The sequence below is a fragment of the Arcicella sp. GW458-12-2-14-TSB2 genome, from assembly GCF_059423785.1.
The window spans coordinates 1-43,772 of sequence record NZ_JBWKYN010000023.1 but is presented as its reverse complement, the minus strand read 5'-3'; the positions used below and the strand labels follow the sequence as shown (position 1 = coordinate 43,772).

Here is a 43,772-nt window from a genome sequence, read left to right as displayed (position 1 = left end):
GCAGTAATGTTTTTGCTAATACTACTAATGCACAAATTTGGTAATTATTATGCTTTGTTGAAAGTCTGGCAAATTATTTACAGTTTAAAGTATTTTTTTATCCAAACTTCCTTAAGTCTATTAAGAAATAACATTATAGTAAACCGTCAAAATTACTGAATTTGCAAAAAGAGTTGAAATGGATACTTTTAAGAAGATATTGAGCAAAAAGTGATTCTGTCCTAAAAACCATGAAAAAATCATAATTTTTAAGGCTCCCTCTTAAACCAATCCAACAAAACGATACTTTTTAAGCAAAAAATATGGTAAAAATCCAAAAACAGAATTGTTAATTTGAATTTTACCAAGTAGTTTTGCAGTCTGAAATACTACGTTAAGTACATAAAAAACGTAATCACTTGACAATCAGATAACAAAATCACAATACAAATGGCAAATGCAGTCAATATAGGGAAAGTTACGCAAGTAATCGGACCGGTTGTGGACGTGAGCTTCGAGGGTGCTAACTCTCATCTCCCCACAATTTTGAATGCCTTGGAGGTTACAAAAGCCAACGGCACCAAAGTTATTCTCGAAGTACAACAACATTTAGGTGAAGACCGAGTTCGTACCATTGCAATGGAAGGAACAGAAGGACTTCAAAGAGGTCAAGACGTTTATGACTTAGGTCAACCAATGTCTATGCCAACTGGAGAAAGCATCAAAGGACGTCTTTTCAATGTAGTTGGAGAGGCTATTGATGGTATTCCTCAGCCTAAATCTAACAAATCAATGCCAATCCACCGTCTTGCTCCAAAGTATGACGAATTGGCAACTTCAACTGAGGTGCTTTTCACAGGTATCAAAGTAATCGACTTGCTTGCTCCTTATGTAAAAGGTGGTAAAATTGGTTTATTTGGTGGTGCTGGTGTGGGTAAGACTGTATTAATTATGGAACTTATCAACAACATCGCTAAAGCTTACGAAGGTCTTTCGGTATTTGCTGGTGTTGGTGAGCGTACTCGTGAGGGTAATGACTTATTGCGTGAAATGATTGAATCAAACGTAATTCGTTACGGTGAAGATTTCAAACACGCAATGGAAAAAGGAGAGTGGGATTTATCTAAAGTAGACGAAGAGGCTCTTTTAGGTTCTCAAGCTACTTTGGTGTTCGGTCAAATGAACGAACCTCCTGGAGCCCGTGCTAGAGTTGCTCTTTCAGGTTTGACAGTTGCTGAATATTTCCGTGATGCTGAAGGTGAAGACCAAGGACGTGATATCCTTTTCTTTATTGATAACATCTTCCGTTTTACACAAGCAGGTTCAGAGGTATCGGCTCTTTTAGGTCGTATGCCTTCGGCGGTAGGTTACCAACCAACGCTTGCTACTGAAATGGGTGCGATGCAAGAACGTATTACTTCAACAAAAAGAGGTTCAATTACTTCAGTACAGGCTGTTTATGTACCTGCCGATGACTTAACTGACCCTGCTCCTGCTACTACGTTTACTCACTTAGATGCTACTACAGTATTATCTCGTAAGATTGCTGAATTAGGTATCTATCCAGCCGTGGATCCATTAGATTCTTCATCACGTATTTTATCTCCAAGTATTTTAGGTGATGTTCACTATAACACTGCTCAACGTGTTAAAGAGATTCTTCAACGTTATAAAGAATTACAAGATATTATCGCCATCCTTGGTTTGGACGAATTATCTGAAGATGATAAATTGGTAGTATCTCGTGCTAGACGTGTACAACGTTTCTTGTCACAACCATTCTTTGTGGCTGAACAATTTACAGGTTTAAAAGGAGTATTGGTTGATATTAACGACACTATCAAAGGATTCAACGCAATCATTGATGGAGATTATGACCACCTTCCTGAAGCTGCTTTTAACTTAGTAGGTAGTATCGAAGATGCTATTGCTAAAGGAGAAAGATTAGTAGCTGAAGCATCGAAATAAAGTTTAGGAGTAAATGAGTTTATGAGTAAGGTTTTACTCATAAACTTCTAACTCATACACTCATAAACTGAAAAAAAATGAATTTACAAATTATTACTCCCGACAAGAAAGTGTTCTCTGGTGAAGTAGACGTTGTTACGCTACCAGGTACAGATGGTTCTTTTCAAATTTTGAAAGACCACGCTCCTATCGTTTCGACATTAGGAAAAGGAACATTAGCGGCTGACAAACAAGAATTCATCATTGATGGTGGTGTTGTTGAAGTATTGAACAACAAAATTTTAGTTTTGGCTGAAGCTGTATTGTAATAAAATATCGTTATTGAAAACCTGTTTTCAATAAACAAGCTATTAAAAGCACAGGCTCTTTGGGGTTTGTGCTTTTTTTATTATTCATGATGATGAATGTTTTTCGATAAATTTATGTTCTATTTCAAAATTAAGAATATTGGATTTGTCCAAAAATCTTTTATTCCCTATCTTTGTACCAGAAATGAAACAAATGATGATACAAGCAGTTTTTACAAGTAACTTTTGGGAAATGTCCAAAGATTTACCTTCAAAAAAAGGCTGTTTTATCGTTTCTAAAAATATTTTTATTAGGAGGTCAAATTAATTGACCTCCTTTTTTATAGTACAATCTTTACAGTAACCAAGAAACAATCAAATGAAAGTAACACAAAGCCAAGCAGCTATTTTGTTGTTGGAAGACGGTACAGTTTTTAGAGGGAATGCCCTTGGGAAAATCGGGACGAGTGGCGGAGAAATTTGCTTCAATACAGGTATGACTGGCTATCAGGAAATTTATACTGACCCTTCATATTTCGGACAAGTAATTGTAAATACGACTTCTCATATCGGTAATTATGGAGTTGTTAACGATTTAGAAGAAGAGTCAGGCTCTATAAAAATTTCAGGAATGGTTTGTAATGAATTTTCACCAATCCATTCACGTAAAACATCTGATGGCTCTTTGCAAAATTACTTTGAGAAAGCAGGAATCGTAGGAATCTCAGGAGTTGATACACGTCAAATTGTACGTCACATTCGTGAAGTAGGTGTGATGAACTGTATTATTTCTTCTGAAATCTTAGATGTGGAAGAATTAAAAAAGGAGTTGGCTAAAGTGCCTCAAATGGAAGGACTTGAACTTTCATCAAAAGTTTGTACACAAGAATCTTATTTCTTGGGCAATCCTGATGCTGAACACAAAGTGGCTGTATTAGACTTAGGTGTAAAGAAAAGTATTCTAAGTAACCTTACTGATAGAGATTGTTATTTGAAAGTATTCCCTGCTAAAACGCCATATTCAGAGATGCAAGCGTGGAATCCTGACGGATATTTTATCTCTAATGGCCCAGGCGACCCTGCGGTAATGCCTTACGCTATTGAAACTGTAAAAGAGATTGTTGATAACAATAGCCCTACTTTCGGTATCTGTTTAGGACACCAAATTTTGGCACAAGCGTCTGGTCTTTCAACGTATAAAATGAAAAACGGACACCGTGGTTTAAATCACCCTGTGAAAAACTTGGTAACTGGTTTATCAGAAATTACTTCACAAAACCATGGTTTTGCCGTAAAAATGGGAGAATTGGAAGCGAACGAAAATGTAGAACTTACTCATATTAACCTAAACGACAAAACGGTGGAAGGTTTAAGAAGAGTAGACAAACCTGCTTTCTCGGTTCAGCACCACCCTGAAGCATCACCAGGCCCACACGATTCTCGTTATTTGTTTGATAGTTTTGTGGAGATGCTTTAGTCCCGAGATAGAAGAATCAAGATAAAAGACACAAGAATTTTAAGACTTGAATTTGATAGCATAAACTTTCAGATTCAAGTCTTTATTCTTTAAATTAAAAGTGAAAAATATACCTCAAAAACAGAAAAATTTATACAGATTTTTGACCTACTTTTAATGCTAAAATCTTGTAATTAGTTTTGTCTTGTATCTATAATCTTTTGTCTTGTATCTTGTGTCTAAAAATCTTTTGTCTAAAAAAAAAATGCAACGAGTAAGAATTACTGACGACGGTTTTACTACTTTATTCAGCACAGAGTTTAACCAATATTATCATTCCGTTCGTGGTGCTTTAGACGAAACCCAAAGAGTATATATTGAATTGGGATTGTTGGCTAAAATGCAAGAAACGAATGAGATTAATATTTTAGAAATAGGTTTCGGCACTGGCTTAAATGCTTTGGTAACAGCCTTAGAGGCACAAAAGAACAACCTCCAAGTGCAGTATACCACTCTTGAGCCTTTTCCAATTTCAGAAGAAGATGTATCATCATTGAATTATCAGACTGGTACTGAAACTGATTTGCTTCAAAAACTTCATCATGTAAATTGGCATGAAAATATTGAAATATCGCCTAATTTTTCACTTCGAAAAGTAAACTGTACGCTTCAAGATTTTAAGACATCACAACTATTTGATGTAGTTTATTATGATGCCTTTGCTCCTTCTTCACAACCAGAACTCTGGACGGTAGAGACATTTACCCATGTGGCATCTTTCTTAAAAAAAGGGGGATTCTTGACTACTTATTGCTCAAAAACGGTTGTAAGAAGAGCGATGGAACAAGCAGGATTTAAAGTAGAAAAGCATGTAGGTATATGGGGAAAAAGAGAAGTAGTGAGAGCTATTAAACTGTAAAAAAATCAAATCCTTCCTATTAGGCAGTGACTTAAGTCACCGCCTAATAGGAAGGATTTGAGAATTAGCCGTTCTAGTTTCTTATGCAGGCGTTACTTCACAAGGATATCCAAATAAACAATTCCCTTTTACCAATTTAGACACTACTGGCGGTACTAATTCCTCCCATCCAGGCTCGCCAGACTGTATTAATCTCAACACCGCATCAGTATTAATTTTCAGCAAGTCCTTATCATATTGTTTAATATCGGCAAATTTATCGTTGTCTTGCAAATACTGGAACAACCCTTTCAGGTGCGAAGGAGGAGTAAATTCTTTAGTAGTTACAATTTCTCCCTCAGCATTCAACATTGGATGCAAATACAATTTAATTTTAGGAGCAAACAATGTTGAGAAAGCCGCAAGAATTCCCCCTGCAATATTCGTGTAATGCTTTTCTTCAAAGATATAATCGAGGTTAGGCATTCCCAGAATCAAACCCATCCTTAATTTAGTAAAACCACATAAGTATTGTACTAGACGATAATATTCATGGAAGTTTGAAATCAATACTGTGTGACCGAGTGAACATAATATATCTACACGGTCTAGGAAATCTCTTTCATTGATTTGCTCTCCGCCAGCTTGTAAATTCTTTAAAGTAAGCTCGGCTAATAAAACCACTTTATCATCATCCACATCAGGCTCAGCTTCAAACTGCTTCAAGCCCGTTTTGATCATATCTAAAGAAACATTAGTCACTGGTCTGAAACGACCACGCACTGCTACAATATGTTTTTTATAGAACGCTTCTGAAGGTTGCATTACATTGCCATCTGGACCAAAAAGTGCTGCATTGGTAAATCCATTTTTTACAAGGTGCAGCGACATCAAGCGGTCGTCTACCTCTTTAAAATCTGGCCCACGAAAACGAATCATATCAATCTCAATTCTATCTGAGGATAAATCATCCATCAAAGATTGAAGTAAAATTTCGGGTTGAGCATTGTAATAAAAACAACCATACATCAGGTTTACACCGATAACCCCCAAAGCCTGTTGCTGTAGTACGTTATCATTGTCTTTCATTCTTACGTGAATAACAACATCGTTTGGTGCACCATTTGGCTCAAGTTGGAAACGTAGTCCAATCCAACCATGAGGGTCATTTGTTTTTTGATAGTTTAAAGCAGCCACTGTATCAGCAAAAGCAAAAAATGTACGTTCTGAGGCCATTTCCGTCAAGCGTACATTCAATAACTTATACTCACGCGTAAGCATTTTCATTAGGCGAGCTTCTACTACATATCGCCCTGACTCTTCTTCTCCATAAATCGCATCCGAAAAAGCCATATCGTATGCTGAGATGGTTTTTGCAATTGTACCTGATGCTCCACCAGACTTAAAAAAATTAGCCGCAACGTCTTGCCCCGCCCCGATTTCAGCAAAAGAGCCATAAATCCTGCGGTCTAGATTGATGCGAAGAGCCTTCTGTTTTGTGCCTAAATTTCTATCGTAATTTACCATGAAATTATTCTCCTTTTTTAATTGTACATTATCACTAAAACCATTTCCTAATTTACAATTCTAAGGTCAAAGCTTGACAAAAATCTACCAAAAATATAACTCTTTACTAAAAAAGTAATACAAAAATATAATTAGCCATAAATATGTATCTTTTTTAAAAGGTTAAGCGTCATCTTCTGATATAGCTAAGAACTATCTCTTTATTTTAAACGCCTAAAAGCCGAACAGAATTCATTTTTTAGTAAGGTTTTACAACTTTGTTGGCTTATGATATAATGTTAATCCTGCGATGGGGCTTTCCATAATTATTCCTATGCTAAAGCCATTTTCGATAGCTACCCTTCTAAGAATATCTGAATAATAAAAAGCGACAGAACCCGTAAAATGAACTTTGTACTGCTGATAATCGGGATACTTCAATAAGTATTTTTCAAAGAATAAACCGAAAGCGTCTGTTACTAACTTAAACGTAAATTGATTATTTCGATTATCAAAAATAAATTTTGAAAAAGAAGCAAAATAACGATTTGGAAAAGGCTTCAGATAAGCATTATCTAACACCTCCAGACGGTCTTTGATACCGAAACGCTTTTCAAATTTTTCACGGATATCCAGTGGCATTTCTTTGTGTAAATAGCTTAATACTAATTGTTTGCCAAGATAGCCTCCGCTGCCTTCGTCGCCTAACCAAAAACCTAAAGGTGGTACTTGAAAAGTAATATCATTGCCATCATAAAAACAAGAATTGGAACCCGTTCCTAAAATACAGGCAATGCCAGCAGTGTGTCCACACAAAGCACGTGCAGCCGCCAACATATCACTATGAACCTCAACAGATTTTACCTCCGTAAAAATTGCTTTAAAAGCCAAACGAATAATATCTGCTTTTTCATCGTTAGTCACACCCGTACCATAATAAAAAACCTCAGAAACTACCTGATTGTTAAGAGAAGGCAATAAATTTTTCTGTAATTCTTCAATAATAGAATCAGTAGTTTGATAATATGGATTCAACCCAATCGTTTTGACTTGAGATACGCTTCCGTTGGGAGCAATCATTCGCCAATCTGTTTTACTTGAGCCACTTTCTGCAATTAAAATCATTGTTTCTATTTAAAATGTATTATTATAAAAATGAAATGCAACCTTTTTTTAGGTGTAGTAGTCATATAAAAGTAACTAAACCAATTCACCCACAACAACAAATTTTTCAAAAACTTTATCAGTATGTGGTGCGTCTTTTAGCTCATCAGTTAAGTCTTGGCCAGCCCAATGTTCGTAATGTTTACCATTACGCCAAAGTCTGGAATGTGTAACATCATAAATATGACCTTTGTAAGCTACCCAGATTTCATCACGGTCTTGACCATTTCTTAACGATAGTTGAGATTTCGAGTATTTTTTTAGCATAATTATTTTTTATATATTGTATCAAATTTGCTGAAATCAATTTATTTTATCATTTTTATCTCTCAAAAATTAAAAATCTAACATGGTAATGAAAAAATTAATTCTATCCCTTCCTATTCTCTTTGCATTTATCTTAGTATTAAGTAGCTGTGGTGGTAAAAATCCAGTTGAGCCATCTGTGAAAGAAAAGCTAACTAAAACATTCACAGTAAGTATTGCTAAAGAAGCTGGTGTTGAAGTTTATAACAAAACAAAAGCAACCAACATCGAGGCTGGATATAGTTATTATAAATTAAGCTTAACTTCATCAGGGGCGGCTACATTAACTGCTAAAGACAACTCGACTTTCACAGGAAGCTGGACTTTAACTAACTCAGATAAAACTTTAAGCCTTACAGGCTTGAAAAACGCAGCAGGAAGCAACCCTACAGGTACTACAGGTACAATAGAATTCACTATTGTTAGTATTGATGGTACTGGCGCTGCTGTTACCTTGGAATCTTTGCAAGCTGATATAAAAGCTGGCAATAAAATTGTTAATTTACAATTAGTAAATCCTTAAACCAAACATAAATTATTGCACCGAAGCCATCCGTAACTGGGTGGCTTTTTTCTTTTCCCTAAAATATCAATCCTTCGGTTGTCTCAATCACAAAATCCAACGTAACTTTGTATCATGGAAACAAGAACAGAATTAAGTACAATCGGAGAATTTGGCTTGATAAAGTTAATCGATTCAAAATTTCAAAATATTAATCCCGAAACTATCAAAGGCATTGGCGATGATGCTGCCATTATTGATACCGCTGGCAAAGAATTAGTAGTGTCTACTGATCTTTTGATGGAAGGCGTACATTTCGATTTAGCTTATACACCCCTTAAACATTTAGGCTATAAGGCTGTTGCAGTGAACGTTTCTGACATTGCAGCGATGAATGCTATTCCTAAGCAAATTACGGTTAGCCTAGGGTTGAGCAATCGTTTTTCAGTAGAAGCCATTGAAGAATTGTATGAAGGAATCAAGATAGCTTGTGATGAATATAAAGTAGATTTGGTAGGTGGTGATACTTCCGCTTCGCGTGCTGGACTAGTGATTTCGATTACGGCATTGGGTACTGCTGAAAAAAAGAATATCGTTTTAAGAAATACTGCCAAGACAAATGATATTATTTGCGTTTCGGGCGATTTGGGTGCTGCCTTGATTGGTCTACAAACCCTTGAAAGAGAAAAACAGGTATTCTTGGCTAATCCAGATATGCAACCTCAGTTAGATAAAGACAAAGATTATGTGATAGAGCGCCAATTGAAACCGAATGCAAGAATGGATGTAATCTATGAATTGCGTGATTTAGGGGTTGTCCCTACATCAATGATTGATGTTTCAGACGGATTGGCTTCTGAGTTACTACATCTTTGTAAAAACTCGGGCACGGGTGCAGTGATTTTTGAAGATAAAATTCCAATCGACGACCAAACATATTTAGTGGCTACTGAATTGAATTTTAGTCCGATGACGGCAGCCTTGAATGGTGGTGAAGATTATGAGTTATTATTTACCGTAAAACAAGAAGATTTTGAAACCATCAAAAATATGGCTGATATTAGCTTTTTGGGCTATATGACAAACGATGTTGATGGCGTAAAACTAATGATGAAATCTGGCACATTGATTAATGTTACGTCCCCAGGTTTTGAACATTTTTGATAAACTTTAATGATGATTATTCAGAGGCTTCGCTTAAGCGAGGCCTCTTTTTATTTTATGTAACTTTGGCATTTCTATGCAAATATCATCGTTAGCACACCTATCAGCATAATCATTTTACAAGCATTACTTAGAAAAGCAAAGTCGTCTGGCTTATCGGCATATACTAATTTATAGGTCAAAAAACCTACGGGGAACATCAGTACTAGAAAAATATAAGCTACTCGCTGATTAGGCAACTGTGTAGCTAATACAAACAAAATGGAAATAAATATTGCTATAAATCCAAAAACGAGCCTTTTGGTGCGAGCAATCCCCCAAATGATAGGAAGTGTTTTGCACCCGTGCAGTTCGTCCCCTTTCACATCTTCCATGTCTTTAATTATTTCCCTAATTAAAGTAATAAAAAACGAAAAAGTAGCATATACCCATACCTGACGCTGATGTCCGGGATAATAAACAGCCAACACTAATAAAGAAAAACCCGTGAGGATAGCTACCATTAAATTCCCCCAAAAGGGTAATCTTTTTAGTTGATTTGAATAGAGCCACAAACAAAAAACGGCAAATAGGTTTACTAAGGCTATTTTTTTATCTACTAATAGTCCTAATGCTATGCCAGCACCATTAAAAAATTGGTGTATCAATAATGCCCATCTTCTTTTGATATATCGCCCAATCACTACCCTATCTGGTTTATTGACAAGGTCAATCTTAATGTCGTAATAATCGTTAATGATATAGCCTGAGGCGGCAATAAACACAGTAGCCAACGAGATGAGAAATAAGTTTTTTTCGAATAAAATTTCAAATAAGTGAGTAAAAGAAAGCGGTTTATCACGAATTAGGAAATACCTTGTGAAATATTGGGTAAATACGATAATTGCTAAATTCTGCCAACGGATTAGTCGACTAAAGCCCATAATTACTTGTAGATATGTTACTTTACGAGGGGTTCTCAACATTTTGTTAAAGGCTAGCTTTCGTGAATTAAACAGCAACAGTGGGATAAACGATTTACTCTAACAACCAAATTTATTCCATTTTCGTCCCTTAAAAAACTTTTTAGTGACTTAAAGAGATTTTTTTTTGTTTTTGTGTGTTAGTCTCTTAATAAGTCTATTCGCTAAGACTTAACTTTACATATCCACAACGTGCGGCGAACCGCTTCAATATTAGATTAATGAAAATCGGAATTGTTTGTTATCCTACTTACGGAGGTAGTGGTGTAGTAGCCACAGAATTAGGTAAGGCACTTGCTAAGGCAGGTCATGAAGTACATTTTATCACCTATTCACAACCTTCAAGGTTAGACTTTTTTAACGAAAATATCTACTATCACGAAGTGAGTGTATCCAGCTATCCACTTTTCCAATACCTTCCTTACGAATCGGCATTGGCAAGTAAAATAGTTGACGTAGTTCTCAATGAAAGGCTCGATTTATTACATGTTCATTATGCTATTCCGCATGCTTCGGCGGCTTATTTGGCTAAACAAATTCTAAAATCAAAAGGTATTCACATTCCTTTTATCACCACTTTGCATGGAACAGACATTACTTTAGTAGGCAAAGACCCTTCCTTTGAGCCTGTCGTTACTTTTTCTATCAACGAGTCCGACGGGGTAACAGCAGTTTCTGAAAGTTTGAAAAATGATACTTATGAAGAATTTGAAATTGTCAGTAAAATTGAGGTGATTCCTAATTTTATCGATTTGGAGCGTTTTAAAAAGCTTCGTAAAGATCATTTTAAAATAGCGATTTGTCCAAATGGGGAAAAATTGCTAATGCATACCTCAAATTTCAGGAAGGTAAAGAGAATTGAGGACGTGGTACATGTTTTTCATAAAGTAAATCAGAAGATTCCCTCTAAGTTACTCTTAGTTGGCGATGGTCCAGAACGTACTTCTATTGAAATGCTTTGTAGAGAATTGGGCGTACAACAAGACGTAAGATTTTTAGGGAAATTAGATGTAATAGAGGAAGTACTTTCATTGGCAGATTTATTTTTACTGACTTCTGAAAAAGAAAGTTTTGGCTTGGCAGCACTAGAAGCAATGGCTTGTGAAGTTCCAATTATTTCATCAGATGCTGGTGGCTTGCCTGAAGTAAACATTAATGGTGTAACAGGTTATGTTTCGAAAATTGGAGATACTGACGATATGGCAAAAAATGCTATATCAATTCTTGAAGATGATGAAGTATTAGCCCGATTCAAACATAATGCCCATGAAAGAGCCAAAGAATTTGATATTGCCAATATTTTACCCCTATATGAACGTTACTATGAAGAAGTGACAGCTAAAAGTTGGAAATTTCCACCCCAACCCTGTGCTGTAGATATCCTAAATTAAGAACAGTATGCCCCTGAACATTCAAGAAAGTAATCGTAAGAGAGTAGTAATCATTGGAGCGGGTTTTGGAGGACTAAAATTAGCCCAAGAATTAGCAGGTAGTGATGATTTTGAAGTTGTTCTGATTGACAAAAACAATTATCATCAATTTCAACCGCTGTTTTATCAAGTAGCAACTGCGGGGCTCGAACCATCAGCCATTTCATTTCCGCTTCGGCTAGCTTTTCATCATTACAACAATGTGTTTGTAAGGGTGGCAACTGTAACAAAGATTATCCCTGAGCAAAACATTATTGTAACTAATATTGGCGAGCTTACTTTCGATTATTTAGTATTAGCGATTGGAGCCGACACCAATTTTTTTGGAAATCAAAATATTGAAGATAATGCTTTGCCCATGAAATCGGTAAGCGAAGCACTAGGGCTTAGGAATAGGTTATTAGAAAACTTTGAAAAAGCCTTATTGGCTGATCAAGAAGAAGACAAAATCGGCTTGATGAATGTGGTCGTAGTAGGTGGCGGACCTACTGGTGTGGAAGTATCAGGTACGTTGGCTGAAATGAAAAAAATGGTTTTGCCAAACGATTATCCAGAGCTAGATTTCAATTTGATGCAAGTGCACATTATAGAGTCTGGGGCTGAATTATTAGGACCGATGTCTGTTAATGCACAAATTAAATCAAAAGATTATCTGGAACAATTAGGCGTAATTGTCCACCTCAATACCCGAGTGACTGATTTTGATGGTAAGCATGTTTATTTTAATAATGGAACTACTATCCGAACCAACAATTTAGTATGGGCTGCGGGGGTAAAAGCGAATGTGATACAGGGTATCAAGCCTGAAGTCATGGTTCGTGGAGGAAGGTTGAAAGTAAATAGACAAAATCTGGTAGATGGCTATGAAAACATTTTTGCGATTGGTGATGTAGCGTATATGACTGAGGATAAATTTCCGAATGGTCATCCACAAGTAGCTCAACCAGCGATACAGCAAGGTAAATTACTGGCTACTAATCTAAAAAATATACTAAAAGGAAATGCCCTCGAAGATTTTAAATACAAAGATTTGGGGTCAATGGCTACTATCGGTAGAAACAAAGCTGTAGTAGATTTACCTTTTTGGCGTTTTCAAGGTTTTTTTGCTTGGCTTACATGGATGTTTGTACACTTAATCGCTATTGTAGGCGTAAAAAACAAGGTATTGATATTTATTAACTGGCTATGGAATTATATTACCTATGACCAATCGTTAAGATTAATTATTAAAGCTAAAGCACCCAAGAATAATCAAACATAGCGGACTGACTATTAGTGATATACATAATATCACTAAATAACATGATAAATGGTATTTTATTGTAAATAAAAGTTGAGTATCTTTGTCGTTATAATTCAACAAAATGATAGGTATTAAGCTCTTAATATTAAATTAATACAATTTATACGCTAACTCTCCTACTTATCTAAAATAGTATTATGGAAGCGAAAAACACAAAAATTAGACCTAAAAATAGTGGCTCTAAACAATTATTTGAAAATCCAATCTTAGAGAAACTATCGCACACACACATTGCCATTCCAGTATCTTTATTTTTTGTTGCAGGTTTTGTGCTTGGATTTTATGCCTTTACTCATACAGAATTAGCCAATTGGGCTATTGGTGCTTTGTTCTTCATTGGTGCAATATCATTTACATTCATTGAATACTGGGTACATAGAAGTGTATATCACATTGAACCAACAACCGAAGCAAGAGCTAAATTTCAATACATTGCTCATGGTGTACATCATGAATACCCTAAGGACAAAACTCGTTTAGCGATGCCTCCTATCGTGGCTGTGATTGTAGCTGTAACATTGTTTTCTTTGTTTTTTGTTTTGATGGGCGAGGCAGCTTACGCTTTCTTCCCAGGTTTTATTTGGGGATATGCAGCGTATTTGTTAGTACATTATTCTGTTCATGCGTATGCTCCACCTAAAAACTTCATGAAGCAATTATGGATTAACCATGCTGTGCATCATTATAAAGATGGTAACGCTGTTTTTGGGGTATCTTCTCCGCTTTGGGATTATGTTTTTGGAACGATGGCAACGATGGATAAATCAAAAGTCTCTGAAAATCTATAAAAAAATTTAATTAGTGATGGCTCCGCAAGAATTTAAGTGTCTTGCGGAGTTTTTTATTTTATCTTTGATAAAGTATTTACCTACAATATCCATGAAAATATTATTAATAGAAGATGAACCCAAAACACTCCAATCGCTTCGACAGGGATTAGAGGAAAATGGTTTTGAAGTAGATATAGCTTATGACGGACTCATCGGCAAACACCTTGCACGTAAAAATCAATATCAAATCATCGTTACCGACATCATTATGCCGGGTATTAATGGGCTTGAATTGTGCAAGCAACTTCGTGAAGAAGGAGTAGTCACGCCTATTCTAATGCTTACGGCAATGGGGAGTATTCAAGAAAAATTGATGGGGTTTGATGCTGGGGCTGATGATTACTTAGTAAAGCCCTTTGATTTTCTGGAACTCATGGCACGTATCAAGGTATTAAGCAAACGTACACATGTTGCGCCATTACTTAGCAATACCAATATTTTGAGCTATAATAATTTAGAAATGAATCTGGATGCCCATTTAGTCACTAGGGCTGGCAATAAAATTGATTTAACCGCTCGTGAGTTTGCCTTGTTAGAATACCTTTTAAGAAATCAGGGGAAGGTAATTTCCAAAGCAGATATTGCCGAAAAGGTATGGGATAGTCGTTTTGAAATGGGCACAAACGTTATCGAAGTATTTATGACGATGCTTCGCAAGAAAGTTGACAAAAATTACGACACCAAACTTATACATACCCAATATGGTGTTGGGTATGTATTAAAAGTTGAAGAATAACTTTAAAAACGTTCTCATAAATTATGCAAATTAGAGCAAAGCTTACTTTACAATTTACACTGTTAGTGTCTGTAATTGTTTTGGTGATTTTTATTGTAATTTATGGTTTACGCTATAATTACGTAAAAGAAGAATTCTATAATCGTCTTACCCAAAAAGCTTCTACCTCTGCAAAATTGTTGGTAACATTTAATGAAGTAAATTCTAAGTTGCTCAAGAAAATTAATCAAAACAACAGAGATGTTCTTTATCGTGAAAACCTCATTATTTACGATTATGAGAATTTAAAAGTATATTCTACCAATGACACAAGTGGGTTCAAGATTTCTTCTGAAATGCTGAATCAGGTAAGAAAAGAACGCATTTCAAGATTTACCCAAGGAGATTTTAAGATTGTAGGTATTCTTTATAGAGACCGCTTCAATCGGGTTGTTACCATTGCAGGGGCGGTAGATTCATCTGGAGAGCGAGATTTAAAGAATTTACAAAACACCATGTTTGGGTTGTTTTTTATTGTAATTGCCGTAGTGGCCGTAACGGGTTGGTATTTTTCTGTTCGTGCCTTGTCGCCTATTTCTGAGGTAATTAAACAAGTAAAGACCATTTATCCTCAAAACGTTAATCAGCGACTGACGATTCAAAACCCCAAAGATGAAATTGGGCAATTAACTGCCACCTTTAATGAGCTACTAGAAAGAATTGGAGAGGTATTTCGTTTACAAAATTTATTTGTTTCGAATGTATCTCATGAAATGAAAAATCCTTTGATGAAAATAGGGTCACAAATTGATGTCACCTTATTGAAAAGCAGAAGCGAAGAACAGTATTTAACAACGCTACTATCTGTCAGACAAGATATTCGGGAGTTAGGTCAGCTATCAAATACTTTATTGGAGCTAGCCAAAGTAAGCGATTTGAACCATAGTCTGATGTATGATGAAGTACGGCTTGATGAAATAATCTGGGAAGCGGGAGATTTATTATTACAAGCTGAAAAGGACTATCAGGTACAAGTAAATTTCACCAGTGAATTAGAAGAAGATACTCAGCTAGTGATTCAAGGAAATGCACAATTACTCAAAACTGCTTTTGTGAATTTATTAGAAAACGGCTGTAAATTCTCAGAAAATCACTCCGTAAAAGTATGCATTCGTTTTCTGGAAAATCAGATTGAAGTACAGTTTGAAAACACAGGCGCTATGCCTCAGAAGGAAATAGCTTTAGTATTTGAACCTTTCTATAGAAGCCAAAATACTGCCAATATCAAAGGTTATGGCGTTGGGCTATCCTTGGTCAATCGTATTGTAAAACTTCACGGTGGGAGCATCAATGCGCATACTAACGGGAATACCACTTTTTTTACACTCCTCCTCCCCTATTCTGTGGGTCATAAATAAGGCTTTACTTCCCCGATATCAGCACAGAGATTACATAATGCTATGATACTTTTATGGAAAATTGGGTGTATAAAATCAGGGGCAATTTCTTCAAGGGGTACTAACACAAAATTTCTTTCATGCATCAACGGATGAGGTATTACAAGGGTTGGCTCGTTAATAATTTGTTCTCCGAAAAAAATAATATCAATATCAATTAGCCTTGCACCCCATTTTTCTAGTCGTACTCGTCCTAACGTTTCTTCAATCTGTTGTGTTTCTATCAACAATTCATTAGGATTCAGAGTTGTAGTTACGGCAATGGCTATATTCAAATAATTAGGCTGATTATCTACGCCCCACGGAGCGGTTTCATAGAATTTTGAACGTTTAAGCACAAACCCTACTCTATTTTCAATTAATTCAATAGCATTTTCAAGAATTTCTTCTCTGTTTCCCAAATTTGAGCCTAAAAGTAGGTAAGTAGTTTGGAGATTCAGGTTTTGCATTGTATTTTTAGTTAAACTTCTTAATTAAGCTCCATAGCACTTAATCTATATCATTACGACCATTATCCTTTCAGGATATTCCTGCAAAGATTTATAAATATTCCTTAATTCACCAATAATCCTTTAAATACCTACCATGAAAAACGTCACAAAAGGCTCCATACTTATCTCAGAACCTTTTCTCAAGGATCCTAATTTCAACCGTAGTGTTGTACTTATTTGTGAACACGAAACTAACCAAGGTTCTTTTGGATTGATTCTGAATCAAGCTTCTAACCTGAATCTTGATGATGTATTAGAAGAAAATATTTATCCAGATATACCCCTTTATGTAGGGGGACCAGTTCAGCATAATACGTTGCATTATGTACACCGCCGTCCTGATATCATCGAAGGGGGCATTACTTTGATGGATGGTGTTACATGGGGTGGAAACTTCCAGCAAGTAAAGAGTTTGCTTAATAATGGGGTTTTATCTCCTAGTGATATCCGCTGTTTTATTGGATATTCGGGTTGGGAAGAAGACCAACTAGACAATGAACTCAAGAAAGACTCATGGATTGTATCAACCACTACTGCAGAAGTAATTTTTGATACGCCAATAGAAAATTTTTGGAGAACAATTCTCAAAGAAATGGGAGGTTCTTTTAAAGTATTAGCTAATTATCCTAGCGACCCTAGCTTGAATTGATATGCCTGAAAAAGTAGAGATTCCGCAAGTGACAGTTATTTATACGCGTCCATCCGACCAACATCTACTGCTGTTGGGTGGACTAGGAACATTTTTATATGTAATTTTTTTCTTAATCAGAACAGAATATATATCAAGTGTATTATGTTTATTCACTAGTATCGTATTGACTTATAGGTATTTAGAAAAAATTAAATCAAAAGCGAAAATTATTATTAGTCAAGATGGCATTCAAGTAGTTGGACAGCCTTTTGTTTCTTGGGCATTTGTACATGGTTTACAGATTCGTCCAGAAGTAAAAGGGAATAGTTATTCGGAAACATTGGTTTTTACTAATAATGGACGAATTCAAGAGATTCCAATCAATACCTTAGCGATTACAGCTTGGCAATTAGAGGAATTACTGAATACATATCAAGAACGCTTTAGAGAGAGTATTGTGGAGGAAGATGAGTTAAATTAGAATGATGAGTTACGAGTGGTTCGCCGATGCAATTTATAATATTGATATACAATCCTTTAATTCACAAAATATCATCGTTTATCTTACGTAGTGACAGCTACAATATTAACGCCAGCAAGTTTCGAAAAACTATTTTAATTTTATTCTTATTTCCTAGCCCTTACTTTGTACGCTGTAAAGCGTTTATACAGAGCCTATTTTCAAGGTTTTCTTGTATCTTTGTATTCTTTAAATCCCAAAAACGAATCAGAGAAGTATATCGGGAATGATATTTTCCGAAAATAAATCAGAAATCATACATTGAAAAAGCTATTACTTCCTAAAGTACAGAAATCTTTCCAAACGGAAATACCCTTACCTTCTTCAAAATCAGAATCTAATCGTGCCTTGATTATCAATGCCTTGGCACAAGGAAAAGACAATTTATCAAATCTTGCGGAAGCACGTGACACACAAACGATGATGCGTTTGTTGGCTTCTGATGATGCTATTGCTGATGTGATTGATGCTGGTACTACTATGCGTTTTTTAACGGCATATTTCGCAGTAACAGGTCAGCACAAGACGATGACAGGTACGCCAAGAATGTGTGAACGACCGATTGGCATTTTGGTAGATGCCCTTCGTTCTTTGGGTGCTGATATTGAATATTTGAATAAAGAAGGTTATCCTCCATTACAATTAAATGGTTTTAACTTCTCTGGAAACAACCATTTGGCTATCAGAGGAGATGTTTCTTCACAATACATTTCTGCCATTTTGATGATTGCCCCCTTATTACCAGAAGGATTAATTCTGACGATTACTGGAGAGTTAGGGTCTAAACCTTATATCGAAATGACGATTCAACAAATGAAGAGTTTCGGTATTACGGTGAGTCCAGATTGGGAAAATTTGACGATTACAGTACCTGCTCAAAAATACGAAGTAATTCCTTATGCCATTGAATCTGACTGGTCAGGAGCAAGCTATTGGTTTTCAATTGTAGCACTTTCTGAATTTGAAGATGCTGAATTAGAGTTATTAGGATTAAAAGAAAATTCATTACAAGGTGACTCTGTCATTACTGATATTATGAGCCATTTAGGCGTGAAGTCTGAATATACAGGTCGTGGATTTAAATTAACTAAAATTCCTGCTGAAAGTACTTTAGCTTGGGATTTCACCAATTGCCCAGACCTTGCTCAAACGGTTTGTGTAGTAGCAGCAGCCAAAAACATTCCGCTTACTTTAACGGGCGTAGAGTCGCTAAAAGTAAAAGAAACTGATAGAATTTATGCCTTACAAACAGAGTTGGCTAAAATCGGAGCGAGTTTAGTAGAAACAGAAAAGAATCATAAATACTTATTGACTTCAAGTAATCAAAGCATTCCAGCGGGAACATCATTCCATACTTATGATGACCACCGTATGGCAATGGCTTTTGCTCCTTTAGCTTTAATTGCGGAGGTTGAGATTGAAGAACCAGACGTTGTAGTAAAATCATACCCTTCGTTCTGGAAACACTTAGCAGCTATTGTTGATATTGAGGCGTAAAATAACTAGATATTATTGTAGATAGAAGTGTAGGGTGCATCCCCTGCACTTTTTTTTGTTTTATAGTACGAGTTTTAACATCTATCAAACAAAAAAAGTAGTGTAAAGCCAGCCTTACACTACTTTTAAGATAAATATTCCTAAACGCTTACTGCAACTGCAACGATTTACTAGTCGATTGTGCGTATTCAAAAGCACCAAACATAATAGCAGAAAAGATTAGGTTACTCATCAACGTATTTTTCAAGAATGGTAAAGCCATTGTATAACACGATACCAATCCATCAAAAGTTTGAGGATAGATTTTTCCAGCCGTCCAAACAAAGAAGTTTGATACAATAAAAAACACTAGTGTACCCAATAAATTAGCACCAAGTAAGTTTGTTACATTTACTTTTTTCAAAGTAACTATTCCTACCAATACTACTAAAGCAAAGGTAAAAAACACAGAAGCATCGAACCCAAATGAAAAGGTAGGATACCACTGTTTGTAAAAAACATTATTCAATACTAAGTTAGATAACCACAGCGCAACCATTGGTACTACAAATGCCCAATATTTTTTAGTAAAATATGCGCCACCAAATAAAGCAATAGTGCCTACTGGTGAAAAGTTTGATAAAGTTGGTGCTACAACAGCTAAAAAACGGAAAGCAGTAGCCACTAAAATAATAGCAACCAAAATACCAAAACGAAGATTTATTGAATTTTTCATAAATTTTTCTCCAAAATTTCCCCTCTAATTTATTTAGAGTACACAAATTTACTAAGGTTTACAGATTTCAACGTAATTTTGTGAAAAATTAAAATAAGGTAAGATACTACGACAAAGCAAACAAGGGTTTTTATTCAATTTTTGCTACTAATTGCTAGTACCTTTCCCCTACAGCAATCCAATGTTTTCTAAAAATTTCAAATTAGGTTTATTAGGCGGTGGTCAACTAGGAAGAATGTTACTCCAAGCCGCTATCGATTTAGATATTCACGTAAAAGCACTTGACCCAGACCCTGATGCTCCTTGTGCTAAAATTGCACCAGAGTTTGTTGTTGGGTCATTTCTGGACTATGACACCGTTTACCAGTTTGGACAAGACTGCGAAGTAATTACGATTGAAATCGAGAATGTTAATTTAGAAGCATTAAAAAAACTTCGTTCAGAAGGCAAGAAAGTATTTCCACAGCCCGAAGTATTAGAAATCATTCAAGATAAACGCATTCAGAAACAGTTTTATTTAGATAACAATCTACCTACTTCTGATTTTATCTTGACAGATTCTGTAGAAGATATCAGCAAAAATCTTGATTTCTTACCTGCTTTCAATAAATTGGGCAAAGGGGGTTATGATGGACGTGGTGTACAAAAACTAAGTTCTGAAGATGATTTACCTTTAGCCTTTACAGAACCAAGTTTATTAGAAAAAGCAATAGACTTTGATAAAGAGATAGCCGTAATTGTAGCAAGAAACGAACATGGCGAAATCAAGACATTCCCAACCGTTGAATGTGTATTTCATCCTGTATATAATCTGGTGGAATACCTATTCGCACCAGCGGCTGTGAATGAACATATCCATGAAGAAGCAAAGAGAATTGCGATAGAAACTGCCGAAAAATTAGGTATTGTAGGCTTACTGGCTGTCGAAATGTTTTTGACGAAAGATGGTCAGATTCTTATCAATGAAGTAGCGCCACGTACACATAATAGCGGTCATCATACCATCAGGGCAAATCACACTTCTCAGTTTGAGCAACATCTTAGGGCTGTTCTAGGCTTACCATTAGGCGACACTACTGCCCATTCAAAAGCGGCGATGGTGAACTTATTGGGTGAAGATAATTACACTGGCGAAGCAAAATATGTTGGGATGAATGAGGCTTTAGCCATAGCAGGTGTATATCCATTTTTGTATGGTAAAAAAATCACAAAGCCATTCCGTAAAATGGGACATGTAACAGTAGTAGATGAAGACTTAACTTCTCTGAAAGAAAAAGTAAAAGCAGTAAAGGAAACCCTTAAAGTAATTGCTTAATATCTAGCAAGATTAGAACTGTTTCGTATATACATAATCCGAAGGACAATTCCTTCGGATTTTTTGTTTTTATAATATTTTAACTTCTAAAATTTTCTATTAATTTGCTGTAAAGTTATGCATTGAATTGTTTGAAAGAGCCCTATAATCTATTGACTTTTAAAATATTGCACAACTTTCCTTATTACTTATCTTAATACCCTATGGTCTAATACCTTCCAAAGACATACTTTATAACAATGAAATTAACTGAAAACAATGACCTCTTCCAAACCATTTTTGATTCTGCTTCAAACGGGATTGCCCTGATGCAATGCCTGTATAATGAAAAAGGTAGGGTCGAAGATTTCTCAATTTTACTTTTTAATGCACATACACTTAACTGGATTGGCGATACTGATTACAAAGGCAAGCGATATAGTGATGTTTTTCCTTTGGTAAAACAAACTGGTATTCTTGAAAAATTTATTGAGGTTGCTGAAACAGGTATTACTGCCAGATTTGAATGTTATTATGCAGGAGAAGGCATGAAGCACTGGTTTTATTTTACTGCCGTAAAACAGGGAGAACTACTAGTAGTAACAACTGAAGATATAACTGAGCGGAAACAGTCTGAGATAAACCTCAAGAATGCATTAGAGACTACCGAAAAGCAAAAACGACTGTATGACTCCATTACGGATAACACACCCGACCTAGTATATGTTTTTGACCTTAGCTACAGATTTACTTATGCGAATAAGGCGCTTCTTACTATGTGGGGTAAAAACGCAGAAGATGCCATAGGTCGTGGGCTTCGCGAGAATGGCTACGAAGAATGGCATGCGCAGATGCATGAGCGGGAAATTGACGAGATAGTCGCCACAAAAAAATCAATCCGTGGAACTGTTTCTTTTCCACATGCTGAACTTGGAAGCCGAATTTATGACTATATTCTCGTACCGGTTTTAAATCAAGATGGTCAGGTAGAAGTTATTGCAGGTACGACACGTGATATCACCGAGATTAAGCGTATAGAGGAGAGGTTTCAGCAAAGTGAAAATCGTTATAAAATATTGGCTGAAACATTAGAACAGCAAGTTACTAAACGTACTCGGGAATTACAGCGCTCTAATGAAGACCTACAACAGTTTGCTCATGTTGCCTCACATGACCTTAAAGAACCGATAAGAAAAATAAAAACCTTCACTGGTAGATTGGAAGACCACCTTCGCGAAAAATTAGATGATACAGGAATGCGGTTTATGCAAAGAATCCATGTTGCTACTGATCGCATGTTCGCAATGATTGATGGAGTATTAGCCTACTCAACTATCAATGCTATACAAAAAAAGGCGGAATCCGTTAATCTGAATGAAGTCATACGCAATATTGAGACCGATTTAGAAGTTGCTTTGCAAAAAACAGGCGGAACAATTGAGTATCAAAACCTCCCTACATTAGAAGGTGCTATGGTACTACTCTACCAACTTTTTTATAACCTTATCAACAACTCAATCAAATTTACTAAAACTGGTGTACCTCCACATATATCTATTTCTTCAGAGGTTGACAATCAAGACTTTTATCGTATTACGGTGACAGATAATGGAATTGGCTTTAAACCTGACCATGCAGAGCAAATATTTGAAACGTTTACCCGTTTAAACCCAAAAGATGATTATGAAGGTACAGGTTTAGGTTTATCACTTTGCAAGAAAATTGTAGAGCGTCATGGTGGCAATATCATTGCAATTGGCAGTTTGGACAAAGGTGCCACATTTGTTATAACACTTCCATTAAAACAAAAAGGAATAAGTATTTAGATATGGGACAAAAAATAATATTTTTAGCTGATGACGATAGGGATGATACAGAAATGTTTTGCGAGGCTCTAGAAGAAATAGACGACAATATTGTATGCCACTGTGCAATTAATGGTGAAGAGTTTTTCAGGAAATTAGAAATGCTTCATGAGAAACCTCAACTTATATTTTTGGATTTAAACATGCCAATTATGGATGGTTGGGAATGTCTTAAAAAATTGAAAGACGATAAAAACTACAAAAATATACCAGCCATCATTATCTCGACATCGTCGCATCAAGAAGACATGGTGAATGCCGTTAAACTCGGAGCAATATGCTATTTCGTAAAACCCAATAGTTATAACGAATTAATACGGGTTTTACAGGCTATCACAGAAAACGTTGGTAGTGGTTTGATAGATATGGTTAAAAAATTACAATACCTTGAATCTACTTATATCTATACTGAATATAAATAAATCTCTATGATGGCTCAATACAATTGATTCTTTCAGCAGATTATGTTGTTTAATGCCACTATCGCTCTGCCGAAAGGGGTTACATTTTATATTCCATTTCAATTCTTTTGCATATCAAATTCATCTATTTAGGTAAATATTATTATCCTGTTTTCTTAAATATCTATGTTAAAATGGAATTTTTGAAAATTATCACAGACTTAGACTTACCATTTAATAAATTATTTTCCTTTTTTCATTTATTAATGATATTTTTAAGGCTCACATCTTAAATTTTATACACATGAAAAAAACTTTAGGTCTACTACTGTTATGTATCTCATTTATTTATTCAGTATCTGCACAGAAAGACAAAAAAAACAGTGATGAGGAATCAAAAGCCTTGGCAGTACAAGAAGCCTTCATTGATTCCGTTGAGCATGCCATGAATTATCAACATGGTACAATCTTGCTAAAAAATGGTATTGCAAAAATCACCATTCCTGCTGGCTTTAAATTCCTGAATGCCGAACAAGCTGATTTTGTAGTGACTAAACTTTGGGGAAATCCTCCTCAAGAAATCTTAGGCATGATTTTACCAGAAGGTGGAAAAGTGACTGATGCGTCAAGTTATTCTTTTATCGTTCAATGGGACGAAATGGGCTTTGTAAAAGATGATGATGCAGACGACATAAACTATGATGATCTGCTAGCTGATATGCAGGAAGATATAGCTGCTGGCAATGAAGAACGAGTAAAAGAAGGTTATGGAAGTGTTAAGCTAGTAGGTTGGGCTGCAAAACCATTTTATGATAAAGAACATAAGGTATTGCATTGGGCCAAAGAAATTAAATTTGATGATAGCGCCGAAAATACGCTTAATTATAACATTAGGATTTTGGGTAGAAAAGGTGTGTTGATATTAAATGCTGTAGGTGGGATGTCTCAATTAGCCATGGTTAATAATGACATCAGCAAGGTTTTAAATATCGTAGAGTTTACAGATGGCAATAAATACAAAGATTTCGACCCTGGTTTAGACGTAGTAGCAGCCGTAGGTATCGGAGGTTTAGTAGCAGGAAAAGTATTGGCTAAATTAGGGTTCTTAGGGCTATTAGGTAAGTTTTTTCTTCCATTACTCAAGTTAGGAAAACTGGGTATCGTGGCGATTGGTGCAGGTTTAACGGCTATCTGGCGTTTTATTACGGGAAAAAGAAAGGAAGATGAGCCTGTAGAAAGTTTTAAAGAAGAATTACCAGAAAATCCATCCATTGAACCTTCTGAAAATGCTTAATCTTTAAGCATTTATATTATTTTAAAAGCCTCTGCGTTATAGGAAGTAGAGGCTTTTTCGATTTTTCGACCTAAATTTGTATTCTTTATAACGCAATTTAATTTGTTATTGTACAATGGTAGGAATCATCATGGGTAGTATTTCAGACATTAAAGTAATGCAAGAAGCTGCCGACGTTTGTAAACAATTTGGAGTAGAGTATGAAATAGACATCGTTTCGGCTCATAGAACACCTTTAAAAATGGTTGAGTATGCACAGACTGCTCGTGATAGAGGCGTTAAAGTAATCATTGCTGGAGCAGGCGGTGCGGCACATCTGCCGGGCATGGTAGCTTCTGTAACAACGCTTCCTGTTATTGGTGTACCTGTAAAATCTTCAAATTCAATCGATGGCTGGGATTCTGTACTCTCTATTTTACAAATGCCCTCAGGTGTTCCTGTAGCTACTGTTGCTTTGAATGGTGCTAAAAATGCAGGAATTCTTGCCATACAAATGTTGGGTATTGAAAATCAGGAAATAGCTACTAAATTGCAAAATTATAAAAGCGAACTAAGCGAAAAAGTTGCAGAAATGGTTAATGAATTGAAGGGAAGTAATTAGTTATTTTAAATTAATTGATTATTTTAACAGTCGAAAACTCTTTAATTTTTTAAATAAACCTCACCAATCCTTACGAAATATGGAAGATTATCGTAATCCTCGCCCAGTTGAAGAAAACTCAAACATTCCAATGATAACCCTTTTGGTTTTAGTGGCATTGGTAATTGCTTTGCTGTATGTTGGTTGGCAGTCGATGAGTGATGAAACTACAAAAACTGAAGTTGTTTTAAGTACTGCTCCACAGTCGGATGCGATGAAAGGTCAAGATGATGCCGACCTTGTAACCGCTCCATCAGAAATGCCTGAGGAGGATGTTGAAAATGAGGGCAAAAAGGCTTCAGAAAAAGCTGAAATAAAGAAGAAAGAAAAAGAAGAGAAGAAAGTAGCTGAGAAGGAAAAAGAAGAACCTAAAAAGAAAGAGGAAACAGCTAAACCAGAAAAGAAAGCAACTGAAGTTGCCGTAAAAGGGACATCGTTTACTCATACAGTACAATCAGGCGAAACTTTTTATGGTATTGCCAATCGTTATCATCTCAGCAAGTCGGCTTTACAAACGCTTAATCCTGATGTTCAGCCAGAGGGCATTAAGGTAGGGATTACGAAACTGAATGTAAAAGTGAAAGCTATTCATACAGTAGGGCCTGGAGACATTCTGAGGGTGGTAGCAGAAAAATATGGTGTTAGCAAGCAATTGATTATGACTGCTAACAAGAAAACAAAAGATATTACAGAACGAGGAGAGAAGTTAATTATCCCATTACCATAGAAAAAGGTCAGGTTTTTGAAACCTGACCTTTTTTATTATCTGATTGGTATCTTCAAAGCTTATACTAAGCTTACACCAGTCATAATGGCTGGTTTTTCGATACCCATTAAATCCAAAATAGTTGGAGCAATATCCCCTAATTTACCATTTTTGATTGCTTTTTTATCTTTGTCAATCAAAATACATGGTACAAGGTTTAAGCTGTGTTGTGTGTTTGGCGAACCGTCGTCGTTAATCATGTAATCAGCATTTCCATGATCAGCTAAAACAATTACTGAATAGCCATGTTCCACACCTGCTGTTACTACAGCTTCCAACGATTGGTCTACTGCCTCGCAAGCATCAACTACCGCTTGGAAATCACCTGTATGACCTACCATGTCAGGATTGGCAAAGTTCAAGCATACAAAATCAGCTTTTTCGTCTCTTAATGCAGGCACTAAACTATCACGTACTTCATATACAGACATTTCTGGCTGTAAATCGTAAGTAGCAACTTTCGGAGAATTACACAAAATACGGCTTTCACCTTCAAACTCTTCGTTACGTCCACCTGAGAAGAAGAAAGTAACGTGTGGGTATTTTTCAGTTTCAGCAATTCTGATTTGTTTTTTACCAGCTTCTGATAAGACTTCACCTAACGTAGCAGGTAAGTTACTATCATCAAAAATGACATTGATACCTGTGAAAGACTTATTATAATTGGTCAAAGTATAATACTGAATATCCAATTTTTTCATGCCATTTTCAGGAAAATCTTCTTGCGTTAAAGCTTTTGTGATTTCCTGCGGGCGGTCGGTACGGTAGTTAAAACACAATACTACATCCCCTTCTTGAATAGTAGCAACAGGTACTCCGTTTTCAGTCACTAAAAGTGGGTCGATAAACTCATCTGTTACACCAGCTTCATAAGACGCCGAGATTGACGCTAACACATCTTCTGTTGCTGTTCCAATACCTTTTACCATAACGTCATAAGCTTTCTGAATACGCTCCCAACGATTATCTCTATCCATGGCATAATAACGACCCGTTACACTCGCAATTTTACCTACCGATGTAGTCAAGAATGATGATAAATCTGCGATATATCCTTTTCCTGATTTCGGGTCAGTATCACGTCCATCTGTAAAAGCATGGATATATACTTTTTCTAAACCATTATCTTTTAAAACATTGCACAATGCTTTTACGTGATTGATATGTGCGTGTACGCCACCATCAGACACTAAGCCCATCAAATGAAAAGGTTTGTTATTATCTTTTGCATATTTGATAGCTTTTACCAAGACTGGCTCATGACGAAGAGTATCTTGCTCAATGGCATCATTCAAACGTACCAAACTTTGTTTTACAGTACGACCAGCACCTAAGTTCATGTGGCCAACCTCTGAGTTACCAAATTGTCCTTCTGGTAAACCAACTTCAGGACCGAAGGTAACTAAAGTACTGTTTGGATTATTCGCCAAAATAGAATCATAAAATGGCGTTTTTGCTGCAATGATTGCCGAACGGTCTTCATAACCCTTCTGAGCTATTCCCCAACCGTCTAGGATGATTAAAATTACTTTTTTGTCCACGTATGTATTGCTTGATTTGTTTTATTAACGCTTGGATAATTTGCTTTAAGCAATAAGCCTTAAGCTTTTATAATTTATGTAAAATAAACGATGTTAGGATATAAGTAAAATGCTATATATCATTTTTAAAAAACTGAAACTCATCATTCACAACGCTTAACTAATTTAATGTGCTTTGCCAAAGATCTTCTCGCCTGCTTCAATTCCCACTGTTAAGTGGTTTTCTTTAGGCGGAATTGGGCAAGAATATCCATCACTAAAAGCACAATAAGGGTTGTATGCTTTATTAAAGTCTAAAATTACGCTATCATTTTGAATATCGGTAGTTTCAAGGGCTAAATAACGCCCGCCTCCATAAGTATCTTTCCCATTAGTAGCATCTTTAAAGGGAATAAACAGGTAATTTTTATACTGAGGTACTCGCATTAAGCTTAGGCTTCTATATACGTTTAGCTCCATATTTTTACCTTGTAATTGAAAGCTCAACACACCATATTTGTAATATTCTTGCTTCTGTCCAGAGGAAGTTGACATATTAAAAGGCTTAACATTCTCCGATTTTTTAAAGATGCAATTCACACGATACTGTACATCTGGTTCATAGAATCTTAGGTAAGATAAATCTGCTTCTTTCAATGGGCTACTCTTACTATCCAAGAACTCCTTCTTATAGTTTTCTCGATGATTAGCAATGCTATCTTGGTACGATTGAGCCAAGAGTTGTTTCGTGATAAACAACAGACATATCAGCAGAAGCCTCCTCATTTACAAATTATGTTTAATAATTAAGAAATCTAAAAATGTTTCAGCACAACGATTGACAATCTGATAGACTTCCTCAAAATTAGTTGAATTTCCATAGTATGGGTCTGGCACTTCCAATACTTTGTCTGGTGTCGTATTCGTATTATCGAACTTTCTATACAAAAAACAATTTTCAGCTGGTTGCTTTATGCCGACAGACCTAGCACTGATTGTCTGTATATTTTCCATATTATAGTTATCCATCGCCACGATATAATCAAACACAGAAAAATCTTCGCCTGATAGTTTTCTACAATGGTGCGTAAGTTTTAGGTCATGCGATTCTGCATTTTTCCGTGTTCTAGGGTCAGGCAAGTCACCAATATGATAAGCATGCGTTGCCGCAGAGTCACACAGAATGACACGCTGTAAACCACGAGCCTTTACGGCTCTTCTAAAAGTTTCCTCCGCTATTGGCGAACGGCAGATATTACCAGTACAAACAAATAAAATTTTTAACATCATTTTTTAACGCTAACAATTCTGGGCTACATTCAAGCTAAGAATTGTGTAAAATAAAGCTGGAATGCAAATTTCACAAAAAAACCTGTAAAACAGGAGGGTTATTACAGGCTCAATTCATTTTTAATTATTTTTTATTTTTCAATCGGCTGATTATCTTCATCAACTATTACAAAAATCTCTTCGTTGGGCTTTTTCATCAGGTATTTCTCGCGCGCAAATTTTTCTATCAAACTCGAATTGCCCATTACTTCTATTTTTTCTTTCTCTACCTCCTTCAATTTTTGAGCATAATAAGCTGTTTCATCTTCTAATCGCCCTAACTCTCGGTACATTTTAAACTGACTAAAAACATTATTATCATCAAAAAAAATCATCCACACCACCAATACTGATAGCGTAAGGGTATAAAATCGATATTTTACTAAGAGTAATCTTCTCATGGTAAATCAAGAATAATTTAATTTTCAAAAAAAGTTTACCATATTTCTTATCTTGACGAACAATGGCAAAACCTAAAATTATTAATTTAAATATTGATTACTATTTAATATATTAAGGCTGATGTTTAATTAATCTCAAGCCAAAATTAATTAAATGATCGAAATCATTATCAGTTGTATGTAATTCTAAATCAAAATAAGTAGCCATTGTTGCAATCCATAAATCATTTTTTCCCATATTTCGAGAAGAGACTCCAAGAGGTAATGGATAGCCTTTTAATTTACCCTGACTATAAGCATCTACTTGAGCATATATTTCTGTCAGCTCTTCAGTTATTTCAACTAATGGAAACAAGCTAAAAAGACTATTCATAAATAATACTTTTTGTATTCCCCAGTCTGATTTAATTGCAAAAGATTTTAATTCTCCAACAACTGGAATAGGGATAATTAACTTTGGAGGAAGGTTTTCAGCTTTACGAATATGTTTAATGAGCAAATTTGTGTCAAAAATCATGTTCTTTATTTTCGTCTTTCAGTATAGAATCCATTCTATTATTTTCTTCGTCATTGAAACCAAGATTTGGCACTTCAATTTCTTTACTTGCACAAACAGTTTCTAAAAAACGTTCAATCCCCCATCGCTTAATATCTTCTGGACGATAGCTATTATATTCACCCTTTTTCAAAAGGGGAATTATATTATTCGTTTTTTTATGTGATAACCTTTGTGTCATATTCAAAGCTTTTTACAAATATACTGATTTTGATAGTTTGTTTCTAACTGACATGCATAAAAAAGAGCCTTGCAAAAAATTCTGCAAGGCTCTTTTAAATCTGTTATTTCCAATTAGAAATTCAATCCTGGGAAGTAAGCGTTTGCGCCTAATTCTTCTTCGATACGAAGTAATTGGTTGTATTTTGCCATACGGTCTGAACGAGAAGCCGAACCAGTTTTGATTTGACCTGTGTTCAATGCTACTGCTAAGTCAGCAATTGTAGCATCTTCAGTTTCACCTGAACGGTGAGACATGATGTTTTTGTATGAATTACGTTTCGCTAAGTTGATAGTATCGATTGTTTCAGTTAAAGAACCAATTTGGTTTACTTTTACTAATACAGCGTTAGCAACACCTTGTTCGATACCCATTTGTAAACGTTTTACGTTTGTAACAAATAAATCGTCACCTACTAATTGAACTTTGCTACCAATCAATTTAGTTTGCTCTTTCCAACCAGCCCAGTCATCTTCAGCCATACCATCTTCGATAGAGATGATTGGATATTTATCAGCCCAAGTTTTCCAGTAAGCAGCCATTTCCATGTTGTTCAATTGCTTACCATCAGATTTCTTGAATGTATAAAGACCAGTTTCTTCGTTATAGAATTCAGAAGCAGCAGCATCCATTGCGATGAAAATTTCTTCACCTGGTTTGTAACCTGCTTTTTCAATTGATTGTAAAACGATTTCGATTGCCTCTTCGTTAGACTTGATGTTTGGTGCAAAACCACCTTCATCACCTACGTTTGTTGAATATCCTTTAGATTTCAATACACCTTTCAAAGCATGGAAAACCTCAGTACCCATACGCAAAGCGTGTGAGAATGACTCAGCTTTAGCTGGCATTACCATGAACTCTTGGAAATCGATTGAGTTATCAGCATGAGAACCACCATTCAAGATATTCATCATTGGTACTGGCAAAGTGTTAGCATTAACACCACCAATATAACGGTATAAAGACAAACCAGACTCTTGAGCTGCCGCTTTAGCTACTGCCAAAGAAACACCCAAAATAGCGTTTGCTCCTAAATTACCTTTGTTAGATGTTCCGTCTAACTCAATCATCAAACGGTCAATCATATTTTGCTCAGAAACTTCTAAGCCCCACAATTCTTGAGCGATTTTAGTATTTACGTTTTCTACGGCTTTTAAAACACCTTTACCCACGTAAACGCTTTTATCCTCATCACGTAATTCAACGGCCTCGTGAATACCTGTTGAAGCTCCAGAAGGCACTGCGGCACGTCCAAAAGCACCATCTTCGGTACGGATATCTACTTCGATTGTTGGATTTCCACGAGAATCCAAAATTTGTCTTGCGTGTACATGTTGAATTGCACTCATTTTGCGTAAATTTTGTTTTTGGTTATAAACGGAGGGAATTTTTGTAAATTAGATAATACTCTCTCTTGTTCAAATAAAATATTTCTTCAATCGTTGAAAATTAAATCTATTTTCGCATGATTTGAATACTTTAGTTAAATATTGAGAACAAATTTAAGCCTTTTTTCAAGATTGCTTGTACTTTTCTAATACTTTCACAGTTAGTTAATTTTAATACTAAAAATAATGAAAAATATTATTCGCACATTTATATTTTTAACGATACTTTCTATTGCAAATATAAGCATAAGCCTCTCACAAGTTTTGTCTACAGCAGAATTTCAGAAAAAATATTCTGAAAACACTAATGCCCAACTTATAGATGTTCGTACAAATGGTGAATATGGCGGTGGACATTTGGCAAAAGCCCAAAATATCGATTATAGAAGTCCAGATTTTATACAAAAGATAAATGCCTTTGATAAATCTAAACCAGTATTTGTCTATTGCTTATCTGGTGGAAGAAGCAAAGCCGCGGCTGAAGTATTGAAACAAAATGGATTTACTACGGTTTACGACCTTCAAGGTGGTTATTTGAAATGGACTGCTAGTAATTTACCCGTAGAAGGTTCAAAAGAAAATACCAATGCAAAGGGCTATAGCAAAACAGAAATTGATGCTATTTTAAAAGAAAATGAAATAGTAGTGTTAGACTTTTTTGCTTCGTGGTGTGGGCCATGTATCAAAATGATGCCTAGCGTAGATAAGCTTTCACAGGAATTATCTGGAAAAGTGAAATTTATAAAAGTAGATGCAGATGCCAGCAAAGCTGTGGTAGAAAACTATAAAGTAGATGAGATTCCTACATTTATTGTTTTCAAAAACGGGAAACAAGTAAAACGTTCTACGGGATATTTGGAAGAAAAGGCTTTACAAAAAATGATTACGAATCAGCTTTAAAATTAGAGAGGCGAATGAATTTCATTCGCCTCTCTAATTTTATCTCTTTCTTACAAAAAGCATTTCATCATTTGGAATTTTAACTCTTAACAAGATATTCATTCCATCTTCTATCTTAACTTTTTCGCCTACAGAAAGACCATTTAAGTATTTTATTTCAAAAGCCATTGCTTCATTACTTCCTGCCATTTTTGTTTGTGCTATAGCGCCACTCGTTATCGGTGTCCACGCTCTCCACGAAGAATCTGTAGTTCCTAAAGTAATTCCTCCGTTATAAGTATTTACAGATGAACTACCTGAAATATCTAGTTTTTTTCTATTTCCAGCCGTCGTATTATATGCTACCTCTAAATTAGCAGGGAAAGCTGCTGTGCTTGCCTTTAATTTTTCTTTCTCAATGTCTAAACTATCTTCCTTGACATACCCCACAAACTCCCATTTACCAACTAAAATATCTGGTAAAGTAACCACTGGTGAACATCCACATAAAGGTGTTGGGTCAATTGTAATACCACATGCCCAAACTAAAGCTGTTAATAATGTAACTGCTAAAGTGTGATAAAGATTCTTTTTCATGATTTAGATATTTAGTTTTAACAAAGACGGAGAAAAGTTAAGCTTGGTTGTAAATCTATGCTTAAATTTGTCAGAAATTTGTTAAATCCAATCTATTTTGTCTAAAAATATTGCCATTTTCGCTTCTGGTTCGGGCTCAAATGCCGAACGTATCGTTGAATATTTCTCAGATTCAACCGAAATTAACGTGAAATTATTTCTCTGTAACAATCCCCAAGCGGGCGTAATTCAAAGAGCCGAACGCCTAAATATTCCTTTGGTGATGTTCAATCGTCAACAATTCAAGTCAGGCGAAGTAGTTGATATTTTGAAAGAAAATGAAATCGACTGGGTAATTTTGGCTGGTTTTTTATGGCTTGTTCCTCAAAATGTGGTAGAAGCTTTTCCCAATAAAATCATTAATATTCATCCAGCTCTTCTACCAAAATTTGGTGGTAAAGGTATGTACGGTCATTTTGTTCATGAGGCCGTTGTTGAAAATAAAGAAACAGAATCAGGCATCACTATTCATTTGGTGAACGAACATTACGACGAAGGGGCTATCATCTTCCAAGCATCTTATCCAGTATTACCTACAGATTCGCCCGAAGACGTGGCTAAAAAAGGACAAGTATTAGAACACAAACATTTTCCAGAAGTAATCGAAAAAGCCATTCTTGGTGAATGATTACTTTAATGTTCCTTCACGATTGGCAATATCCCAAGCGGTATAAAACACCAATTGGGCTCTTTTTCTGAGTAAACCAAAATCTATTTTATCAACATCATCTGTTGGTTGATGATAGTCTGGGTGTTCGCCATCGAAGTAAAAAATAATGGGAATATGATTTTTGGCAAAATTATAATGGTCTGAGCGATAGTACAATTGTTGCGGATGCGATTCTGAATTATAGCTATAATCTAAAGTCAGTTTAGTATAAAGCTCATTATTATGTTCGCTCAGGGCATGAAGTTCTTGTGAAATTTTATCTGAACCTATCAAGAATACATATTCCTTCTTATCCAGATAGGTATTATCTATCCGCCCAATCATATCGATATTCAAATCACACACTGTATTTTTAAGGGGAACCACAGGCTTTGCCACATAATATTCCGACCCTAGCAAACCGAACTCTTCTCCTGCAAAAGCAATAAACAAAATACTTCTTCGTGGCCCTCTACCTTGTTTTTTGGCTTCCGAAAACACCCTTGCCATTTCCATCATTGCGACAGTACCTGAGCCATCGTCATCTGCACCATTGAATACAGTGCCATTTCTTGTACCGATATGGTCATAATGGGCAGAGATAACCAATACTTCCTCTTTTTTGTCTGTTCCTTCCAAAAAGCCCATCACATTTTCGGTAGCTATCACACTTTTAGCACGACGCATTCTATCAGTCGGGTTCAACATCACACTATGCTGTTTACCGAAATATTGCTTGATGTAAAATGGCTGAAAGTATGAGTTTGCGGTATCTCCCAATACTATCGCGTCTAATCCATGTTCATGAAAATGCTTGGCAATAAAAGCTGCCGCTATTTTTTGTTCTTTCGAGCCAGTTAAACGTCCCCGTAAGCTATCGCTTGCCAAGAAGGTCAGGTTGCTTTGAAGTTTTTCTATCGAAATAGTCTCGGCAAAATAAGTAACCGTAAGTTCATCAGAAACAGCATTAACGAGTAGAAGCAGGAAAAAGAAATATTTTTTCATAAATGACCTAACAAATCTAGGCTCCAATCTGGAATAATTATTCACAAATTGAAGCCTAGCTGTATCAATTTAAAAGTAAATTGTTGGAGAAATTATTTTTTATCTGAATCTACAACGAGTCTCTTATCACGATTAGCAACATCCCAAGTTAAATAGAAAATCAATTTGGCTCTTTTTTCCATTTGCTCGAATTCTATTTTCTCAACATCATCTGTCGGTTGATGATAGTCATCATGAACTCCATTGAAGAAAAATGCTACTGGAATCTTATTTTTAGCAAAATTATAATGGTCTGAACGATAATAAAAACGGTTTGGATCATTCGGGTCGTTATAACGAAAATCTAAATTGATAGGGTTATGTTTATCATTTTGTTCAATCAAAGAAGCATGTAGCTCAGAAGAAAGTTTATCCGAACCAATCACATAAATATAGTCTCCTTTGCCTTCATGTTCTTTATCAGACCTACCAACCATATCAATATGAATATCGCTCACTGTACTTGCTAATGGAAAAACTGGATGAGTCACATAAAATTCAGACCCTAACAATCCTTTTTCTTCGCCAGTTACTGTTAAAAAAAGCATACTTCTGCGAGGCTTATTTCCCGCTTTTGCGGCTTCACCAAATGCCTGAGCTACTTCTAGTACAGAAACAGTTCCAGAACCATCATCATCAGCACCATTATAGATTTTCCCATCGGTTACTCCTACGTGGTCATAATGTGCAGAAACAATCACTAATTCGTCTTTTTTATCCGTTCCTTCTAAATATCCTAATACATTGTAAGTCTCAACAGGTTGAGCAGTTCTTTCAATTTTTATCCCTACAGATTGTTTTTCTAATTGATTTGCAACACTTTTAGTAATAGCTTTTTCTTTCAGAATATCTAATTGAGCAACCGTTGTATTAAACAAATCAGCAGCCATTGTTGGCCCAACTGTTAAAACAGCAAAGTCAGAACCTTGAGGGTCTTTTTGGTCAGCAAAGCTAAGTCTTGCATTACCAAACCGTTTTAGCATCGTTTGACGTTGTTTGATTACTTTCTCAAACTCTTCAACACTTTGTTTTGAAATCAGTAATAAAGCCTTTGCTCCTTTACTTTTAGCAGTAGCCATTTTCTCTTTCCAAGCCTCACCTTTACTCCATTTAGACATTTCTGTATTGCCTGAAATCAAGTAACTGCCATCTGCTAAACGTGGTTCACCTTCAAAAGCGACGACAATTTTACCGTTTACTTTTGTGCCTTCGTAATCGTTCAAGGCTTTATCCTCAATACCATATCCCACAAAAACCGTTTCAAAGGTTTCTTCTTGTGGCATTGGTGAAATAGTATTGGCAATAAAATCAAACAAGTATTTGAATTCTTTCGACTTAGTTTTCAAGTAAAAATCTCCCCAACCACGTTTTATTAAATCTACTGGTTGAAGATAAGAATTCCCATTAACGGGACCTTTTAAACCATAACTATCAAATTGTTTGGCGATATATTCTGCGGCTACTTTCTGTTCTGGCGAACCCGTATCCCGCCCTTTTAAACTATCTGAAGCGATAAAAGTGAGGTGTTTTTTTAGGTCTTTTGCCGTAATGGTTTTAGCATACTTCTCTGCAATCTTTTGAGCATTGGTCTGAGAAACCGTAACTGAAAGAAGCAAGACGCTAATCAGGAATGAATATTTTTTCATGAAAGGGTATTTTAATTTATTGATGATGCGAATTTAAGGAAATTATTTGAAAACATTTTCTTAACAATTTGCTCATAAAAACTCCCCTCATAACAAGCCACCCAATTTACGAATGGTTTTCATCTTTCTTGAAGATACTTTTTCAAGAAAGATGAAAACCGAGTAGATTATCTCCAACCTCCTCCTAAGGCTTTATAAATATTCACTACGGCATCATATTGGCGTTTTTTCACATTGATTAATTCTATTCTCGCTTGTAAAGCATTTGCTTGGGTTAATAAAACCTCTAGATAGGTCGCTCTACCTGTTTTGAATAAGTCTGTAGACGTTATGATAGACTCTGTCAATACGTTTACTTCTTTACTTTTCAAATCCTGAATCAGGCTAAGATTTTTGATATTAGACATTTCATTGTACACTTCAGTATAAGCACCAATGATGCTCTTTTGATAATTGTACAAAGCTTCTATCTGAACAGCACTCGTTACACCAAAATCAGCTATTAATCCTTTTCTATTGATAATAGGTGCTGATAATCCCCCTAAGACGTTATAAGCTAATGATTGCGGAGCAATTACATAGGCAGGATTAAAAGTCTGAAACCCTAAGGTAGCATTGATATTCAATGAGGGATAAAATGCTAAGCGAGCGGCCTCCACGTCAGCTTTGGCTGCTAGTAGTTCGTATTCAGCTTTTTTAACATCAGGACGATTTCTCAATAACTGAGCTGGCACACCCATTCTGATTTGCGTTGGCAAAGGCTTAGTAAACTGTAACTTATCTCGATAAATCGGTTGTGGATACCTGCCTAACAAAAAGTTGATTTTATTCTCAATCTCAATAATTGATTGTAAAATCTCAACTTCTAAGCTTCTAGTATTTAGGATTCTCGACTCAAATTGTTTTACCGCTAATTCGTTGGCATAACCCGCTTCTTTCTGAGCTTGAATAATTTGTAATTCATTCAATTGCAGATTTCTGGTTTCTTTGATAATGTCTAATTCATTATCCAACGCAATCAGGCTATAATAGCCCGCTGAAATTTCTGAAATCAAGTTGGTTATTATCCAGTTTTTTCCTTCTACACTTGCTAAGTAACGAGCGATAGCGGCTTTCTTTTTATTACGCAATTTTCCCCAAATATCTATCTCCCATGAACTCTGCAAACCAATATTAAAGTCTGGGAGATGTTCGGGTATTTTTTGGTCGTCGGTAATATTATTTGAAAAATTGGTATCATAATTACCAACACCATCCATCGTATATTTCCCAAATCTTTTTTGTCCAGCAGTTATGCCAGCCCCAAAAAAAGGTTTTCCTAATACCTTAGCAAAATTAAGTTGATTTTGAGCCATCTCAATTCTTTGCAAAGTCATCAATAAATCAATATTGTTATTCAGCGAGGTATCTATCAAAGCAATCAGCGTGGCGTCTGTAAAATAGCTTTTCCAATTGATGGCTGCATCATTGGTCGAATCCTTTTTGTTATTATAGGATTCGGGCATTGGTTTTAAAGACGGCTGTTTGTAGGTTTTCATCGGTTGACAATTGGTAAATACCATTGCCATGAAAAGCCCACAAGTAAGTATATAATATTTTAGTTTAATCATCATTTTCTAATTAAGAATTAGTTCTTCTTTCTTGTTTTTCTTAGCTTTCCCTTGTGCCAATGTAGCAAAAATCACATATAAGCCTGGTATGATTATTACGCCAAACACCGTCCCAAAGAGCATCCCTCCTGCTGCTGCCGAGCCAATAGTTTTATTACCGATAGCACCTGCCCCAGTGGCCGTCATCAATGGAATTAGCCCTGCTATAAAGGCAAAGGAAGTCATCAAGATGGGTCTTAACCTTGATACTGCACCATCAATGGCAGCTTGTAGTGGTGTACGCCCTTCTTTTTGTTTTAAAATGGCGAACTCTACAATCAAAATGGCATTTTTTCCCAATAGACCAATCAGCATTACGAGGGCTACTTGTGCATAAATGTTGTTTTGTAAGCCCAATATCAACAATAAGAAGAATGCTCCGAATATGCCCGTCGGTAATGATAGGATTACTGGGATTGGTAACAAGAAACTCTCGTACTGAGCCGCTAATAAAAGATAAACGAAGACTAAACAAATGATAAAAATATAAATGGCTTGGTCGCCTGATAAGATTTCATCTCTTGTCATACCAGACCAATCATACGTATATCCTTTGGGAAGTTTTTCTGCTGCTACTTCTTTGATGGCTTCAATGGCTTTACCACTACTGAAACCTGCAGCAGGCTCGCCATTTATCATGGCAGATGTATACATATTATAACGCGTAAGTTGTTCTGGGCCGTAAACTCTTTCTATCCTGATAAAAGCAGAATAAGGCACCATTACACCTTGGTCATTTTTTACATACATTCTTAATATATCATCTGGCTGAGCACGATATTTAGGCAATGCCTGTATCATTACTTTATACATTTGTCCGAAACGAATAAAGTTTGTAGCATAAAAACTACCAATCAACGATTGCAGATTATCCATCGCATTATTCACAGAAACACCTTTTTGTGCTGCTTTGTCGTTGTCCACATTAATCAAATACTGGGGAAAACTAGCATCAAAACTGGTAAAGGCATTTTCAATTTCTGGTCGCTTATTCAATTCTTCAATAAAGCTTTGAGTCACTTTTTGAAGCTTTTGTAAATCACCACTACCTGTTCTGTCTTGTACCCTTAATTCAAAACCACTGGCATTACCATACCCAGGCACGGCTGGCGGAGGGAAAAACTGAATACTGGCATCCTTGATATTTTTAGTTTTTTCAGTCAAGATTTCCACGACATCATCAACCGATTCTTTGCGTTCTTCCCAAGCTTTTAGGTTAATCATGCCCATACCAAAGGATGCTCCAGAACCATCTGTCAACAAACTAAAGCCTGATAATGTAGAGATTGACTCAACGGCTTCTATTTCGGTAGTAGCTCGCTGAATTTCATCCATTACAGCTTCTGTCCTTTCAACCGTCGAGCCCGACGGGGTAGTTACGTTGGCATAAACTGTACCTTGGTCTTCAGTAGGAATAAATCCAGACGGCAGGAAAATATTAGTACCCCAAGTAGCACCAATAAAGAATAATAGCATTAATAATGTAACCACTCTTCTGTTGGCAATCGAACCTAATAGCGACTTATAACCGTCTGACAAACCATCATATTTCTCGTTGAATTTCACGAAGAACTTACTTAACAAATTGGTCTTTTTAGGTTGTCCATGATTATTTTTCAACATAATGGCACAGAGTGCTGGCGTAAGTGTAAGGGCGTTTACCCCAGAAATAACTATGGCAATAGCCATGGTAATAGAGAACTGCCGATAGAAAACTCCAACTGGCCCCGACAAGAATGCTACAGGAATAAATACGGCTGTCATCACCAAAGTAATGGCTACGATGGCGCCACTGATTTCGTTCATGGATGAAATCGTTGCTTCTCGTGCATCCAGATGTTCCAATTCCATTTTAGCATGGACAGCCTCCACCACTACAATGGCATTATCGACCACGATACCGATGGCTAGTACTAATGCAAAAAGTGTTAATAAGTTAATCGAAAACCCGAAAATCTGCATAAAGAAGAAAGTACCAATCAATGAAACGGGTACAGCCAAAGCGGGAATCAACGTAGAACGGAAATCTTGTAAGAAGATAAACACTACTAATGCTACCAAAATAAAGGCTTCGATAAGGGTTTTAATTACTTCGTGAATAGAGGCATCCAAGAAACGAGAAACGTCATAACTGATGTTGTAGTCCATCCCCGGAGGGAAAGTCGCTACTTTCAGTTCTGCCATTCTTTTCTTTACATTGCTAATTACCTGACTAGCATTTGAGCCTGGTCTTTGCTTTAAGATAATAGCGGCTGAAGGCTTTCCATTTTCTTTTGAAAGTACATCATAATCGAGTGAACCAAATTCAATGTCTGCAATATCTTTTAACCTAAGCATCTCGCCATTGGCATTGGCTTTAATTACTACGTTTTCGTATTGTTCTATTTTGGTATATTTTCCCGTATAACGCAATACATATTGTAATGACTGCGCCTTTCTACCTGAACTTTCCCCTATTTTACCCGGAGCGGCTTCAACGTTTTGGCTTTTCAGTGCATTCATTACATCTTCCGCTGAAACGTTGTATGATGTCATTCTATCTGGTTTCAACCATACACGCATAGAGTATTCACGTTGCCCCATAATGTCGGCAAAACCTACTCCGTCAATTCTCTTTAATTCTGCTAAGATGTTAATATCTGTAAAATTGTATAAGAATTTCTCATCAGCAGTCGTATCGTTCGTCATGATGTTTAAGTACATCAACATACTATTTACTTCTTTTTCGGTAGAAACCCCCGCCTTGATTACCTCTTCTGGCAATTCATCTAATACTGTTGAAACCCTATTCTGTACGTTTACGGCAGCTAAGTCTGGGTCTGTTCCTACTTGAAAATACACTTGAACAATACTTGAGCCATCATTCCCTGATACTGAGGTCATGTAGGTCATTCCGGGTACACCATTGATGGCACGTTCTAAGGGCGTTACTACCGCTTTAGCACATACCTCCGCATTAGCACCAGTATATTTTGTGGTTACAGTTACTGCTGGAGGTGCAATATCTGGGAATTGGGTAACTGGCAGTTGGGTCATAGCTAACACCCCTAATAATAGTATTATTAAGGATATTACAATTGACAATACTGGCCTATTTATGAATGTTGTAAACATATTTTTTCGTCTTTGGATGGAAGAATGGAATTGAATGAGATTATTTACTTCTTAAATCAGCAATAATTTTTGTCATTGAAATCATCTCTGGAATAATCTTCATTCCGTCTTTCACATTCTGGATACCCTCATAAATAATTCTATCGCTCGTAGTAAGTCCTGTTTCTATTACATACAAGTGTGGAATCCTTAGTCTAGGCACAATACTTCTGGTTTGTACTTTATTGTCTTTGTCTAACACATATACAAAAATCTTATCTTGAATTTCAAAAGTTGATTTTTGCGGAATTACCAAAGCACTTTTTACATTATTATTGATTCTTACTTTCCCACTTGAACCATGTCTTAATATTCTCTCTGGATTAGCAAAACGCGCTCTGAAAGCAATACTACCTGTATTTTTATCAAATTCACCTTCAATGGTTTCTATGTTCCCTTTGTAGTTATGAGGCTCATTATTGGCCAAAATCAATGATACCTCACTCTTGGCAGATTCTTTGATTGTTTTGGCAAAGTCTAAATACTCTCTTTCAGATACATTAAAATAAGCGAATACCTCTTTGTTATCTGAAATAGTGGTTAGCAAAGTCCCCTCGTCAATTAAGCTTCCTATCTTATTTGGAATTCTATCTACAACGCCATCAAAGGGAGCTTTGATTTCGGTTAATGATAATTTCAATTTGGCACTAGTTTCGTGCGACTGTGCTTCTTCTATTCTAGCGTTCAAAGCATCTAGCTTTGCTTTAGCCATTTCAAACTCAGTTTTCGACACTACATTTTTATCAACCAATAGCTTAACATTTTGTAAGTTCAGCTCGGCTGCTTTCGCTTCAGCAATAGCACTTTTCAGCATGGCTTTAGCTTTCAGGATTTCCTCTTTATATTCCTGATTACTGATGCAAAATAGTATTTGTCCTTGTTTGACAGACTTCCCTTCATCTACCAATATTTTGTCGATATACCCTTTTACACGGGCACGTATTTCTACATTTTTGATAGCATGAATATCTGACACATAATCATTATTATAATCCGTATCAATGATGATGGGATTAGTGGTTGGAAACGCCTCTTGCTTCTCTTTGCTTTCTTTGTTAGTTGAACAAGCTGTCATGCACAAAACAGTAGCACTGAAACATAAAAGCACGAATACTTTTTTCATTACATTAATAAATTAAGTGAATAAATACTTTGGGCTGATTATGAGAGACATCGAAAACCCAGTAAAATTTTACTACTATTTTTAAGGAATGTGGTTATTGAAAACTAATCAATACATTATCAGGAAACGCCAATACGGGATTTCATTGATACTGACTCAATCTTCAGTTTTTTACTATACGATAAGATTTTACGATTCAAAATCTTTCTAAAAGTATAGCCATAGCAAATGTTACCTCGCCAAAACGAAGACATTATTCACCATTAAGCAATTAATTTTAAGAAAGTTTTTGGATGTTAAGCCACATTAACGAGGCTCTCGGGAGGAGGAGAATGGAATAAAATAATTACATCAAGATAATGGGCATCCTTGTAGATAAAATTGCCCTTCGTTTTAAGAGGTGTCCCTAAATCAAATAAAAATGAATCTCCCTCGGCACAAACTCTTGTAATATAAGCAGAGCGATTACGCTTAGTACTTTTTGTCTTTTTTTGTACATGTTCTTCTTCTACATCTGAATCATCAAACCCAAGTATTAGGTTTTCAAGAGAGAAAAAATAAGCATGATTTTTTAAATCTTTAAGTGTCTTATAACGCTTTGATGAATTGTTGATGTTTTGAAATGAAAAGCCAATCATTTTTTCGAAATTCTTGGGAGATAGAACGTGATTATTAATTAAACCAGCACTATGTTGATTGACAAAAAAACTTTGATTAGTACAATTTATATTTGCAGATACTGTAGTGTTTTTGATGAGGAATAATATCAAAAATGTGCATTTAATGCAAAAAAGAATATGTTTTTGGGTTAATTCCACAAAATTTACAAATTCACGTTTAACAAAAATACAATTTTTATCCTAAAATCAAAATATTTAAAATTGATTTTTAGACGAAGCCAAAGATTGGTGATACTAAATTACGGATTTAGTAGGGTAAATATTCAGAAGGCTGTGCAATTGTAAAAAGGAGGTTATTATTTAACCTCCTCGTAATCTATATATTCTCCTCCGTCAAAATTTTCGGTACTTTTACCTTTTTTGGGTGGAACAAAATCTACATCAATTTGTCCTTCTCGTCTGTTAGGCGAAGAATGATAAGATTGTTGTTTTTGGTTAAAGTCTTGCTGTGCCTTATTGAATTGAGAAACCACGAATCCTCTTAAAGCCCATTTTAATATGCGTGGAAAAATAAATAAGATAAGACAAATTATAAGGAATATCTTCAACATGACATGAGATGATTTATGGAGCTATTAAAGAAAAATAGTTACTTAAAATACATTTATTAAATACTTTATTACGAAACAAAACTACTACATTCTGATGAGTAACTTGTACTGTTTTGGTAAGCTCCAGTGATTTGATTTCATAAATTAATAACGTCAAATTTACAAATTAGTTTTTTCAGTCATTACAAAATTCAAAAAGTTTTTATAAATGGTTGTATTTTCATTTGAATAAGATTTTAAGCTTTTGGATAGATTAAAAATAAAAAGCACTTTCAGAAATTCCGAAAGTGCTTTTGTCTTAGAA

43 protein-coding genes are annotated in these 43,772 nt (G+C 35.7%); 22 read left to right on the top strand and 21 right to left on the bottom strand.

Going from position 1 to position 43,772, the window contains the following annotated elements; genetic code table 11:
• Positions 1-429 precede the first annotated feature (429 nt).
• The 4 genes from atpD to mnmC2 all read left to right on the top strand — a co-directional run bounded on the left by atpD (position 430) and on the right by mnmC2 (position 4,609).
• A complete protein-coding gene (gene atpD, locus AC07XN_RS05420) occupies positions 430-1,947 on the top strand; it encodes a F0F1 ATP synthase subunit beta (RefSeq protein WP_309913520.1) in 1,518 nt (505 codons plus the stop codon).
• 77 nt (positions 1,948-2,024) lie between these two features.
• Positions 2,025-2,255: an ATP synthase F1 subunit epsilon gene (gene atpC / locus AC07XN_RS05415; RefSeq protein ID WP_309913518.1), complete on the top strand. Its 231-nt coding sequence runs from the start codon at positions 2,025-2,027 to the stop codon at positions 2,253-2,255.
• 358 nt (positions 2,256-2,613) lie between these two features.
• Positions 2,614-3,711 carry a glutamine-hydrolyzing carbamoyl-phosphate synthase small subunit gene (gene carA, locus AC07XN_RS05410; protein ID WP_309913516.1) on the top strand — a complete coding sequence of 366 codons (1,098 nt, stop codon included), beginning with the start codon at positions 2,614-2,616 and terminating at the stop codon, positions 3,709-3,711.
• A 244-nt stretch (positions 3,712-3,955) separates the two neighbouring features.
• The gene (gene mnmC2 / locus AC07XN_RS05405) at positions 3,956-4,609 is read left to right on the top strand and encodes a tRNA (5-methylaminomethyl-2-thiouridine)(34)-methyltransferase MnmC2 (protein ID WP_494742292.1); all 654 of its coding nucleotides are present in this window, start codon (positions 3,956-3,958) and stop codon (positions 4,607-4,609) included.
• An 81-nt stretch (positions 4,610-4,690) separates the two neighbouring features.
• Here the strand turns inward: mnmC2 and AC07XN_RS05400 are convergent, their stop codons facing one another.
• The 3 genes from AC07XN_RS05400 to AC07XN_RS05390 form a co-directional block, all read right to left on the bottom strand.
• Positions 4,691-6,115, bottom strand: coding sequence for a TonB-dependent receptor (locus AC07XN_RS05400; protein ID WP_309913512.1), 1,425 nt, complete (start codon positions 6,113-6,115; stop codon positions 4,691-4,693).
• A gap of 249 nt (positions 6,116-6,364) precedes the next feature.
• Positions 6,365-7,219, bottom strand: a complete 855-nt coding sequence (locus tag AC07XN_RS05395; protein ID WP_494742291.1) for an N-acetylglucosamine kinase — start codon at positions 7,217-7,219, stop codon at positions 6,365-6,367.
• Positions 7,220-7,294: 75 nt separating this feature from the next.
• Positions 7,295-7,525 (bottom strand): cytochrome b5 domain-containing protein, encoded by a 231-nt coding sequence (locus tag AC07XN_RS05390; RefSeq protein ID WP_309913507.1) that lies wholly within the window; start codon positions 7,523-7,525, stop codon positions 7,295-7,297.
• Positions 7,526-7,613: 88 nt separating this feature from the next.
• Here AC07XN_RS05390 and AC07XN_RS05385 point away from each other — a divergent pair, with 88 nt between their 5' ends.
• Complete coding sequence (locus tag AC07XN_RS05385) at positions 7,614-8,087, top strand: hypothetical protein (RefSeq protein WP_494742290.1); 474 nt, start codon at positions 7,614-7,616, stop codon at positions 8,085-8,087.
• Positions 8,088-8,201: 114 nt separating this feature from the next.
• On the top strand, positions 8,202-9,230 hold the full coding sequence (gene thiL / locus AC07XN_RS05380) for a thiamine-phosphate kinase (protein WP_309913502.1): 1,029 nt from the start codon (positions 8,202-8,204) through the stop codon (positions 9,228-9,230).
• A 74-nt stretch (positions 9,231-9,304) separates the two neighbouring features.
• Here the strand turns inward: thiL and AC07XN_RS05375 are convergent, their stop codons facing one another.
• On the bottom strand, positions 9,305-10,195 hold the full coding sequence (locus tag AC07XN_RS05375; RefSeq protein ID WP_309913499.1) for a geranylgeranylglycerol-phosphate geranylgeranyltransferase: 891 nt from the start codon (positions 10,193-10,195) through the stop codon (positions 9,305-9,307).
• Positions 10,196-10,413: 218 nt separating this feature from the next.
• On the opposite strand from AC07XN_RS05375, the gene bshA reads away from it, so the two are divergent.
• The 5 genes from bshA to AC07XN_RS05350 all read left to right on the top strand — a co-directional run bounded on the left by bshA (position 10,414) and on the right by AC07XN_RS05350 (position 15,888).
• Positions 10,414-11,583: an N-acetyl-alpha-D-glucosaminyl L-malate synthase BshA gene (gene bshA / locus AC07XN_RS05370; protein ID WP_494742289.1), complete on the top strand. Its 1,170-nt coding sequence runs from the start codon at positions 10,414-10,416 to the stop codon at positions 11,581-11,583.
• A 7-nt stretch (positions 11,584-11,590) separates the two neighbouring features.
• Complete coding sequence (locus AC07XN_RS05365; RefSeq protein WP_494742288.1) at positions 11,591-12,883, top strand: NAD(P)/FAD-dependent oxidoreductase; 1,293 nt, start codon at positions 11,591-11,593, stop codon at positions 12,881-12,883.
• Positions 12,884-13,062: 179 nt separating this feature from the next.
• Positions 13,063-13,713: a sterol desaturase family protein gene (locus tag AC07XN_RS05360; RefSeq protein WP_309913490.1), complete on the top strand. Its 651-nt coding sequence runs from the start codon at positions 13,063-13,065 to the stop codon at positions 13,711-13,713.
• A 91-nt stretch (positions 13,714-13,804) separates the two neighbouring features.
• Positions 13,805-14,491, top strand: coding sequence for a response regulator transcription factor (locus AC07XN_RS05355; RefSeq protein WP_309913487.1), 687 nt, complete (start codon positions 13,805-13,807; stop codon positions 14,489-14,491).
• Between the two features lie 23 nt (positions 14,492-14,514).
• On the top strand, positions 14,515-15,888 hold the full coding sequence (locus AC07XN_RS05350; RefSeq protein ID WP_309913482.1) for a HAMP domain-containing sensor histidine kinase: 1,374 nt from the start codon (positions 14,515-14,517) through the stop codon (positions 15,886-15,888).
• Here AC07XN_RS05350 and folK read toward each other — a convergent pair.
• Positions 15,879-16,376, bottom strand: coding sequence for a 2-amino-4-hydroxy-6-hydroxymethyldihydropteridine diphosphokinase (gene folK / locus AC07XN_RS05345; protein WP_494742287.1), 498 nt, complete (start codon positions 16,374-16,376; stop codon positions 15,879-15,881). The genes AC07XN_RS05350 and folK overlap by 10 nt on opposite strands.
• Before the next feature lie 136 nt (positions 16,377-16,512).
• On the opposite strand from folK, the gene AC07XN_RS05340 reads away from it, so the two are divergent.
• From AC07XN_RS05340 to AC07XN_RS05330, 3 genes are all read left to right on the top strand, one after another.
• Positions 16,513-17,067 carry a YqgE/AlgH family protein gene (locus AC07XN_RS05340; RefSeq protein ID WP_309913475.1) on the top strand — a complete coding sequence of 185 codons (555 nt, stop codon included), beginning with the start codon at positions 16,513-16,515 and terminating at the stop codon, positions 17,065-17,067.
• 1 nt (position 17,068) lies between these two features.
• The gene (locus AC07XN_RS05335) at positions 17,069-17,530 is read left to right on the top strand and encodes a hypothetical protein (RefSeq protein ID WP_494742286.1); all 462 of its coding nucleotides are present in this window, start codon (positions 17,069-17,071) and stop codon (positions 17,528-17,530) included.
• Positions 17,531-17,830: 300 nt separating this feature from the next.
• Positions 17,831-19,066 carry a 3-phosphoshikimate 1-carboxyvinyltransferase gene (locus tag AC07XN_RS05330; RefSeq protein WP_494742285.1) on the top strand — a complete coding sequence of 412 codons (1,236 nt, stop codon included), beginning with the start codon at positions 17,831-17,833 and terminating at the stop codon, positions 19,064-19,066.
• A 148-nt stretch (positions 19,067-19,214) separates the two neighbouring features.
• On the opposite strand, the gene AC07XN_RS05325 is transcribed toward AC07XN_RS05330, so the two are convergent.
• Entirely contained in the window at positions 19,215-19,781 is a 567-nt protein-coding gene (locus AC07XN_RS05325; RefSeq protein ID WP_309913463.1) for a DUF6580 family putative transport protein, read from the bottom strand.
• Positions 19,782-19,962: 181 nt separating this feature from the next.
• On the opposite strand from AC07XN_RS05325, the gene AC07XN_RS05320 reads away from it, so the two are divergent.
• The 6 genes from AC07XN_RS05320 to AC07XN_RS05295 all read left to right on the top strand — a co-directional run bounded on the left by AC07XN_RS05320 (position 19,963) and on the right by AC07XN_RS05295 (position 26,002).
• Complete coding sequence (locus AC07XN_RS05320) at positions 19,963-21,096, top strand: 5-(carboxyamino)imidazole ribonucleotide synthase (protein ID WP_494742284.1); 1,134 nt, start codon at positions 19,963-19,965, stop codon at positions 21,094-21,096.
• Between the two features lie 239 nt (positions 21,097-21,335).
• The gene (locus AC07XN_RS05315) at positions 21,336-22,901 is read left to right on the top strand and encodes a sensor histidine kinase (RefSeq protein WP_494742283.1); all 1,566 of its coding nucleotides are present in this window, start codon (positions 21,336-21,338) and stop codon (positions 22,899-22,901) included.
• 2 nt (positions 22,902-22,903) lie between these two features.
• On the top strand, positions 22,904-23,362 hold the full coding sequence (locus AC07XN_RS05310) for a response regulator (RefSeq protein ID WP_494742282.1): 459 nt from the start codon (positions 22,904-22,906) through the stop codon (positions 23,360-23,362).
• Between the two features lie 283 nt (positions 23,363-23,645).
• On the top strand, positions 23,646-24,635 hold the full coding sequence (locus AC07XN_RS05305; protein WP_494742281.1) for a DUF2167 domain-containing protein: 990 nt from the start codon (positions 23,646-23,648) through the stop codon (positions 24,633-24,635).
• Positions 24,636-24,750: 115 nt separating this feature from the next.
• A complete protein-coding gene (purE, locus tag AC07XN_RS05300; protein ID WP_309913445.1) occupies positions 24,751-25,236 on the top strand; it encodes a 5-(carboxyamino)imidazole ribonucleotide mutase in 486 nt (161 codons plus the stop codon).
• 79 nt (positions 25,237-25,315) lie between these two features.
• Positions 25,316-26,002, top strand: coding sequence for a LysM peptidoglycan-binding domain-containing protein (locus AC07XN_RS05295; protein WP_309913441.1), 687 nt, complete (start codon positions 25,316-25,318; stop codon positions 26,000-26,002).
• 59 nt (positions 26,003-26,061) lie between these two features.
• On the opposite strand, the gene gpmI is transcribed toward AC07XN_RS05295, so the two are convergent.
• The 7 genes from gpmI to eno form a co-directional block, all read right to left on the bottom strand.
• Positions 26,062-27,582 carry a 2,3-bisphosphoglycerate-independent phosphoglycerate mutase gene (gpmI, locus tag AC07XN_RS05290; protein ID WP_309913434.1) on the bottom strand — a complete coding sequence of 507 codons (1,521 nt, stop codon included), beginning with the start codon at positions 27,580-27,582 and terminating at the stop codon, positions 26,062-26,064.
• Positions 27,583-27,747: 165 nt separating this feature from the next.
• Positions 27,748-28,347, bottom strand: coding sequence for a DUF1684 domain-containing protein (locus AC07XN_RS05285; RefSeq protein ID WP_494742280.1), 600 nt, complete (start codon positions 28,345-28,347; stop codon positions 27,748-27,750).
• Positions 28,348-28,851: a low molecular weight protein-tyrosine-phosphatase gene (locus tag AC07XN_RS05280; RefSeq protein ID WP_494742279.1), complete on the bottom strand. Its 504-nt coding sequence runs from the start codon at positions 28,849-28,851 to the stop codon at positions 28,348-28,350.
• A gap of 131 nt (positions 28,852-28,982) precedes the next feature.
• Positions 28,983-29,291 (bottom strand): FtsB family cell division protein, encoded by a 309-nt coding sequence (locus tag AC07XN_RS05275; RefSeq protein ID WP_309913427.1) that lies wholly within the window; start codon positions 29,289-29,291, stop codon positions 28,983-28,985.
• 112 nt (positions 29,292-29,403) lie between these two features.
• Complete coding sequence (locus AC07XN_RS05270; RefSeq protein WP_492800585.1) at positions 29,404-29,808, bottom strand: PIN domain-containing protein; 405 nt, start codon at positions 29,806-29,808, stop codon at positions 29,404-29,406.
• Positions 29,798-30,028, bottom strand: a complete 231-nt coding sequence (locus AC07XN_RS05265; protein WP_309913421.1) for a hypothetical protein — start codon at positions 30,026-30,028, stop codon at positions 29,798-29,800. The genes AC07XN_RS05270 and AC07XN_RS05265 overlap by 11 nt, the downstream gene beginning before the upstream one ends.
• Before the next feature lie 113 nt (positions 30,029-30,141).
• Complete coding sequence (eno, locus tag AC07XN_RS05260; RefSeq protein ID WP_309913418.1) at positions 30,142-31,419, bottom strand: phosphopyruvate hydratase; 1,278 nt, start codon at positions 31,417-31,419, stop codon at positions 30,142-30,144.
• A 225-nt stretch (positions 31,420-31,644) separates the two neighbouring features.
• Here eno and trxA point away from each other — a divergent pair, with 225 nt between their 5' ends.
• Entirely contained in the window at positions 31,645-32,358 is a 714-nt protein-coding gene (gene trxA / locus AC07XN_RS05255; RefSeq protein WP_494742278.1) for a thioredoxin, read from the top strand.
• A 39-nt stretch (positions 32,359-32,397) separates the two neighbouring features.
• On the opposite strand, the gene AC07XN_RS05250 is transcribed toward trxA, so the two are convergent.
• A complete protein-coding gene (locus AC07XN_RS05250) occupies positions 32,398-32,934 on the bottom strand; it encodes an META domain-containing protein (RefSeq protein ID WP_309913413.1) in 537 nt (178 codons plus the stop codon).
• 97 nt (positions 32,935-33,031) lie between these two features.
• Between AC07XN_RS05250 and purN the strand changes: the two genes are divergently transcribed.
• Positions 33,032-33,601, top strand: a complete 570-nt coding sequence (purN, locus tag AC07XN_RS05245) for a phosphoribosylglycinamide formyltransferase (protein WP_309913410.1) — start codon at positions 33,032-33,034, stop codon at positions 33,599-33,601.
• Here purN and AC07XN_RS05240 read toward each other — a convergent pair whose 3' ends face one another.
• The 7 genes from AC07XN_RS05240 to AC07XN_RS05210 form a co-directional block, all read right to left on the bottom strand.
• Entirely contained in the window at positions 33,602-34,627 is a 1,026-nt protein-coding gene (locus tag AC07XN_RS05240) for a M28 family peptidase (protein WP_494742277.1), read from the bottom strand.
• A gap of 92 nt (positions 34,628-34,719) precedes the next feature.
• On the bottom strand, positions 34,720-36,312 hold the full coding sequence (locus AC07XN_RS05235; protein WP_494742276.1) for a M28 family peptidase: 1,593 nt from the start codon (positions 36,310-36,312) through the stop codon (positions 34,720-34,722).
• A gap of 167 nt (positions 36,313-36,479) precedes the next feature.
• Positions 36,480-37,925 carry a TolC family protein gene (locus tag AC07XN_RS05230; protein WP_494742275.1) on the bottom strand — a complete coding sequence of 482 codons (1,446 nt, stop codon included), beginning with the start codon at positions 37,923-37,925 and terminating at the stop codon, positions 36,480-36,482.
• Between the two features lie 3 nt (positions 37,926-37,928).
• The gene (locus tag AC07XN_RS05225) at positions 37,929-41,075 is read right to left on the bottom strand and encodes an efflux RND transporter permease subunit (protein ID WP_309913400.1); all 3,147 of its coding nucleotides are present in this window, start codon (positions 41,073-41,075) and stop codon (positions 37,929-37,931) included.
• Positions 41,076-41,115: 40 nt separating this feature from the next.
• Positions 41,116-42,237, bottom strand: a complete 1,122-nt coding sequence (locus AC07XN_RS05220; RefSeq protein WP_309913397.1) for an efflux RND transporter periplasmic adaptor subunit — start codon at positions 42,235-42,237, stop codon at positions 41,116-41,118.
• Positions 42,238-42,533: 296 nt separating this feature from the next.
• Complete coding sequence (locus AC07XN_RS05215) at positions 42,534-42,875, bottom strand: hypothetical protein (protein WP_494742274.1); 342 nt, start codon at positions 42,873-42,875, stop codon at positions 42,534-42,536.
• 338 nt (positions 42,876-43,213) lie between these two features.
• On the bottom strand, positions 43,214-43,468 hold the full coding sequence (locus AC07XN_RS05210; protein WP_309913392.1) for a DUF4834 family protein: 255 nt from the start codon (positions 43,466-43,468) through the stop codon (positions 43,214-43,216).
• Positions 43,469-43,772 lie beyond the last annotated feature (304 nt).

Coding starts and splice junctions, on each gene's coding strand:
- atpD (WP_309913520.1), top strand. CDS start 430: ATGGCAAATGCAGTCAATATAGGGAAAGTTACGCAAGTAATCGGACCG.
- atpC (WP_309913518.1), top strand. CDS start 2,025: ATGAATTTACAAATTATTACTCCCGACAAGAAAGTGTTCTCTGGTGAA.
- carA (WP_309913516.1), top strand. CDS start 2,614: ATGAAAGTAACACAAAGCCAAGCAGCTATTTTGTTGTTGGAAGACGGT.
- mnmC2 (WP_494742292.1), top strand. CDS start 3,956: ATGCAACGAGTAAGAATTACTGACGACGGTTTTACTACTTTATTCAGC.
- AC07XN_RS05400 (WP_309913512.1), bottom strand. CDS start 6,115: ATGGTAAATTACGATAGAAATTTAGGCACAAAACAGAAGGCTCTTCGC.
- AC07XN_RS05395 (WP_494742291.1), bottom strand. CDS start 7,219: ATGATTTTAATTGCAGAAAGTGGCTCAAGTAAAACAGATTGGCGAATG.
- AC07XN_RS05390 (WP_309913507.1), bottom strand. CDS start 7,525: ATGCTAAAAAAATACTCGAAATCTCAACTATCGTTAAGAAATGGTCAA.
- AC07XN_RS05385 (WP_494742290.1), top strand. CDS start 7,614: ATGAAAAAATTAATTCTATCCCTTCCTATTCTCTTTGCATTTATCTTA.
- thiL (WP_309913502.1), top strand. CDS start 8,202: ATGGAAACAAGAACAGAATTAAGTACAATCGGAGAATTTGGCTTGATA.
- AC07XN_RS05375 (WP_309913499.1), bottom strand. CDS start 10,195: ATGTTGAGAACCCCTCGTAAAGTAACATATCTACAAGTAATTATGGGC.
- bshA (WP_494742289.1), top strand. CDS start 10,414: ATGAAAATCGGAATTGTTTGTTATCCTACTTACGGAGGTAGTGGTGTA.
- AC07XN_RS05365 (WP_494742288.1), top strand. CDS start 11,591: ATGCCCCTGAACATTCAAGAAAGTAATCGTAAGAGAGTAGTAATCATT.
- AC07XN_RS05360 (WP_309913490.1), top strand. CDS start 13,063: ATGGAAGCGAAAAACACAAAAATTAGACCTAAAAATAGTGGCTCTAAA.
- AC07XN_RS05355 (WP_309913487.1), top strand. CDS start 13,805: ATGAAAATATTATTAATAGAAGATGAACCCAAAACACTCCAATCGCTT.
- AC07XN_RS05350 (WP_309913482.1), top strand. CDS start 14,515: ATGCAAATTAGAGCAAAGCTTACTTTACAATTTACACTGTTAGTGTCT.
- folK (WP_494742287.1), bottom strand. CDS start 16,376: ATGCAAAACCTGAATCTCCAAACTACTTACCTACTTTTAGGCTCAAAT.
- AC07XN_RS05340 (WP_309913475.1), top strand. CDS start 16,513: ATGAAAAACGTCACAAAAGGCTCCATACTTATCTCAGAACCTTTTCTC.
- AC07XN_RS05335 (WP_494742286.1), top strand. CDS start 17,069: ATGCCTGAAAAAGTAGAGATTCCGCAAGTGACAGTTATTTATACGCGT.
- AC07XN_RS05325 (WP_309913463.1), bottom strand. CDS start 19,781: ATGAAAAATTCAATAAATCTTCGTTTTGGTATTTTGGTTGCTATTATT.
- AC07XN_RS05320 (WP_494742284.1), top strand. CDS start 19,963: ATGTTTTCTAAAAATTTCAAATTAGGTTTATTAGGCGGTGGTCAACTA.
- AC07XN_RS05315 (WP_494742283.1), top strand. CDS start 21,336: ATGAAATTAACTGAAAACAATGACCTCTTCCAAACCATTTTTGATTCT.
- AC07XN_RS05310 (WP_494742282.1), top strand. CDS start 22,904: ATGGGACAAAAAATAATATTTTTAGCTGATGACGATAGGGATGATACA.
- AC07XN_RS05305 (WP_494742281.1), top strand. CDS start 23,646: ATGAAAAAAACTTTAGGTCTACTACTGTTATGTATCTCATTTATTTAT.
- purE (WP_309913445.1), top strand. CDS start 24,751: ATGGTAGGAATCATCATGGGTAGTATTTCAGACATTAAAGTAATGCAA.
- AC07XN_RS05295 (WP_309913441.1), top strand. CDS start 25,316: ATGGAAGATTATCGTAATCCTCGCCCAGTTGAAGAAAACTCAAACATT.
- AC07XN_RS05285 (WP_494742280.1), bottom strand. CDS start 28,347: ATGAGGAGGCTTCTGCTGATATGTCTGTTGTTTATCACGAAACAACTC.
- AC07XN_RS05280 (WP_494742279.1), bottom strand. CDS start 28,851: ATGATGTTAAAAATTTTATTTGTTTGTACTGGTAATATCTGCCGTTCG.
- AC07XN_RS05275 (WP_309913427.1), bottom strand. CDS start 29,291: ATGAGAAGATTACTCTTAGTAAAATATCGATTTTATACCCTTACGCTA.
- AC07XN_RS05270 (WP_492800585.1), bottom strand. CDS start 29,808: ATGATTTTTGACACAAATTTGCTCATTAAACATATTCGTAAAGCTGAA.
- AC07XN_RS05265 (WP_309913421.1), bottom strand. CDS start 30,028: ATGACACAAAGGTTATCACATAAAAAAACGAATAATATAATTCCCCTT.
- eno (WP_309913418.1), bottom strand. CDS start 31,419: ATGAGTGCAATTCAACATGTACACGCAAGACAAATTTTGGATTCTCGT.
- trxA (WP_494742278.1), top strand. CDS start 31,645: ATGAAAAATATTATTCGCACATTTATATTTTTAACGATACTTTCTATT.
- AC07XN_RS05250 (WP_309913413.1), bottom strand. CDS start 32,934: ATGAAAAAGAATCTTTATCACACTTTAGCAGTTACATTATTAACAGCT.
- AC07XN_RS05240 (WP_494742277.1), bottom strand. CDS start 34,627: ATGAAAAAATATTTCTTTTTCCTGCTTCTACTCGTTAATGCTGTTTCT.
- AC07XN_RS05235 (WP_494742276.1), bottom strand. CDS start 36,312: ATGAAAAAATATTCATTCCTGATTAGCGTCTTGCTTCTTTCAGTTACG.
- AC07XN_RS05230 (WP_494742275.1), bottom strand. CDS start 37,925: ATGATGATTAAACTAAAATATTATATACTTACTTGTGGGCTTTTCATG.
- AC07XN_RS05225 (WP_309913400.1), bottom strand. CDS start 41,075: ATGTTTACAACATTCATAAATAGGCCAGTATTGTCAATTGTAATATCC.
- AC07XN_RS05220 (WP_309913397.1), bottom strand. CDS start 42,237: ATGAAAAAAGTATTCGTGCTTTTATGTTTCAGTGCTACTGTTTTGTGC.
- AC07XN_RS05215 (WP_494742274.1), bottom strand. CDS start 42,875: ATGATTGGCTTTTCATTTCAAAACATCAACAATTCATCAAAGCGTTAT.
- AC07XN_RS05210 (WP_309913392.1), bottom strand. CDS start 43,468: ATGTTGAAGATATTCCTTATAATTTGTCTTATCTTATTTATTTTTCCA.